Genomic DNA, 57,671 nt, shown 5'->3' on the forward strand with positions numbered 1-57,671 from the left:
GAGGAGCCAAATTTAAAAAAGCCCGCTTTTTAGCGGGCTTTTTGCTTTTCAGCGGTTACTCTGTGCCACTGCTCATAGTTTGAGCGCTCGTATCACCGACCTGAATAGCGCGGCTGCTTTCGATACGCGTTGTCCCGTCAGCGTTTGATGATGTTCTGATAACCGAATGGTTTACCGCGCAGGAAGTTAGCAGAAAAAGCTGGAGTAATATTACTCGGGAGAGTCTATTTTTATTCATAATGATTCCTTTTATAAATTTCATATCAATATCAAATTATCTATAACGACACGTGCAATATTTTGCGATGCCAACGGCGTTGGCAGAGGCATTGTGATATTTCTCGTCTGTGGCAAACGCTTTATAATGATTACAATCATTAATTTTTAATAATGGATTTAACCTTTATTGCCCGTCATTTGCTAAAAACTGCTCTCTTTTCCTTTTAAATACTTATAAATTAAAGCCCGCTTAATAGCGGGCTTTTTCTTACTGATTAAGCACCTCAGGCAGACCCGCCGTATCGTTCTCATCCTCGGCTACCGTGAACCACGAATACCACGTATTTCGTCGCAGATAGCCTTTCGCGGTGACCGTACGGATATTACGCCCTAGCGCATCGTAGTAGAGGGTGTCGCTATAGCCCTGGGTGCGCAGAGAGGCATCGGTGACATACAGCCAGCTATCCAGAAAATAGGGCTGATAGCTGCGTACTACCTGACCTTTATTGTCATACTCTACGCGACCTGAGATCGCCCAGCGGGGGGCCGCGTCCACCTCAGCGGTATCAACCTCACCGTCCTCCGTCCGGTGCCAGGCTTTCCCGTCCGGCACCAGCGCACACTTCTGGAGAGCACGGCCAAAGCCGTCGCTGTAGCCCACGCTGATAGCCGTCTGCTGCAGCAGCTGAGTAGCGTCATCTGGATCGAGGGTATCAGGGTAGTTATCCGCCGCCAGAACTGCACTGTGTACCGGAATGCGGTCGCTCTCTGCCAACAGCATCGCCAGCGGATCGTCGGGATTCGCCTGCGTCCATCGGTGGCCCGCAGGACGGATATACCCGTCAAAGGTGATGAATCGGCGCTCCAGAAGCGATGACCAGCCCCCCGCTACCGCAGCTTCTGCCTCGCTTTCCGCAACGCTACCCATCCAGCTGAACATATCATTAACGCTAATGGTCGCCAGCTGCTGGAGATAGCCTGCGGTGGTGGCCTCATCAATGGCCTCCTGCACGCTCAACGCCGGATCGACGGCATAGTCAGACACCATGCCAAAACCGACCTGCTGCCCGCCGTTTTCGCTACCGTAGATACTGCCGCCTATAGCCTGCCCAAGGGCATCCAGCTGGACCTCCTGGATGTTGCCGTTGATATCGGTGGTTTGCCACGGCGTCAGAAAACGGTAGTCATAAGCTGCGCGGGTGCTGTTGCGGCTGTCGCTTTGCCCGATGATGCAAAGAGAGTAGTCGTCATACTGATAGCTCACTGCGGACACCAGCTTCGTTGACTGGCTGCTGTACGGCATATAAAACGGCAGATAGGTCCCGTTATCGTCGGTGAAACGGGTAAAGCTATGCTCCGTTCCCCAGAGCGGACTGTCTGCATCATCTGACATCGAGACGTAGCCGAGTTTGTCCCAGGCATACTCTGGCGGAATATCAATCCCGTCATAGGCCGCCAGCGCGGTGCTGTCCAGCACGGCGGTTAGCTGGTGATCCACCAGCGCCCGCAGATCCGGCGGCGTAACAACGTAAATCACCTCACTCTGCCCGGTCAGATAGCGCGTCTGGTCGTCGCCCAGCAGCCCATTCGGATCGCTTAACGCTTCGTAACTGATACCCCCAGCGGGCACGCTATCGTACACCAGCTGATTACCACGGCTGGTATCCGGCAGGCCCAGCCGCCAGGCTTGCGGATCGTCAAGATGGATCACGGAAGCGAGGCTCTCCGTCAGGCGCAGCTTCTGCTGCTGATCGTCATAGGTATTATCCCAGGCGTCGGCAGGCAGATTGACCGGGTAAGGTGATAGTGGATGAGATGCCCTGCGCGGATAGGCCACGCTCACCTGCTGTAGCGGTGTGCCATAGTCGTCACGCACCAGCGTTACCTGTTGTACGACGACAGGATCGTCTGCCCTCTGCTCATAGCCGCTGGCGATCTGCTCCAGGCCCAGCGGAAGCGCGATCGGCATCTCCCCTTCCTGAATCAGGCGCACCTGCATACGCTGTTGGGTACATGAGTAAGGTGCTGCGCTCTCTCCTTGCGTCCAGATCTCACTGCGCAGCAGCGCGCCTTTTAAGGCACGGTAGAGCCACCAGCGGGTATTGTCATCCGACGTATCCAGCACCTGGTCCCTGCCGTCTACATACTGCGTAAGCAGGGTTGAGTTGAGGATGATAGCCTCGCTGTCACCCTGCCACGGCTCACCGTAGAGCCGGGTCTCATCCTCCTCCCGGCCACAGTGGTACCAGGTTTTGGTCAATAGCGTTGCAGCCAGCGGGGTATCATCACCTGACGGCAGCGCGTCATCGTTAGTATCTTCGGCCTCTACATAGCCAAACCCGCGGAACTCACGCTCCCGGCCATCATAGACCCCCTGATAGTAGCGGCAGCTCTGACTAAGCTGGTTACCCGTAATCTCATCCAGGGTAAGGGTTTTCACCAGCAGCTGCATGGCGAAAGGCAGCGCGGGCACCGCCTGCGGATTATCTGCTTTTTCGTCCAGCCACGACTGGGCCGAGCTGCGATAGCAGAGCGTATGGCTGGCCCCAAGGTTATTATTTACGCCGTTGAGCAGGTTAGGCTTGGCGCCGTTAAAGGCGTAGCGCCAGTGGGTCGGCGTCAGATACGGAATGGAGAGCACCAGCTCCGCCATTCCGGTTCCCTGCACGTCGGCTACCGTCACCTGACACAGGCGATCGTAGAAGACATTTTCTGGCAGAAGTACCGGCTCGCCTACGATAAAACCGTTACCACCCTGGTTAAGCCAGATCTGTGCCCGGTCATGCTGCATATAGATGATGTCCGGTGCGCCAGAGCCGTCGGTATCTGCCAGCAGAACGTTTTCCGGATTAAAGGTACTCTCATCGAGACCGTCGATCGGCGGCAGATCCAGGCTAATCGGCACGCCGAAGCGGTCACGTCCCAGATTAGGCCAGCAGGTAACCTCATCATAACGGATACGGCAGAGATGCAACTGGCCAGAACCCAGCATATCGGCAAAGGCCACTAGCTCACGGGCGTTACGTCCGGGGATCGGCAGGGTAATACCCTCTCCTTGCGCAACGTCGAGGCCCACGCTGAAGCTCTCACCTTCGTTGGCATAGAAGCGTACCGATGACGGCCCAATCAGCGCCAGATCGGCCAGCCCGCTGCCCACCAGGGCGGCAAACTGCGCTTCAGGATGGAAAAACTCGGTAGGCAGCGCGCTAAAGGGGGTAAACCCGCTCCAGCTCTTATCCGGTCTCTGGGTAAAGAAACCCGCCATGCCAGGCTGGGCAACGACCCAGTCGAGCTGGCCGTCGCCGTTGATATCCATCAGCCGGGCGGCACCGTTTTGCATCGCCGGTACGCTGGGCAGCACCTGCCAGTCAGCATATGATACGCTGTCGCCGCCCTCCTCTCCACGCTGCGGCGCACGATAGCGCCACTCGTTGCCCGTGCGGCACAGCACTCCAGGCAGCCCCTCGCCGTAGAGATCCACCAGCGCGTAGGGCCAGCTCTCCAGCCCCGGCATTGCGGGCAGCTGCTCCCAGCCTGAACCGCTCTCGGCCTCGGGCTGGCTATACTGAAGCTCCAGCGGCGGCAGTGACTGCACGTAGCCATCGGCTTCGTAGGCCAGCATCCGGGCGCTGGTGAGCTGCGTCAGAACCGGATTTTCGGCATACTCCAGCAGCAGGCGAGAGACCAACGTATCCTGCTCTCCCAGCTCCTCCGGGAAGTGGTGGAACATCAGTACCTGGCGGCAGAGACGATGCACGCGGATCTCAAACCCGTAGTCGTAGCGGGAGTAAGGATCCTCGCGGGCTGGCCATGTTGCAGAGGCGGTAAACGCGGGCGGCGTCTGCGGATCGACACCGCGCTCGCCATAATCAAATACCAGGGTGAAGTACCAGTCTACACCAGGCTTATCGCGGCTCCAGAGATAGAGATCGCTGGCGGGATCGACATTACCATACTGCACCTGACTGAGGTAACGCATGGCGCTACAGTCGCGCCCGCTGGTCTCCGCGTTGTCGCTGTTTTCCGCCAGGTAGGAGTAGTAAACGTGCTCCCCGGTTGGGCTGACCGACTCCTCCAGCAGCCACTGCGCCGTATGCGCTGTGGCCTGCGGATCGCTGATGCGTGCCGCCGCAGTTTTCCCCAGCAGATGCAGGGAGCCGTCACTGCCGTGCAGCAGCCAGAAGTCGTCATCATCTGTATTGCCGAACCAGTACTCCAGACGATTAAACGCCCCTTCGGTACGCGGCTGGTAGCGGGTTACCGAGTAGGTTTGTGAAAATTTAACGTCGCCATAGGCCGAACAGGTTGTCGGATTTGGCTCGCTGGTGCTGCCGGCGGTTTTTACCAGCACCTCGCCATCTGGCCCTAAAAACGCATCCGCATCGCTGTACTGCGGCACGCCGTGGCTGGTGCGCCGGGCGATACGCATCGTCTCACAGAACCAGCCCACGCCGAATACGCTATTCCCACCGCCGCTGCTGTAGCTCAGCGACAGCCCAGGGGCAAAACCGCGTCCGGCGGTAATGGGCAGCGGCAGCGCCATGTTTGCCAGCCCGGTGGGGCCTGCCTGGCCCAGCGACTCACCCATACCCGTCAGCGCTCCGCCGCCTTTAGGCAAGGCAGGCGGCGTAACCGAGACCGCTGAAGAAAACGCATTTTGTTGTTGCATAACATTTCTCCTGAAACGGGCCGCCAGCAGACGGCCCGGTCGTTGCTCTTACAGCGTGTTGGTAACCGCCTGCTCAAAGGTGCTGCCGCCGTACAGCGCGGTGTAGTGCACCTGAATAATGACGTCATTCAGGGATTGCAGTACCGCCTGCTGCTGCGCGGAGGTGTAGTTCGGGAACTTCAGTTGCCAGTCAGAGATGGCCCCCGTGCCCTCAAACGGCAGGTAGCGCTCATCACCAAAGTTCAGCACGAACATGCCACTGTCGTTTATTCCCTGAGAGACGGCGATCTGCTGGCTGGCCCGCAGGTTAGTGATGATGTTGCTGGCGCTGCCCGTGCTGCTGTCGTTGAGGTAGTTGACGCCGTCAATATCCGCCTTCAGCAGCGTACGGCTGCCGGACTGGGTCAGGGTCATTTTTACGTCCTGATACGGTCCCACCAGCGCGGGCAGCGAGACGGTCACGAACTTGATCTGCCGCAGGTAGTAGCCAGGGTAGTCGTTATCGAACAGTGACTCGCTGAGCGAGAACTGGGTGATACCATTTTCGACCAGGCCAGCGAAGGCCTCGCTGTCGAGCTGCTTCAACGACACCGTTTTGGTCAGCTCCAGACGACGCTCGTTGCGCGACAGCCAGGCGGACTCCATCTGCTGCAGGTTGAGCGTCAGGGTCTCGCCCACCAGCAGGCCGTGATAGCTGTCGTTCCACGCTCCGGTCTGGATGAAGGTGGAGGTCATGTCCCCCATCTCATACTGCCAGCAGGCCTGGGCGCTCAGGCAGAGCGACAGCACCGCGTCGTAGGCCTGGTAGTAGAGCGCCGAGAGCTGCCCGGTCAGCCAGTTATAGAGTGACGACTGGGTGAAGCGGGTGGTCAGGAAGCTCAGGGTGGACTTCAGGTTATCCTGCTGCGCCTGGGCCAGCTGCAGGGAGGTCACCGCACCCTGGCGGCGCACCGCCAGCGCGTCGAGCTGGGCGTTAAGGGTGTCCACCTCCGACTGCGCCTGCTGGTACATAATCTGCCACTCCTCGCTGCGGCGGCGGTAGCTCTCGGAGATCTCCGTCTGCTGGGCGGCGAGACCGGTGATCTCCCCGGTCAGCTGCAGCACAATCCCGGCGGCCAGCGTCGGGGCGCCCACCTCCTCGCCACCGTCCGCCAGGCCGAAGATATTGGGAATGGTCTTCATCGCCATACCGGCGGTGATCAGCGGGGAAGCGGCGGTCATCGAGGCGGCAGAGCTGTCGCGCAGTACCATGGCGCTGGTCTCCCCGGCCGAGACGCCGGTGGTGTAGAGACCGAAGTAGTGATCGTAGCGCTGCTGGGCCATGCTGCGGCTGGCCTCCAGCACGGTTTTATCCTGGTCCAGGGCGTCGATGGCGTTCTGGCCGAGCGTCAGGGAGTAGGCCGAGATATCCAGCGCCAGCTGGGCATCCAGCTCCTGCAGCCCGGTCCCGTCCTTACGCTCGTAGTAGCTGAGCAGGGTCTGGCCGAACTGGCTCAGGGTGGAGACGGCGGCGCGGGCGCTCTGCAGCATGGTGGTGAAGCGGTACGGCGGAATGGTGGCCGTCATGCCGGAAGAGGCGCTGATAAGCGACCCGCCCTGCACGCTCTGCTCCATCAGCACCGTCGGGTTGACCGGCGGGGCATAGAGCGGCACGGTCATCGGCAGGCCGTCGATGGTCAGCTGGTGGCGCAGGTTGTAGAGGCGCGAGTCAAGGGTGTTCCAATAGCCCAGCAGCTGGCTGTTGACCGGAGCCATAAAGCTGTCGCGGGTGGTGACATCCGCCGCCACGCTGAGCTGCCCGGCGAAGGCCGGCAGCGCCGGGGCCTGCTGCTCGTAGCTCAGCAGGGCCACGTTGCTCTCTGCGCTCTCTGCCAGCTCTTCCAGCGTCTCTGGTGTCCAGTGGTTAACAATCAGAGAGTCCGGGCGGATACCCAGCAGGTCTTTCACCTGGCCGTACTGCAGCCGGGCCAGGCTCAGGCCGTCGTTAGTCAGCAGGCGGTAGCTGGCGTCAGCGGCGGCCATCAGGGTGCTGACGTAGGCCATGAAGACTGCTTTCCGGTAATGAACCGGGTAAGCGGAGGCCAGCGCGTCGGGGTCGGTGGTCAGCCAGACGGCAGAGGACTGGGTGGCGGACGAGGCACTCTCCACCAGCGGGCGCACGCTCCAGTAGTCGGGTTCGGGATACTGTTGATGTAGATCGCTGCTGTTATCGCGCCCGCGGGCGGCCGGATCAAAGATGTAGTTGTACCAGCTCAGGGCGTCGCTGTACTCCTCCTCCTGGCTCAGCCGCCACGCCACCAGGTAGGGCATATAGAAGAACAGCTCCCAGAAGTAGATGCCGTTTGCGCCGCTGAAGTCCATCGGGACGGCGGTATCGTCCGTAATGCCTGGCTCAAGCGTCAGCTGGGTGTCCCAGTTAAGCAGGGCCTGAATGCTGGCGCTGGCTTTATTGATTAACTCTTTGGCGAAAAGGGTGTTGAGACGGACAGAGGAGATGGCTGTACCATCACTGAACGTGCTGCCGTTAAAGTTAAGGTAAACTGCCGTTCCCAGCGTGTCATCAATGTTAATAGAAATATAAGGGGTGACCGGAACATCTGTAGCCCGAATTAAGTCCACAAGGTATTCCTGATTTATTGTGTTACCCAGCGCGTCCGTATAGCCGTATGAAACATAGCGAACAATTTCACCGCCAGTAATTTCACTGGAAGAAAAATCAGAAACATTAAAAGACCACCCCCCTCCGATACTTTCAAACTGGGACTGAGACTGACTGAACACAGCTGTACTGGCATTCCAGCTATTTGAGGAGGGACTGCTGAATACGTCAAATGTCCAAGGGGATGAAATACATGAATGAGTTCCACCAGTAAAATCGCAGTAGCAACCAAATGTGTCATTTACAATATCGTTAAACTCAAGACTTAAATTCGAAGAGAAAGCAGCAGATGTATCAAAGTAAAAATCCTCAATATTTACCGTGCCAACAACCATCTGATATGACTTAGAAAAATAACATCGATAAGCCGCACCACCCATTCCAGGATAAAATTGCGACCAGTTAACAAAATAAGAATCACTACCCACAGAACTAACTACAATCTTCACATTGTTAAAAGCGCAAGCTATTGGGGTATAATTAAACGTTACAGTAGCATCTATAGTAAATAATGAAGTACGTAAAGGTACATTAGCATACTCATAACTATCAAAACCTGTAGTACTGAATGTTTGAGGTATGTACCCATTAAGTGAAAAAGTGCCATCTGAGCTGTAAACTACTGAAAAATTGTCTTCCGACAATGCAGGAAGATTTCCTGCCCCAGAGAAATTATTATGACTGCTTTCGGCTTTCAGTTCTACACTTGCAATATCGTACATGCCAAGGGCATAAGCGGACTGAACACGCATCTGAGCTTTATTAGCCTCTGGAGCGCCTTTCTCACTTTCGCGTGTCATATAGAGGTACTGATATCGAGCCAATGCCGTAGGATCATCTCCGCTAGCTGCTGAGTCTATTAACTTAATCGAGAACCAGTAATCAATCTGAAGGGAAAAGTCACTATAGCCATTCAGTGAAGGTGAAGTCGCATCCTCATCCGCATCATACAGTGAAACATTGAGCACATCATCGGTTTTATCGTAGAGGCAGACGGTGCAGAGCGCATCTGAACTAAACAGCGCATTACAATACGAAGTATCATCTGGATTTTTTATTAAGGCTTCATTGGTGACAGACTGTAAATAATAAGGTGCTGACCAGGTATTACTGAAATCACAGTATGACGAGTAGGCGGTGATTTCATCATAGGGTTTTGCATCAGTACCCTCACCCACATTCCCGACTGTTGTACGCTCAAACCAAAACAGATAGAGACGGTTATTAAAATAGGTCAGTCGCGGGATACCCTGTAACGCCTCTTCGTTAATGGCGGTATTCATCGGATACCACTCTGACCAGGCGCTGCTGGACGCGACGTTATCCACGTTTTTACTCATATCAAACGAGCGCCAGTAGTACTGCACCGGCGACGTAGTGGATTTTCCCAGGAAATAGTAAGTTCCCGTCGTCTGATCGGTGCTATCAAGATACCCACTGACAATCGTCAGGTTCGCTACCTTTTCAAACTTGTTCAGGTAATTCATTACCGCCTGCTGCGCCGTGTCACTGTTGATGGTGTTCTGGTTCAGATCGGTAATCAAATCCTTAAAGTAGGCGGTCTGGCTCTGGCGCAGGGTCGGGTCAATATAGTTCTCAGGGTAGGTATCCAGCTCTACTTCTCCCGCCCAGATATCATACTGACTCAGTCCGTCTTTCCAGTTGGTAATATTGTCCTGATCCAGATACTGAGTCTGGTAGCCAGGCTCCATATTCATGATAATACCGTTAATGTACTGCTGAATGCTCGACATCGCCTGCGCCACGCGGGAGGTAGGCACTGCATTGCTGACCAGCGGGTCGATCAGCAGATACTCATAGACGTCTTCCGGGGTCTGAACCAGATTTACCAGGTCTTCATTACCGCTGGCAGGAATATACTGCCCCAGATAGTAGGACAGCAGGGCGTTGCGCTGACGTTCATTCAGTGATGCTGCGATATCAATACTCATAATTTTTAACCTTTAAATTGAGGAATAAGTGCGGCACAGCAATGTGTGCCGCAGAGTAAAAATTTGTACTACTGTTGCCCGGACTGCGCGGCAACCAGCGACTCGCCCGCCGACTGCCAGGCATCCCAGGTGTCAATGACGCTGCCAGGGGCCAGCTCTCCCGTCGCCAGCAGCGGCGTCACCGACAGCCCGGTTTCCACCGAGAGCTGTTGCAGGCGCATCACGTAGTCCACGTCCGCTGTGGTTTTGGCTATGGCATCAGGCAGTCCCGCCGTGGCATCCGCCACCTCGCTGCTCTCCCACGCCAGCAGCAGCGCCAGGGCTTCAGCAGCCTGGCTGGCATCCGGTGGCGTGGTGCCGTTTGCCCAGCTGAGGTAGGCCAGCACCCGGTCCTCCTCCCCGGCCGCCTTCAGCCAGTCGCCGTAGCGGCTGAACCGGTAGAGCAGCGTCAGGGTGAGCGCGGTGTCGGGTACCCCGAACCAGTCAGGGTGGGCAAGGAAGACACTGAGGGTGGCCGGTGTCAGGGTGAAGGCGGTGCTGATGCCCGCCCGCTGGCCGAGGGCAAAGAGTTTAGTGAGATACGAAGCAGGAACCTGGGACGGGTCGGTGAGCGCCGCGCCGTTGTTCATGGTCAGCGAGTCAGCGAGCAGACGGTACTCGCTGTCGCCTGCCCACTGAAGCAGGAAGGGCGGCAGGGACTGGGCGGTGCTGAACATCTGCGCCAGGGCGCTGTCAGCGACGCCGTTCTGCGCCTGGCGGGCCTGCCAGATGATGTTAGAGAGGCTGCTGATGGCCTGCTCCCGTTCTGCTTCTGAGGCAAAGATGATATGAGCGGCATCAATATCTGCACTGACCATGGTAACTATGGTGTCATAATCAGCAGCGACAGGTAGCACAAGACCGTCGTTGTCAATAAGATCAGATAGAAAGTCAGTATCCGCCACCAAAGTAGGTAATGTAGCAGGTAGAGTGAAAGTAGCAGGCATACCGGAAGCAACGATTGCTTTGATATTTTCTGCTGTCAGAACACTATCCCATACAGTTATATCATCGTAGCTAATATTGCCATGTGTACCGGTATTATTAAGTGCACCATTTTGACTCAAAGCCCAGTTGTTACCGCTCTCAGTCAAAATCGATCCTTTATAACTAAGAGGAATAGATGATGTAATGCTGCCGTCCTCAGAATATGCATATACCGTTACAGTTTGCTGGGTAACATCAGTAGCAATTGCCAGCCAGAACCATTTATCAATTTGCCAGCTTGTAGATGAACTATTCGAAATGACTGGGGAGTCAGGATCGTCTGACGCGACGCTAATTTGAAGATGATAGCTTGAACCAAGGCTTATAAAAATGCCTGGACTGGTACTTTGGTTATACGCAGATGCATTTGCAATTACTGGAAAATTAACCGACGCACCTGAGGTAACTTTTACCCACATCCCAATGGTATAGCTTGATGAGCCAGTAATAAGGGTATCTGCTGTATCTGTAAATACAGCATACTGGCCCTGAGTGGAGTCCAGCTCAATACCATGAGCTTTACCGAGTGGCGAATCAGCAGGGGTACTACCGCTATGGATATTCACACAGCTATTATATTCAGGCAGCGCCACGCTGCTGAAGCTCTGCTCGCTGAGCAGTGAGGCCGGCAGCTGCTGCCTGATGCCGTTGACGAAGTTTACCGTGGCAGAGGTCGCCACCAGCGCATCCGTTCCCGGCTGCAGCGCCAGCCAGCTCTTCACCCACGACAGTTTGTGCTCCGCCGCCCACCCTGCCGCCGCGTCCAGGGCCATCAGCAGGTCGAGGATATCCCCGCCCACCGGCTGACCGTTGGTCAGTGCCGCCAACTGCGGCACCCCCGCCAGCTTGCTCCAGGCTGCATCGCCCGAACCCGCCAGGCTCAGCAGCGCCGCCCCCTCAGCAAACGACAGCCCCAGCCAGCGCGGCACCATCACCAGCCGGTAGAGGGCTGAGACCACCGGCAGCGTCAGCGGGAAAGTCTTGTTTGTTGTATTGCCCTGCTCTGCTGCCACCCTGTCCGCCAGCACCCGGAACTGCGCCTGGGTGATCTCCAGCCCGGCGCAGATCTGGCGCACCGTGCGGGCGCTGTTCCCGGTCAGGCCGGTATAGCTGACGGTCTCCCCGGTAATGGCAAACGGCTCGTCAAACAGCGACGGGGAGTTAAACACCTGGTCCAGGAACGGCACTGCCGGTGAGATGGCGTAGGGGGTGATTGCATCCAGCACGGCAGCAAACTGGAAGGCAGTGACGCCGTACTTCTGCTGCCAGTGGCGGAAGACACCCAGCGCACGCAGGGTATGGGCGTTGAGAGAGTAGTCAGTGTTATCCGCTCCCTGGGCGCGGATGCAGGCGCTGAGCAGCAGGTCGGTCTCCTCATAGCTCAGCCCCAGCCAGCGCTGCAGGCGCACCATCCGGTTGATGCGGTCCATACGGGCGTTGGAGACTCCGGATAGCAAATTATGGGTCGATCCATCCAGAGCATAATAGTGATACATGCCTGAGTAACCCGCAGCAGGCTTATTGCTGGTAATGAATTTTTCAATTTCATCATCCGAAAGACCTCTATTCCATGATGTAATATCATCATAATCAATAATTGAGCGTCTTTCAGGATAGCTGTTATAGTAATTATTACCTTTATTGCCGTTAAAGCCCCAGCAATCTTGTGAAAGCGCAATATTATCCAACGCTGAAAAATCAATACTGCTTACGAAATTCATATTTTTGCCATCAGTACTTGCGCGCAAATATAACTTATCGCTGCCACTATAGCGTATAGCAAGAAACACCCAAACATCTGGAGTAAAGTTCACGTCTAAGGTCAGCGGATCGTTTTTACCATCACTGGCAGTAAGCTCCAGCGTATAAGCGCTACCATCATGCCTGGCAAACAGCGTAATACCTTTAGGTGAAAGCGCATAGTTAGACGTTTTATTTGTTATGACAACAGCCATATCTTTAACATCAGAAGAAATCTTACACCAAAAGGTAATTGTGAAATCTTTAAGTTCTGAACCATCCGTACTTATATTATCGGCAATATACATTTCAGCCGACTGGGTTGCATCGCACCGAAGCCCAGTATTAAACCTACCTTCAACCACAGTTATTCCATCACTGCTTAGCGATAATGGTACGGGGGTGCTTCCTGTGTCCTGTGGAATATGACTGGCATTATATCTAGTCATGTCCACTAAAGAGAGTATGCCCTCACCCTCGCCGTGATTAATAAAATCCGCTCCATAATAACTACTATCAATCACGTCACTAGTAGCGCCCGTATTCACCAGATCGTCATTTATATTTGGCGAGACAACGACGCTGGTGCTGCCTTCACCATTTCCCGCTACCAGCGCCTCCGCCTGAGGCACGGTAATACCCAGTTGGCGAGTAAACGTGTCGAGATTTTCAAACGGGGTATAGTCCGCCGTCTCCACACCGAGGTTCGTCTTATAGAAGGTCGTCAGGTCGGGAGCAATACTGTTATCCGGCTCGGTCACCAGCGTCTGCTGCTCCGGGGCCAGCCGGCTTGCCAGCTCGGTGCTGGTATTGCTGCGTGTACCCTGCCAGGAATCATTAAGAAACCACGGCCAGTCGGTGGCGGCCTGACCGATAATCTCTTCCAGCTGCACGTCAGCACTATGTAGTGAAAGTTCCACCTGATCGTGTGGGAAGTGGTACGGCAGAAGAGTGGGATAGCGGGTCCCGGCCAGCGTCTTGTCCACGCTCTGCTCTGCTGGCAGGCTGGTGGCAATATTGTTCTCAAGGATCTCGTTGACCAGCTGCAGCGCCGGGATCTGCTGGTTGACGGCATCATTATCTACCGTCAGGGTTGCCAGATCCGGACGGCGATCGGCCAGAGTGATCACCTGTTCTGCCGTACTGCTGGCCTGAATCTCTTCTTCGAAATTCAGGGCCTGCTTATAGAGCCAGGTCAGATAGCTGACCGGGGAATCGACGGCTTCCGGTGCGCCAGACTGGCAGTAGCTCTGCCAGTTCTCAGCAAACTGGTTTTGCCAGGTCGGGCCATCCTGGACCAGTCCCTGAATGTTACTACTGGCAGAGTCATTTCTTACCTTTTGGCCGCTTAAGGTCCGCCGTTGCACTTCCGTGCGGATTTGCCGGGTAAGCTGCTTTTCCCGGAACAGACGGCGGATATGCTGGGCCTGACCGATTGCCAGGTCCCATGCCCTGCCGCCGCGCAGGCCCAGCCACGACATATTGTCGGCAATAAACTGCTTGCGGGAGGTGTTTGCAATATCAAAGACAGAGCGGTAATTATTTTTGGCAAAGCTGCCGGGAGAGACTTTAAGGGCGCTCTCCACCTGCGTAAGCGCAGGGCTGACGGTAAGAGTCATAATAAAACTCCAGTTAAAAGTAGGGTTAACCAGGCACGGTTGCCCGTGCCAATTGTTGATTAATGCTGGGCGGCGACCAGCGACTCGCCCGCCGACTGCCAGGCATCCCAGGTGTCAATGACGCAGCCAAGGGCCAGCTCTCCCGTCGCCAGCAACGGTGTTACCGACAGCCCGGTCTTCGCCGAGAGCTGTTGCAGGCGCATCACGTAATCCACGTCGGTGACGGTTTTCGCTATGGCATCGGGCAGTGCCGCCGTGGCATCCGCCACCTCGCTGCTCTCCCACGCCAGCAGCAGTGCCAGGGCTTCAGCAGCCTGGCTGGCATCCGGTGGCGTGGTGCCGTTGACCCAGCTGAGGTAAGCCAGCACCCGGTCCTCCTCCCCGGCCACCTTCAGCCAGTCGCCGTAGCGGCTGAACCGGTAGAGCAGCGCCAGGCTGAGCGCGGTGTCGGGTACCCCGAACCAGTCAGGGTGGGCAAGGAAGACACTGAGGGTGGCCGGTGTCAGGGTGAAGGCGGTGCTGATGCCCGCCCGCTGGCCGAGGGCAAAGAGTTCAGTGAGATACGAAGCAGGAACCTGGGACGGGTCGGTGAGCGCCGCGCCGCCGTTCATTGCCAGCGAGTCAGCGAGCAGGCGATACTCGCTGTCGCCTGCCCAGTTCAGCAGGAAGGGCGGCAGGGACTGGGCGGTGCCGAGCATCTGCGCCAGGGCGCTGTCGGCGACGCCATTCTGCGTCTGGCGGGCCTGCCAGATGATGCCGGAGAGGCTGCTGATAGCCTGCTCTTTATCTGCATCGGAGGCAAAGACGATCCCGGCGCGGGTGATGTCGGCATCCACCATCGCTGTAATGGTGCTGTAGTCCGTTGCAGCTTCCTGTACCAGACCATTGCCGTCCACCAGATCCGGGAACACGGCCAGCCAGCCGCTGGCCGTTGAACCGGCAGGCAACGGGACTGAGGTAAAACTCTGCTCGCTGAGCAGTGAGGCCGGCAGCTGCTGCCTGATGCCGTTGACGAAGTTTACCGTGGCAGAGGTCGCCACCAGCGCATCCGTTCCCGGCTGCAGCGCCAGCCAGCTCTTCACCCACGACAGTTTGTGCTCCGCCGCCCAGTCCGCCGCCGCGTCCAGGGCCATCAGCAGGTCGAGAATATCCCCGCCCGCCGGCTGTCCGTTGGTCAGCACTGCCAGCTGCGGCACCCCCGCCAGCGTGGTCCAGGCCTTGTCATCCTCACCCGTCAGGCTCAGCAGCGCCGCCCCGTCAGCAAAGGACAGCCCCAGCCAGCGTGGCACCATCACCAGCCGGTAGAAGGCCGAGACCACCGGCAGCGTCAGCGGGGAAGTTTTATCTGCTGTATTGCCCTGCTCTGCCGCCACCCTGTCCGCCAGCACCCGGAACTGCGCCTGGGTGATGTCCAGTCCGGCGCATATCTGCCGCACCGTGCGGGCGCTGTCGCCGGTGATGTCGGTGTAGCTGACGGTCTCGCCGGTGATGGCAAACGGCTCGTCAAACAGCGACGGGGAGTTGAACACCTGGTCGAAAAACGGTACCGCCGGCGAGATGGCGTAGGGGGTAATCTGGTCCAGCACCGCAGCAAACTGGAAGGCGGTGACGCCGTATTTCTGCTGCCAGTGGCGGAAGACGCCGAGGGCACGCAGGGTGTGGGCATTCAGGGAAAAGTCTGTATTGTCCGCCCCCTGGGCGCGGATGCAGGCGCTGAGCAGCAGGTCGGTCTCCTCGTAGCTCAGCCCCAGCCAGCGTTGCAGGCGCACCATCCGGTTGATACGGTCCATACGGGCATCAGAGAGATTACTCAAGGAGGAGGTAAACGAATTAAAATCAATATTAATTACATAATCAGAAAGTTGCGCGATCTGCGCAACAGACACTGTAGATTTGAGTATTATATTAATATCATCCGCAGTCAGGCATCGTTCCCAGACGGCGATACCATCATAGCTTATTGCCCCCTCACTGGAAGGGTTAGCCTGATAGTAGGCATCGTCTGAATTTCCATTGAACCAGAACTTACCGTCATCAGAACCTAGTGTAGTAAAGTTGGATACATCAAAACCCACGCCCCAATTCTCCTCCCCCTGGTCTCCTCGATAAAAGGTTAAATTTTTATCGGCAGCAGAGTATGCCAGAGCAACATAATTCCATGAATCGAAGGCAATACCACCTAAACTATAACTATTATCCTGACTTGTTTTGCCATCTGAAAGGTTAATAAGTACATTCTTTCCATTATAGTTATTTACTGATAGAGAGATTCCTTTATTACGTATTGATCCACCTTCAATATTACCAGCAAGTAAAGCGTCGAAAGGTATATTAGAGTTAACCTTAAACCAAAACGCCAGCGTAACGTCCTTAGTCATATCACTAAAAATACCGCCATCTAAATAAGCCCCTTGTTTTTTCCTTGAATCGAGCTTTATTCCTTGCCCAAAAACACCGTCAATTATATCTCCCCCTTTTGGCAGAGAGAGATATCCCGAGCGTTTACTTTCATAAGAAATAGCAACAGATGGCCGAACATTTTCATTGATAAATGACGCACCATAGGCGTAACTGCCGGCTAAATTTGAATCCATTGAATAGTAATATTGGACAGGCATACTTAGCTGTGAAGAGAGGCCCAGTAATGGTATATCTGCGCTGAGAATTTTTCTGAAATCTTCTTCGGACAATGTCCCAGCAAAAATACCTATATCGTCATATAAACAGTTCACAAGCGTGTTAGGTTCAGGGTGTTTTTTATAATAACTCACATCGCCTGAGTCGTTCAGCACCCAAGTAAAACCCTCTGCGGTTGTGATATCACCTGTCAGCGTTGAGGCATCGACTTCAATAGTACTGACCGCGCTCTCCCCTTCTGCCTGATAATAGACCGTGGCCTTTTTATTAGTGCTGTCCCAGGTCAGGCAGACCAGATACCACTGACCATAGGAAATCGTTGTCTCAGAGCCGTCTTTTTTCTTCTTCGCATTATCTACTCCGGTTTTAGTGGAATCTGTAACCGCAAGCAAAAAGTCGCCGCTATTCACGCATAATCTTATTCCCTGATTCCCGTTATCCATGAGACAGTTACAAATGATGGGCATCTGATTGTCAGTTGGCTTCGCTGAAACGTTAATCCACATGCTGACAGAAAAAGGGTTATCCCCATTCAGCAGCGTAGCCGCTCCCGTGCCAGCAATAAATTTTGCATAACTGTCTTCACGGTTGTACAGAGACAACGCGTTACCAAAGCGGCCATAAGCAACTTCCGCTCCGGTAAACGCCAGATCGCCATAAACAAACGCGGCTATATTTGGCGAAATAACCACGCCGGTGCTGCCTTCACCGTTCCCCGCCACCAGCGCCTCCACCTGCGGCACGGTAATACCCAACTGATAGATAAAGGTGTCGAGATTTTCAAACGGGGTATAGTTCGCCGTCTCCACACCGAGGTTCGTCTTATAGAAGGTCGTCAGATCGGGAGCGGTACTGTTATCCGGCTCGGTCACCAGCGTCTGCTGCTCCGGGGCCAGGCGGCTTGCCAGCCCGGTGCTGGTATTGCTGCGTGTGCCCTGCCAGGAATCATTAAGAAACCACGGCCAGTCGGTGGCGGTCTGGCCGATAATCTCTTCCAGCGGCACGTCAGCGTTAAGCAGGGAGAGTTCCACCTGATCGTGAGGGAAGTGGTACGGCAGAAGAGTGGGATAGCGGGTCCCGGCCAGCGTTTCGTCCACGCTCTGCTCTGCTGGCAGGCTGGTGGCAATATTGTTCTCAAGGATCTCGTTGACCAGCTGCAGCGCCGGGATCTGCTGGTTGACGGCATCGTTATCCACCGTCAGAGTCGCCAGATCCGGGCGGCGATCGGCCAGAGTAAGCACCTGATCGGCCGTGCTGCTGGCCTGAATCTGCTCTTCATAATTCAGAGCCTGCTTGTAGAGCCAGGTCAGATAGCTGACCGGGGAATCGACGGCTTCCGGTGCGCCGGACTGACAGTAGGCCTGCCAGTTCTCAGCAAACTGATTCTGCCAGGTCGGGCCATCCTGAACCAGCCCCTGGATGTTACCTGAAGAGGTATTGCCTGCTGCCTGCTGACCGCTGAGGGTTTGCGGTAAACTCTGGCGAATTTGCTGGGTAAGCTGCTTTTCCCGGAACAGACGACGGATATGCTGAGCCTGGCCGATTGCCAGGTCCCATGCCCTGCCGCCGCGCAGGCCCAGCCATGACATGTTGGCAGCAATAAACTGCTTACGGGACGTACGGGCAACGTCAAAGACTGAGCGGTAATTATTTTTGGCAAAGCTGCCAGAAGAGACTTTTAGCGCCGCTTCCACCTGAGCAAGCGCAGGGCTGACAGAGAGAGTCATAATATGTAGCTCCAGTGTGTGTTCTGTATAGATGAAGAAGAGATGATTTGCTTGATGAGGATCATCTCATAACAATAAACCGTGTTTTTCATACAATCATTGCCATAAACCAACGAGCTAAACTCAGTTTTCACCATATATAAAAAGATGCAACTCACCCTAAGTGAGCATATTTTTTTACGAATAAAAACAGGAACTTAAATGGCATTTATTTTTTATTCATCGACACCCAAAAATAGGTTTACCGGGAAGAAGACTAGCTTGAAGGGTTAAAAATAATGAGCGCTATATAAATTTAATATTACATACATCCGTTTCTAAAATGCACATCATTGTATTTATTTTCATGCAGTATATCGTTACTGTTTTAATTTTTTGAATATATAATTTTTGTTTGATAATAAGAATTAACGCTTATGCAAGGAAATTGTCTTTTAAGAGACAGGCAGGGAGAGGGAATTAAACTCCCCCCAGGTAGGCTTTTCGAACGTCGGGATCCGCCAGCAGTTGCGCGCCGCTACCGCTGAGACGGATCTCACCGTTGACCATTACATAAGCGCGATCGGAGAGCTTCAGGGCATGGTTAGCATTCTGCTCCACCAGGAATAGCGTCATTCCCCCTCGGGTCAGCTCGCGCAGGATGCCGAAAATCTGCTTTACCACCAGCGGAGCTAACCCGAGGCTGGGTTCATCCAGCAGCAGCAGCCGGGGACGACTCATTAGCGCCCGGGCGATGGCGAGCATCTGTTGCTCACCGCCGGAGAGCGTCATCGCCCGCTGGCTGCGCCGCTCTTCCAACAGAGGGAAGATCTGATACATCCGCGCTTTATCCTCTCTCTGGTAGCGATCGCCAATGGGGATGGTGCCCATGAGTAAATTCTCCTCCACCGTCATGTCCGGAAAGATGCGCCGCCCTTCCGGGGCTTGGGCGATACCATTGCTGGCAATAAAGTGGGTAGACTTGCGGCTAATATCTTCACCCCGATAGCGTATCTCGCCGCTGGCGATGCGCGGCTGACCAAAGACCGACATTAGCAGCGTCGATTTTCCCGCACCGTTCGCACCAATCAGCGAGACGGTTTCCCCCTCGTTTATCGTCAGTGATACGCCTTTCAGGGCCTGGATCGGGCCATAGAAGACATCAACCCGGCGAAACTCAAGTAGCGGCTCGCTCATCGATCTATCGCCTCTTCATCGGTACCAAGATAAGCTGCAATTACGCTGGCGTTGGCCTGGATCGCCGTTGGCGTTCCGCGAGCGATAACGTTGCCGTGGTCGAGAACAATCACCCAGTCGGCGATCGCCATCACCATTCCCATATCGTGCTCGATCAGCAACACCGTCACCCCGTGTTGCTGACGGAGGGTACGAACAATCCGGCTTAAAGCATGCGTCTCCACTGGGTTCAGCCCCGCCGCCGGTTCATCCAGGCAGATCATCTCCGGCCCGGTGCACATGGCGCGGGCGATCTCCAGCCGGCGCTGTTGCCCATAGGAGAGCGTTCCGGCTAGCCGGTTGGCACACTCCACCATCTCTACCACCTCCAGCCAGTAAAAAGCCCGATCCAGGGCCTGGCTCTCCGCCCGACGGTAGTCAGGGGTATTGAAGATCCCCGCGATGAGATTGCGGTTGGCCTGCATGTGCTGGGCTACCATCAGGTTTTCCACTACCGACATCTCGCGAAACAGGCGGATGTTCTGGAAAGTGCGCGCCAGTCCGGCGCGGTTAACGAGATGGGTACCGCCAAACATCTTGTACCAGAGGCGGGTGCTTAAACGTTGCGGATGGAGAAAATCACCCGGCAGCAGCTTCTGCCCCAGCACCTGCACAATGTCGGTTGTTCGCGCTCGCGTCTGCAGCAGAATCGATCCACCTGACGCCTGATAAAAGCCGGTCAGGCAATTGAAAACAGTGGTTTTTCCCGCACCGTTGGGACCGATGAGCGCGGTGATTGAGCCACGCTCTACCTCCAGGCTAACGTCGTTAAGGGCCTTGATACCGCCGAAGTGCATCATCAGGTTTTCCACGCGGAGGATGGCGTCGCTCATGGCGCTACGCCTTTACGCACGGCAAACCCGGTTCGGCTGGTACGCACCAGCCCACGCGGCCGCCAGATCATCATCAACACCATCAGCACGCCGAATAGCAGCACGCGATACTCGGCGAAGTCCCGCAGCAGCTCCGGGGCGACGGTGAGAATAAACGCTGCCAGCACCACCCCAAGCGTCGATCCCATTCCACCCAGCACGACGATGGCCAGAATGAGCGCCGACTCAAAAAAGGTAAACGAGGTAGGGTTTACGAATCCCTGGTAGGTGGCAAAAAAGACGCCTGCAATCCCGGCGGTGGAGGCGCCCAGCATAAACGCCGACAGCTTGACCAGGACGTGATTTAAGCCGAGCGAGCGACAGGCTACCTCATCCTCCCGCAGCGCCTCCCAGGCTCGGCCAATAGGCATGGTGGTGAGCCGGTGCTTGATAAACAGCACGAATACCACCACCAGAACCAGAACCGCGTAGATAAAGATAAACTTAAGATTAGGGTTATAGGTAATGCCAAAAAATTCATGAAAGGGAACGCCGCCGTCTCTTGCCCGACGGCCAAACTCCAGGCCTAAAAAGGTCGGTGCAGGCACCGAGATGCCATTCGGCCCGCCGGTAAAGCTCACCCAGTTATTGAGCACCAGACGGATAATCTCCCCAAAGCCGAGGGTGACAATCGCCAGATAGTCGCCGTGCATCCGCAGCACCGGGAAGCCCAGCAGCGCGCCGGCCAGCGCGGCAATAACTGCTCCCAGAGGGAGCATGACCCAGAAGCCCAGGCCGAGGTACTGATACCCCAGCGCCAGGCCATAGGCTCCGATAGCGTAAAAGGCGACGTAACCGAGATCCAGCAGCCCGGCCAGCCCCACCACGATGTTGAGTCCCAGCCCGAGCAGGACGTAGATCAGCCCAAGGATCGCCACGGTCAGCAGATATTTACTGGCCACAAAGGGAAAGAGCATCGCCAGCACCAGCAGCAACGGCACTACCCAGCGCAAAGGAGAAATATGATCTACCGGGCGGACAAACACACCGTCGTTGGCGCTCTCAAAGCGGCGGGTAAAGTTGCGTCCGCGCGTCGTTTGCAGCGCCAGACTTAGCAGAAAGCGTCCGGCCATAACGATAGCCATCAGCAGCGCGACGCGTCCCGGGGCCAGGTTGAAGCTGTAGCCCTTAAGCACCACGCCGACGATCGGCCCAAATACGATCAGCGCGCACAGCCCGGCAAGCAGGGTATCCCGCAGGCACCGCTTGAGATCCAGCCGGGACTTTAGTGTCTCATCCGCCATGCTCGCGCCCCTCATACCTTCGCCACCACCGGGCGGCCCAGCAGCCCCTGTGGGCGGAATATCAGGATGGCAACCAGCAGCGCAAAGGAGAAGACGTCCTTATAGTCAGAGTTGACCATCCCGGCGAACTGCGCTTCGGCGACGCCCAGCAGCAATCCCCCCAGCATTGCGCCGGGCAGCGAGCCGATGCCGCCCAGCACGGCGGCGGTAAACGCTTTAATGCCAATGATAAAGCCGATATAGAAATCAAAGGTGCCGTAGTTCATGGTCACCAGCACGCCAGCCAGCCCTGCCATGGCCGCGCCAATGACAAATACCAGCGAGATAACCCGGTCGGTATTGATACCGAGGATCGACGCCATGCGCCGATCCTGCTGTGTAGCGCGGCAGATGCGTCCCAGCCGGGTAAACTGGATCACCCACGTAAGCAGCAACATCCCCGCCAGCGCCGCCAGCAGAATGAAGATCTTGGTCCAGGTGATCTGGACGATGCCGTCGCCAACGTCCACGCGCAGCACGCCGCTTATCAGGGTCGGGATCCCCTGCTGGTTTGGCCCCTGGCTGATCTGCACGTAGTTTTGCAGGATCAGCGACATGCCAATCGCCGAGATCAGCGGGGCAAGGCGCGTAGAGTTACGCAGGGGCCGATAGGCGATGCGCTCGATCGTCCAGCCGTAGACGCCAGTGACGACCACGGTGAAGATCAGCGTGCCAAAGATCAGCAGTGGGAAGGAGTGGAGGCCAAACCACGACAGCAGCCCGAGGCCAATGGCGCAGAGGTAGGCCGAGATCATATAGACCTCGCCATGGGCAAAGTTGATCATGCCGATGATGCCGTACACCATGGTGTAACCGATGGCGATCAGGCCATACACCGCCCCCAGCGTCAGGCCATTGATAAGCTGCTGCAAGAAGAATGCATCCATAGTGAACGCCCTCGCCCCGGTAGGTGGGATTACAGCTGGTGATATTTGCCTTTATCGTCCCACTGGTAGACAACGTAGTCAGAGACCTTCAGATCGCCCTTTCCGTCCCAGGCTTTCGGTCCCATTACCGTATCCACGCTGTTTGACTTCAGCCAGGCACTGGCTTTCTCGTTATCTTTGCCGACGGCGTTATAGGCGGCGGCGATAGCCTGAATGGAGGCGTAGGCGTAGAGGGTATAGCCTTCCGGCTCAAAGCCGCCGGTGCGGAACTTTTCAATCACCGCTTTTCCCGCCGGGATAGTGCGCGGATCCTGGCCGAAGGTCATCAGTACCCCGTTGGTGAACTGCGGCCCACCTGCTGCCGTTACCAGCTCCTCAGTGACCACGCAGTCGCCGGAGAAGAATTTTGCCTCGACTCCCTGCTCGCGCATCTGGCGTACAAGTGGCCCGGCTTCGGGATGACAGCCGCCAAAATAGACCACGTCAGGTTTCAGCGCGCCAACTTTGGTCACCAGCGCGTTGAAATCTTTTTCACCCCGGGATAGCCCCTCGTAGAGAACCTCTTTGGTACCGCGCTTCGCCAGCGCCGCACGCATCGCATCCGCCAGCCCCTGGCCATAGGTGTCCTTGTCATGGATCACGGCGACTTTTTTCGCCTTCAGCACGTCCAGGATGTAGTTTGCCGCCACCACCCCCTGTTGGTCGTCGCGACCGCACATGCGAAACATACTCTGCATGCCCCGCTCGGTAATTTGTGGGTTGGTAGAGCCGGGAGTGATAGTCAGCACGCCCGCTTCGTCATACACCTCGGACGAGGGCATGGTTGAGGAGGAGCAGAAGTGGCCTACCACCGCAGAGACCTTCTCTTCGTCCACCAGCCGATTGGCGACTGCCACCGCCTGCTTGGGTTCGCAAGCGTCATCCCCCTGTACCAGGACGATCTTCTCGCCCTTGATGCCGCCCGCGGCATTGATATCTGCCGCTGCCTGGGTTGCCCCCTTCCAGTACTGCGCCCCGTAAGTGGCGTTGGGTCCGGTAAACGGCCCGGCCACGCCGATGGTGATATCCGCCTGCGCATAAAACGCAGCACCTAAGCAGCTCAGCAGAGCAAGCGGTAACGTAAGCGTTTTGATAGACATGTGTTAATCCTCAGCACGGTTCAGAACCCGACGCCAGCGGCGTGGAAGAGGTCGCCATCACATGGCTGGCTGGGCTACGCGGTGTCCGGACCGTCCAGAATCTTAAACATAGCTGCGGAAAAGTGAGCCTGCGCACCCCGCTTGTACAAATTTGCAGCGGAGATCACTGAGTGGAGAGATTTTGCCGCTGCGCCGAAAAAAATGAGCGCCCCGGCAGAGTTAGCCATGCCGGGGCGCGTTTAGCGGGTAATGATTAGCCGGTTATGCAGTTTTAGCCCGGCTGGCAATAATGCTGTCTGCCACGTTACGCGGCGCTTCCGCATAGTGGTGAAACTCCATGCTATAGGTGGCACGCCCCTGAGACATCGAGCGCAGCGTGGTGGAGTAGCCAAACATCTCCGCCAGCGGCACGTCAGCGCGGATGATCTGGCTTCCCAGCCGCTCATCCATCCCCTGCACCATGCCACGGCGAGAGGAGAGATCCCCCATCACGTTGCCGGCGTACTCTTCAGGGGTCTCCACCTCCACGTGCATGATCGGCTCGAGGATCGCCGGATCGGCGCGTCTGGCCCCCTCTTTAAAGCCGAAAATCGCGGCCATCCTGAAGGCCAGCTCTGAGGAGTCAACGTCATGGTAGGAGCCAAAGGTCAGCGTCGCCTTGATATCGACCACCGGATAGCCTGCCAGCACGCCGGAGTTGATCGCCTCCCGCAGGCCTTTCTCTACCGAAGGGATAAATTCCCGCGGTACAACCCCGCCCTTAGTCGCGTCCTCAAAGATAAAACCTTTGCCTCCCTCCAGCGGCTCCAGGGTCAGCACGACGTGGCCATACTGCCCTTTACCGCCGGACTGGCGGACAAACTTGCCTTCGATATCCTTCACCGTTTTGCGAATTGTCTCCCGGTAGGTCACCTGCGGCCGGCCAATGTTGGCCTCGACGCCAAACTCGCGTCGCATGCGGTCAACGATAATTTCCAGATGCAGCTCGCCCATGCCGGAGATAATGGTCTGGCCCGACTCCTCGTCGGTATGCAGATGGAACGAGGGATCTTCCGCCGCCAGCCGCTGGAGGGCGATGCCCATCTTCTCCTGATCCGCCTTGGTCTTCGGCTCAATCGCCAGGGAGATCACCGGATCGGGAAATTCCATCCGCTCAAGGGTGATCACTGCATCCGGGGCGCACAGGGTGTCGCCCGTAGTGACATCTTTCAACCCAACGCAGGCGGCGATATCCCCCGCCCGTAGTTCGTCCACCTCGTGACGATCGTTGGCGTGCATCAGTACGATACGCCCAATGCGCTCCTTCTTACCTTTAACCGGGTTCCAGACCGCGTCGCCTTTTTTCAGCACGCCGGAGTAGACACGGATAAAGGTGAGCTGGCCCACGTAGGGGTCAGTCATCAGCTTAAAGGCCAGGGCGGAGAACGGCTCGCGATCGTCCGGATGGCGTTCGGCGGTCGCCCCCTTCTCATCCACGCCCTTAATAGCCGGAATATCAAGCGGGGATGGCATCAGCTCGACCACCGCATCAAGCACGCGCTGTACGCCTTTATTTTTAAAGGCGCTACCGCAAAGCACGGGCTGGATCTCACCGGCCACGGTACGGGCGCGCAGGCCGCTGATGATCTCTGCTTCTTCAAGGTCGCCGTTTTCAAGATACTTATCCATCAGCTCTTCGCTGGCTTCCGCCGCCGCCGAGACCATCTTTTCACGCCACTCTTTCGCCGTCGCCAGCAACTCGTCCGGCACCGGCGCGTAGCTGAAGGCCATCCCTTGGGTAGCGTCGTCCCAGATGATTTCGCGCATCTTGATCAGATCGACCACGCCGGTGAAGTGCTCTTCTGCGCCGATGGGGATCACTATCGGCACCGGGTGCGCCTTCAGGCGGTCGATCATCATCTGCACCACGCGGAAGAAGTCTGCACCGGGGCGGTCCATCTTGTTAACGAAGGCCAGTCGGGGGACGTGATACTTGTTGGCCTGCCGCCAGACGGTCTCCGATTGGGGCTGCACGCCGCCTACAGAGTCATAGACCATCACCGCGCCGTCCAGCACGCGCATAGAGCGCTCTACCTCAATGGTGAAGTCAACGTGGCCGGGGGTGTCGATGATATTGATACGGTGCGGCTCATAACCCCGGTCCATGCCGGGCCAGAAGCAGCTTACGGCGGCGGAAGTAATGGTAATTCCGCGCTCCTGCTCCTGCGCCATCCAGTCTGTCGTCGCTGCGCCATCGTGAACCTCACCCAGCTTATGGCTCATGCCGGTGTAAAACAGGATCCGTTCAGTGGTGGTGGTTTTGCCGGCATCAATGTGGGCAGAGATACCAATGTTGCGATAGCGCTCGAGGGGGATGGGTCGGGGCATGATGCGTCCTTAGTCAATGAGACAGTTAGCGGCCAACGCGGCCATTTGGGTTTAACGTCATCATCATAGTCCAACTGTACGAGTATATTCGAACTATTTTAGCTATAGTTATGGATGATAATCTCGTCGCCGCTGCCGCATGGCACTCGCCGTTGGGTTTAGGTATAGTATGCGTTAGCCAGCTTGCTGGTCACTATTTGTGCTTATTGACACAGGAACACTATGATTGCCAGCCATCCCGAACGGGCAAAAATCCGCCTCGAAAATGTACTTTTTGCGCTGGGAAATCCGCTGCGCCTGGAGATAGTCAGAACCCTGGCGGATGAAGGAGAGCAGGCCTGCGGGTCGTTACGCAAGGATGTGGCAAAATCGACCATGACCCACCACTGGCGCGTGCTGCGCGACAGCGGCGTGATCTGGCAGCGCCCACAGGGCCGGGAAAACCTTATCTCGCTGCGCCGGGATGACCTCGACGCCCGCTTTCCTGGACTGATGGATATTCTGCTGAACGCCATTCACGCCGAGCAGTAGTTTGACGCGACCTGATGGGGGGTCGCAAAGGGTGAGAGGCAGCCCCTCACCCGAGATGATTACTCGTCTTTTGCTTCAACAGCGGCGTGCTTAAGCTCGCCCATTGTTTTCAGCTTTTTAGAAATTTCACGACGCTCTTTCGAGATCTCGGCGTTTTTGATGATGTAGTCATCGACGCGGTCCTCGTAGTCGCTTTTCATGCTGGCGATGATGCCCTGGATCGCTTCAACGCTCATCCCCGGCTTAATGTAGTCGCTCAGGTTGTCCAGCAGCAGAACGCGTTTTTGGTTGTCGCGGATCTTTTTCTCAACGTCCTGAATTTCACGCTGTAGTTTGTTCTTGCGGCGGAACAGACGCACGAACTCCAGAACGTCCTGGAATGAAGGCTTAGTAGTTTCCATTTTTACACCCCTGCTAGTATCAGATTCGGATTCGTTAAAGCAACCGCTGTAGGGTAAACATTACTTTTAGCCGTTGCTGATGACAATGGTTTTATCCTTTCAAATATCATAACCCTAAATCAGGCTGAATCGAAACAACCTGCTGGCAATCACCTGACGGATGCGACTTATTTGCGCAACGCCCGGCAGATAAGATGCGAGAGCAGCTCTAACTGGCGCGCCAGCTCCATGCTTAACCAAACGTAACCGTGCATTGGCGTTTCTGCCAGGGTCTCATCTTTATGCTGCTGAATCAGCTGGCGCAGCTCCGCCACAATTTCGTTAAGCCGCTCGCTGTTGGCGAGGATAGGCTGCGGATTACCTTCGTAGAGCGCATGGGCAATGGTCAGCAGCGTCTGCTGGGTCATGGTCTGCGTCTCACGGATGGTACGCGCGTTTAGCATTACAAAGTGACTGGCCCGCGAGGCCCAGTGGGCGTTAATCTGTAGCTCAAGCATGCACACCATGTTACGGCTTACGGTCTGAATGGCTTCGAAGATCGCTTTCTGAATGTGCGTCTCTTTGCTGGCGGGGACAATCAGCCCGCGCATCTTCACCACGTCGTTGAGGATCTTTTGCAGGTGCTTCTCCAGCCGCGGGCGCTCTACCAGGTTAGGCGAGAAGCCCGCCTGATAGACACGGTTAAAGGTGGTGACGTAGTTCGCCATCTGGATCCGCCAGTGCAGGAATGCCCGCTGCGGCCAGATGCCGGTAAACAGCATCGCCAGCAGCGAGCCTAAGATCACATCGCCGCCACGCCATAGCGCAATACGCATATCCCCCGCCGGGGCACCCACCACCACCGCAAGAGTAATACCAATCAGCAGCGCCTGATAAGGCTTCTTGCCCAGCGCCAGCCAGCCGCAAAGGAACATCGCGGCAGCACACCAGAGCAGCATCAACGGCAGGGAGATTAGCTCCAGCTTCAGGGCGATCAGCCCCAGCGCCGAGCCGAGGATCGTTCCGCCAATGCGCTCGTAAGCGCGCGGCACCACGTTCCCCCAGAAGGAGATCGGTCCCATCACCACCACCAGGGTGATCAGCGGCCAGGTCCCCTCCGGGATGTTCAGCAGCCGCACCAGCAGAAAGGTGAGGATAAACGCCAGCGCTATCCTGGCCCCGTGCACGAGGCGATAGTGACGATACAGACGTATTTCAAAGGGACTCAGTGATTTGTCGGTGCGCACCACGCTCTCCGGCTAAAACGACAAAGGCGCAATTGTAGCGAATTTTTGCGCCGGAGCCTCAGCATTGTTGCCGAAAGCCCCGGATAACGGTTAATCTTTGAGCAAGCCCGTTAGGCAGGCCGACAGGATCACTGGTAAGCAGATGCTTACAGCGACTTAGGCTCTACGGGAATGTGCATTTCGACGTCCCAGTAGCCGCTGCTGCTGTCAGCGTTCAGATAGCGCTCAAAGCAAGGCCGGGCAGCTATCTGGTAGTAGGCATCCGGAAGCAGGCTGTCAAAAAAGAGATCCCATGTCTTCTCAAACTCTTCGTTATAAACCCGTGCCCGGGCAACCGCGTACTGACCGCCGGGCAGCTCGCTCAGGATCACTCCTTCGCTATTTTCCGGTATGGTAAAGCCTTCTGGTACCGAAATTACCGTGTCCGCCCGCAGCTTCTCCGGCGGAACCTCGTCAGGGTTATCGTAATAGACGGCGATCCACTCCTGCGGCTGAAGATTTTTATTTTGCACCCACATGGTGAGCTGTTCAAACCCTTGCTTAACGGTCTTTTCCCACGGCCCTACCAGATGAAAACCGGCGATGGCGCGCTTATCAAGCTGCCTGATACTGTAGTCCATGCTGCCTCCGTGACTGATTGCTGTATGGATATACACTCTCTCTTTTTAAGGGTTTACTGTCACCCTTTGCCTGTTCAGTATGCGAGCAGACTCGCAGAGTTGCCAGCCTGCCCGTTTCTCTTACAGGGCGTGATGCAGGTAGTCGCTCATGCGGGAAAATACGCCGCCCTTTTCCACCGCTTCCAGGGTCACCAGCGGTGAGCGGGCAATGAGCTTGTCTTTATCATATAGCTCCACTTCGCCAACCTGCTGGTTCGCGGGCAGCGGCGCTTCCAGTTCTTTACTGTTCAGCACGTACTTGGCTTTAATATGGTCCAGATCTGCTTTAGGCAGCGCCAGCCAGAAGTCACGGTTCGTACCCAGCGACACCTTCTCTTTATCACCGTACCAGACGCGCTCGTTGCCCACCTGCTTACCCTTATGCAGGATTTGCACGGTATCGAAGTTATCATCGCCCCAGTGCAGGAGCTTACGCGCCTGCTCCTCGCGCCCTTTCGGACTTTCACCGCCCATGATGACCGCAATAAGACGCCGCTGGCCGTTGACGCTGGAAGCAATGAGGTTAAAGCCAGCTCCGGAGGTGTGGCCGGTTTTCAGGCCATCAACGTTGAGCGATTTATCCCACAGCAGGCCGTTACGGTTCTGCTGGGTAATGCCGTTCCAGGTGAGGCTCTTCTCGCTGTACATATGGTAGAACTCAGGTTCACCATGGATGATCGCCCGGGAGAGCACGGCCAGGTCGTAGGCCGAGCTGTGCTGGCCCGGCGCATCCAGACCGTGGACGGTCTCAAAGTGGGTATCGCGCAGGTTAAGCTTCTGCGCATAGCTGTTCATCATTGCCACAAACTGCGGCTGCCCCCCGGCCACGTAGTCCGCCAGCGCCACGCAGGCATCATTGCCGGAGTCAACGATCAGGCCGCGGCTGAGATCGCGCACCGAGATGCGATCGCCGGGCTTGATAAACATCAACGAGGAGCCATCAAACACCGGATTTCCCTTCGCCCAGGCGTCTTTACCAACGGTAACAATATCGTCCGGCGTAATGCGCTTGCTATCGATAGCGCGGTCAACCACGTAGCCGGTCATCAACTTGGTCAGGCTTGCCGGATTACGCTGCTGATGTTCATTGCCTGCGGTCAATATCTGCCCCGTGGTGTAGTCCATTAATACCCAGGCTCCGGCCTGGATCTGCGGAGGCTGTATAGCGAAAGAGAGATCGGCAGCCAGCGCAGTATTCACGCAAACAGCAAGGAGGGAAGCGGCAATAAACAAACGGCGTTTCAAGAGGATATCCTTAAGGTCGTACAAAAGAGCTGACCTTTTTACGGAAAATGTTGTGTCGAATCCTGGAACAATTGCAAACAAATGTGACAGCAAAGGGATGAGAGGCGGAAGCAGGCGCGCAGTTCTGGTAAAAACAGCGCTTTTATTTCTGCTTAGTGGGCGGCATGGTTTACCATAAAGAGGTCATACAACAACAGGACGATTTCAGGTGTCAGATTCCGCTGCGCAGCCAACCTTTTTATTCCACGACTACGAAACCTTCGGTACCAGCCCGTCGCTGGACCGGCCGGCGCAGTTTGCCGCTATCCGCACCGACGAAGCGTTTACGCCCATCGGCGAGCCGGAAGTGTTCTACTGTCAGCCTGCTGATGACTACCTGCCGCAGCCGGGAGCCGTGATGATCACCGGCATTACGCCACAGATCGCCCGGGAGAAAGGTGACACCGAAGCCGCTTTCGCAAAGCGTATTCACGATATCTTCACGGTGCCGGAAACCTGCGTGGTGGGCTATAACAACGTCCGCTTTGATGATGAAGTGACTCGTAATATTTTCTACCGCAACTTCTACGATCCCTACGCCTGGAGCTGGCAGAACGGTAACTCCCGCTGGGATCTGCTTGACGTTATGCGCGCTTGCTACGCCCTGCGCCCCGAGGGCATCAACTGGCCAGAGAACGATGACGGTCTGCCGAGCTTCCGTCTGGAGCACCTGACTAAAGCCAACGGTATTGAGCACAGCAACGCCCATGATGCGATGGCCGACGTCTACGCCACTATTGCCATGGCGCAGCTGGTGAAAGCCCGTCAGCCGAAACTGTTTAACTATCTCTATACCTATCGCAGCAAGCAGAAGCTGACCACGCTGATTGACGTTCCGCAGATGAAGCCGCTGGTGCATGTCTCCGGCATGTTTGGCGCCGATCGCGGCAATACCAGCTGGGTCGCCCCGCTGGCCTGGCATCCGGAAAACCGTAACGCGGTGATTATGGTCGATCTGGCCGGGGATATGTCCCCACTGCTGGCGCTGGATGCCGACGCGCTGCGCGAGCGTCTCTACACGCCGAAGGCGGATCTGGGGAATGCCTCCGCCGTACCGGTTAAGCTGGTGCATCTTAACAAGTGCCCGGTGCTGGCGCAGGCGAATACCCTGCGTCCCGAGGACGCTGACCGGCTGGGCATTAACCGTCAGGCCTGCCTGGCAAACCTGCAGATCCTGCGTGATAACCCGCAGATTCGGGAGAAGGTGCTGGCTATTTTCGCTGAGGCCGAGCCGTTTGTGCCGTCAGATAACGTTGACGCCCAGCTCTATAACGGCTTCTTTAGCGACGCCGATCGCGCGGCAATGAAGATCGTGCTGGCGACCGATCCGCAAAACCTGCCGGCGCTGGATATCACCTTTGCCGACAAGCGCATTGAGAAGCTGCTGTTTAACTACCGGGCGCGTAACTTCCCCGGCACGCTGGATGAGAACGAGCAGCAGCGCTGGCTTCAGCATCGCCGTAACGTCTTTACGCCGGAGTTCTTGCAGGCATGGGCGGAGGAGCTGGAGGTGCTCTACCAGCAGCACGCAGGCGATAGCGAAAAGCTGGCCCTGATTAAAGCTCTTTATCAATACGCGCAAGAGATTGTGTAAATAAAAAAAGCCAGCTTCTCAGCTGGCTTTTCTCTATTACGGCTTAATTACGGCTTAGCGCAATTACGCAACGTCTTCGTACTGAGGAACCGGGTTGCGGAAGCTTTTGGTCACGCAGGCCAGATAGACCAGACCAATACCGCCCCAGATCAGGCCCAGAATCATTGAGCTTTCTTCCAGGTTCAGCCACAGCGCGCCCACGGTCAGGGCACCGCACAGCGGCAGGATCAGGAACTGGAAGTGATCCTTCAGGGTCTTGTTACGCTTCTCACGGATCCAGAACTGCGAGATCACCGACAGGTTAACGAAGGTAAAGGCTACCAGCGCACCGAAGTTAATCAGCGCCGTCGCGGTCACCAGGTCAAAGTTAATTGCCAGCAGGGCAATCGCGCCAACCAGCAGCACGTTCCACGCCGGAGTGCGCCATTTCGGGTGCACGTAGCCAAAGAAGCGGCTCGGGAACACGCCGTCACGGCCCATGACGTACATCAGGCGAGACACGCCCGCGTGCGCCGCCATACCGGAGGCCAGTACGGTGATGGTCGAGAAGATCAGCACGCCAAACTGGAAGGTTTTACCCGCCACGTAGAGCATAATTTCCGGCTGAGACGCATCAGGATCTTTGAAGCGGCTGATGTCCGGGAAATAGAGCTGCAGGAAGTAGGAGGCAAAGATAAACACCAGCCCGCCAATCAGCGCCGTCAGGAAGATCGCTTTCGGGATCACGCGCTCGGCGTCCTTGGTCTCTTCCGACAGCGAAGAGATGCCATCGAAGCCGAGGAACGAGAAGCACAGAATCGTCGCACCGGTGATCATCGGTACCACGTGCGCGCCTTCCGACCAGAACGGACGGGTGCTGGTCAGCGTACCCGCGCCTTCTCCGTGCGCCACGCCGTAGATGATCAGGCCGACAATGGCCGCGACAATACCCATCTGCAAAATAACGATCAGGGTGTTGAAGTTGGCAACGGATTTGATGCTGCGCAGGTTCGAGATGGTCATAAAGGCCACCAGCGCCACCACAAAGATCCACGACGGTACGCTGGGCACCAGCGCTTCGAAGTAGATTTTAGCCAGCAGGATGTTGATCATCGGCATGAACAGGTAGTCCAGCAGCGACGACCAGCCCACCATAAAGCCAACGGCCGGGCTAATGGATTTCTGGGCATAGGTATAGGCTGAGCCAGCGGACGGGAAACGACGCACCAGTTTACCGTAGCTCAGCGCAGTAAAGAGAATAGCCACCAGCGCAAACGCATACGCGGTCGCAACATGACCATCGGTCAGACCAGAGACAATGCCGAACGTATCGAACAGCGTCATCGGCTGCATATAGGCAAGACCCATCATAACAACCGGAATCAACGTAAGCGATTTACGCAGTTCCACGCGAGAGGTTTTTGGAGTAACGTTATGCGACATGGTCAGCCCCCATTACGGCGAATGCCGTCGCAATAGCAAAAAATTGCCCCATTTTGTTTCTTTCCTCAGCGACAACGACTGTCGGTTTTTAAATGTGTATCTATCCGGTACGAAGCCCGGCCTCTTGGATTTAAATGACGTTTTGATGCAAAAAAATAACCGACGCGTTTAACGTCGGTTAGTGTCATTTTTTGCAGGCGACATATTTTGCCCCAAACTGAGGCGCGATGACAAGATGGCATACCGCCATCAGGCCACTCTTTTTTAAGTAATGCCCGATTCACGGCTACTCATCGGCGTGTATACGCCAGCGATCGCACTATTTGCTAAAATCTCCCTGCACCACCAGCCGCTTGCCAGCCCTGCGGTCTGCTCATTCCAGCCGATCCACACCGGTTCGGCAGATATTTGCGCGACCACCCTTTTCTCTACCAGCGCGCCGCTGTTCAAAAATAGCTGCGCCAGGTAGCGTGGCAGATAACCACAGCCCAGACCGCCAATAAGCAGATCCAGTTTAGCCTTAAAATCAAAAACGGTGATCGCCTCCTGATCCTCTAGCAGCAGCTGGGAGAGCGAGCAGCCTGGTCGGGCCTCCCCTACAACGATAGCACGGTGGCGTTTAATCTCCCGCCGGGGCAGCGGCTCCGCCGCCTGGGCCAGCGGATGGTGCGGGGCAACGGCAAAGACCTGCTCCAGGCTGCCAAGCCTGGCAAAGCCAAATCCGCTTAGCGAAGGCGGATCGTGTAGCGCACCCACGATAATATCGGCTCGTCCCTGGCTCAACGCTTCCCACGACCCTGACAGCACGCCGTTGACAAACTTCAATCGGGTCACGCTGTGCTGCTGATAAAAAGTGTCGATAAGCGGCAGCAGCAGCGAGAAGGGAAAGGTGTCATCTACACCAATGGTGAGATGATTCTCCCAGCCCTCGTTGAGCTTAATGGCCTGTTTCTCCAGCTCACGCACCGTGTGCAGCACCTCCCGCCCCTTCTCCAGCAGCATCTGCCCGGTGCGGGTAAACTTTGCCCGGTGCCCGCTGCGGTCGAGAAGTTGGATGTTGAGATCGCTCTCCAGCTTATGCACGGTATAGCTGAGCGCGGACGGTGTTTTATAGAGCTTCGCCGAGGCCGCAGCAAAGCTGCCCTCTTTCTCGAGAGCGTCAAGAATAACGAGAACATCCAGCAGTGGTTTCATGTTCGCCCCACAGGGTAAGCGAGCAGTTCCCAGGCTGCAGCCCCTACTCCATCGGCATAATCAGCGGATCGGGATACTGATACTCGAACCCTAGCTCATTGGTGATGCGGCTCCCGTCAACGCGCTTGCCTTTGCTGTCGGCACCGCTATCGGTAAACTGCGGCGGCTCCAGCCCCAGCTGGCGTGCCATCACCGGATAAAATTCAGATCGTGCAGGGTGCCCGGGCGCGCAGAGATTGTAGATGTGCCCACCCTTCGGCGACTGCAACAACAGCGCGATCGCTGCAATGACGTCTTCCAGATGCACCAGATTGACGCCGTGGCTGCCATCTGGCGCGGTTTTCCCGGCAAAGAAGCGGCCCGGATGGCGGCCCGGCCCTACCAGCCCGGCAAGGCGTAGAATATCTACCGAGGTGCCAGGCAGGTTGTGCAGCCACTCCTCCAGCTCTTTTAAGGTGCGTCCACTCTGGGTGACCGGCTGCAGCGGGGTGCTCTCTTTGACGTTGCCTTCTGCATTGCCATAAACCGAGGTTGAGCTGGTGAAGATAATGCGCGGGATACGCCTGGCCAATGCGCTATCGACTATCTCCTGTACCGCCTGGAGATAGAAGGTGTCTCCGCTGCCGCTCCGTCGGGCGGGCAGCGTGACCACCAGCGCATCCACGTTCATCAACGCTTCCAGATCGTCAGCATCGCACACCAGCTCCGGTTCGAGCTTCAGCGGGTAGCTCTCAATGCCGCACATGCGTGCCGCCTCGACGCCGTCCAGGGTGGTTTTGCTGCCGGTTACCTGCCAACCCTTTGACTGCAACGAGAGCGCCAGCGGCATCCCCAGCCAGCCTAAACCGACAATCGCGACTTTTTTCATCCTTAATTCTCCCGTCTTTCATACGTTAGGATTAAGGCTACGCCAGGCAAGCGAAACTGACAATTCTGAAGGCAAGATGAAATGATTTAATGATGAAAAAAAGCCCTTGCTTTCAGCGGGCAAAGTGGTTTAGGTTAATTAACAACACATGAATAAGCATTCATCGAGAATTTTATGACACGCGTTCAATTTAAACACCACCATCATCACCATCATCCTGACTAGTCTTTCAGGCGATGTGTGCTGGAAGACGTTTGGATCTTCCAGTGGTGCATGAACGCATGATAAAGCCCCCGGAAGATCCTCTTCCGGGGGCTTTTTTTTGAACCTAATTCAGGCAGGATAAGAGGATAAGCAGAATGTTAGATAACTCCCGTTTACGCATAGCTATGCAGAAATCTGGCCGTTTAAGCGATGATTCACGCGAACTGCTGGCCCGCTGCGGCATTAAAATCAATCTGCACACGCAGCGCCTGATTGCGCTGGCAGAGAACATGCCCATCGATATTCTGCGCGTGCGTGACGACGACATTCCGGGGCTGGTCATGGATGGCGTGGTGGATCTCGGCATTATCGGCGAGAACGTGCTGGAAGAGGAGCTGCTGACCCGTCGCGCCCAGGGCGAAGATCCGCGCTACTTTACCCTGCGCCGCCTCGACTTTGGCGGCTGCCGCCTGTCGCTGGCCACCGCCGTTGACGAGCCGTGGGATGGCCCGGCGGCGCTGGACGGTAAGCGCATCGCCACCTCCTATCCGCACCTGCTGAAGCGCTACCTCGATCAGAAAGGGGTCTCGTTTAAATCCTGTCTGCTGAACGGCTCCGTCGAGGTCGCCCCGCGTGCCGGTCTGGCCGACGCCATTTGCGATCTGGTCTCTACCGGAGCGACCCTTGAAGCCAACGGCCTGCGTGAGGTCGAGGTGATCTACCGCTCGAAAGCCTGCCTAATCCAGCGCGATGGCGAGATGCCCGCGGCCAAGCAACAGCTGATCGACAAGCTGCTGACCCGTATCCAGGGTGTCATTCAGGCGCGCGAATCAAAATACATCATGATGCATGCCCCAACCGAGCGTCTGGAAGAGGTCATTGCCCTGCTGCCGGGCGCCGAGCGCCCAACCATCCTGCCGCTGGCGGGGGATCAGCAGCGCGTGGCGATGCACATGGTAAGCAGCGAGACGCTCTTCTGGGAGACCATGGAGAAGCTGAAGGCGCTGGGGGCCAGCTCCATTCTGGTGCTGCCAATTGAGAAGATGATGGAGTAATAACCATGAGCTTCAATACCGTTATCGACTGGAACGGCTGTACCCCGGAGCAGCAGCGCGATCTGCTGATGCGCCCGGCCATCTCCGCTTCGGAGAGCATCACCCGCACGGTGGTAGAGATCCTCGACAACGTTAAGGCACGCGGCGATGATGCCCTGCGTGACTACAGCGCCAAATTTGATAAAACCGAAGTCGGCGCGATCAAAGTGACTGCCCAGGAGATCGCCGACGCCAGCGCGCGTTTAGGAGACGATATCAAGCAGGCCATGGCCGTGGCGGTGAAAAATATCGACACCTTCCACCAGGCGCAAAAGCTGCAAACCGTGGATGTGGAAACCCTGCCCGGCGTACGTTGCCAGCAGGTGACGCGTCCGATTGCCTCCGTGGGACTCTATATTCCCGGTGGCTCCGCGCCGCTGTTCTCAACGGTATTGATGCTGGCGACTCCGGCGCGCATCGCGGGCTGCCAGCGGGTGGTGCTCTGCTCGCCGCCGCCGATTGCCGATGAGATCCTCTATGCTGCCAGCCTCTGCGGCGTGCAGGAGGTCTTCAAGGTTGGCGGAGCGCAGGCTATCGCCGCCCTGGCCTTTGGCACCGACTCGATCCCGGCGGTGGATAAGATCTTTGGCCCGGGCAACGCCTTCGTGACCGAAGCCAAGCGCCAGGTGAGCCAGCGGCTGGACGGGGCGGCGATCGACATGCCTGCCGGACCTTCCGAGGTGCTGGTGATTGCTGACAGCGGCGCAACGCCGGATTTCGTTGCCTCGGACCTGCTCTCCCAGGCCGAACACGGCCCGGATTCGCAGGTGATCCTGCTGACGCCGGACGCGCAGATGGCTGAAGCAGTCGCCGAGGCCGTCGAACGCCAGCTGGCCGAGCTGCCCCGCGCTGAGACCGCGCGCCAGGCGCTGGCCGCCAGTCGGCTGATCGTGGCGCAGGATCTGGCCCAGTGCGTGGCTATCTCTAACGCCTACGGCCCGGAGCACCTGATTATTCAGACCCGCGACGCCCGTTCGCTGGTAGACGACATCACCAGCGCAGGGTCGGTGTTCCTTGGCGACTGGTCGCCGGAGTCGGCGGGTGATTACGCATCGGGTACCAACCACGTGCTGCCGACCTACGGCTATACCGCAACCTGCTCAAGCCTTGGGCTGGCGGATTTCCAGAAGCGCATGACGGTACAGGAGCTGTCCCGCGAGGGCTTCTCCGCGCTGGCGGCGACCATTGAGACCCTGGCAGCGGCCGAGCGCCTGCATGCCCACAAAAATGCCGTTACCCTGCGCGTTAACGCCCTCAAGGAGCAAGCATGAGCATTGAAAACCTGGCGCGCGAGAACGTGCGAAACCTGACGCCCTACCAGTCCGCTCGCCGCCTGGGTGGTAAAGGCGACGTCTGGCTGAACGCCAACGAGTTTCCCACCCCGGTAGCCTTTGAGCTGACCCAGCAGTCGCTCAACCGCTACCCGGAGTGCCAGCCGAAAGCCGTCATTGAGGGCTACGCTCGCTATGCCGACCTGCAGCCGGAACAGGTGCTGGTCAGCCGCGGCGCGGATGAAGGCATCGAGCTGCTGATCCGCGCCTTCTGCGAGCCGGGCAAAGACGCTATTCTCTACTGTCCGCCGACCTACGGCATGTACAGCGTCAGTGCCGAGACCTTCGGCGTCGAGGCGCGCACCGTTCCGGCGTTGGAAGATTGGCAGCTCAACCTGGAAGGGATTGCTGACGCCCTTGACGGGGTGAAGCTTCTCTATGTATGCAGCCCCAACAACCCAACCGGACAGATTATCGATCCGCAGGATATGCGCGCCCTGCTGGAGATGACCCGCGGTAAAGCGCTGGTGATCGCCGACGAGGCCTATATTGAGTTCTGTCCGCAGGCGACGCTCAGCGGCTGGCTGGCGGAGTATCCGCACCTGGTGATCCTGCGCACCCTGTCGAAAGCCTTTGCGCTGGCCGGCCTGCGCTGTGGCTTTACCCTCGCAAGCAAGGAGATTATCGCCCTGCTGCTGAAGGTGATCGCCCCCTACCCGCTCTCAACGCCGGTTGCCGAGATCGCCGCCCAGGCGCTCTCCCCAGCGGGCATTGAGGCCATGCAGGGGCGTGTGGCGCAGATCCTTAATGAACGTCGCTACCTGGTCGAGCAGCTGCGCACCATTCCCTGCGTGGAAACGGTATTTGATTCAGAAACCAACTATATTCTGGCGCGCATTACCGCCTCCAGTGCGGTATTTAAATCCCTGTGGGATCAGGGCATTATTCTACGCGATCAGAACAAACAACCCTCTTTAAGCGGCTGCCTGCGGATCACCATCGGCACCCGGGAAGAGAGCCAGCGCGTCATCGACGCCCTACGTGCGGAGCAAGTATGAGCCAGAAGTACCTTTTTATTGACCGTGACGGCACCCTGATTAGCGAGCCGCCGAGCGACTTTCAGGTTGATAGCTTTGAAAAACTGGCTTTTGAGCCAGACGCCATTCCGGTGCTGCTGAAGCTACAGGCCGCCGGCTTTAAGCTGGTGATGATCACCAATCAGGACGGACTGGGCACGGCCAGCTTCCCGCAGGAGCACTTTACCGGCCCGCATAACCTGATGATGCAAATCTTCACCTCCCAGGGCGTGGTTTTTGATGAAGTGCTGATCTGTCCGCACTTGCCTGCCGACGAATGCGACTGCCGTAAGCCAAAGGTGAAGCTGGTTGAGGGCTATCTCGCTGACGAGGCGCTGGATAAGGCCAACAGCTACGTGATTGGCGATCGGATGACGGACGTGACGCTTGCTGAAAACATGGGCATCACCGGCCTGCGCTACGATCGCGAGACGCTTAACTGGCGCGCCATTGGCGACCAGCTGACCAAACGCGACCGCTATGCTCATGTCGAACGAAATACCAAAGAGACGCAGATTGACGTCAAGGTGTGGCTGGATCGCGAAGGCGGCAGCAAAATCAATACCGGCGTGGGCTTCTTTGACCACATGCTCGACCAGATCGCCACCCATGGCGGCTTCCGCATGGAGATTCAGGTTAAGGGCGATCTCTATATTGACGATCACCACACCGTAGAGGATACCGGCCTGGCCCTCGGCGAGGCGCTGAAGCTGGCTCTTGGCGATAAGCGTGGCATCAACCGCTTTGGCTTTGTCCTGCCGATGGACGAGTGCCTGGCCCGCTGCGCGCTGGATATCTCCGGGCGTCCGCACCTTGAGTACAAGGCTGAATTTACCTATCAGCGCGTGGGCGATCTGACTACCGAGATGGTTGAGCACTTCTTCCGCTCCCTCTCCTACACCATGGCCGTGACTCTGCACCTGAAAACCAAGGGCAAGAACGATCATCACCGCGTAGAGAGCCTGTTTAAAGCCTTTGGCCGTACGCTGCGCCAGGCGATCCGGGTGGAAGGTGATACTCTTCCCTCCTCGAAAGGAGTTCTGTAATGAACGTGGTGATCCTTGATACCGGCTGCGCCAACCTGCACTCGGTAACGTCCGCCATTGCCCGCCACGGCTATGAGCCGGTGGTAAGCCGCGATCCAGACGTGGTGCTGCGCGCCGATAAGCTCTTTCTTCCGGGTGTGGGGACGGCGCAGGCCGCGATGGACCAGATCCACCAACGCGAGCTGGTGAACCTGATCAGAGCCTGCACCCAGCCGGTGCTGGGCATCTGTCTCGGCATGCAGCTGCTGGGCAGCCGTAGCGAAGAGACCCACGGCGTGGAGCTGCTAGGCATTATCGATGAGACGGTGGTCAAGATGGAAGACGTCGGTCTTCCCCTGCCCCATATGGGCTGGAACCGCGTCTATCCGAAAGCGGGCGATCGCCTGTTCCGCGGCATTGAGGACGGGGCGTACTTCTACTTCGTGCACAGCTACGCTATGCCGGTGAATGCCCAAACTATTGCCCAGTGCCACTACGGCGCGCCCTTTACCGCCGCCGTGCAGAAAGATAACTTTTACGGCGTCCAGTTCCATCCGGAGCGTTCGGGCGCGGCGGGCGCACAGCTGCTGAAAAATTTCCTGGAGATGTAATGATTATTCCAGCTTTAGACTTGATTGATGGCACGGTAGTACGTCTGCATCAGGGGGATTATGCACAGCAGCGCGACTATGGTAACGATCCGCTTACCCGCCTGCAGGGCTACGCCGCCGAGGGAGCGGAGGTGCTGCATCTGGTCGATCTGACCGGGGCGAAAGATCCTGCTAAGCGACAGATCCCGCTGATTAAAACCCTGGTGGCCGGGGTAAACGTGCCGGTACAGGTCGGCGGCGGGATCCGTACGGAAGAGGACGTTGCCGCCCTGCTGGCGGCGGGTGTTGCCCGCGTAGTGGTGGGATCGACGGCGGTAAAATCGCCGGAGGTGGTTAAGGGCTGGTTTATGCGCTTCGGTGCGGAGGCGCTGGTGCTGGCGCTCGACGTGCGCATTGACGCCGAGGGCGTTAAGCAGGTGGCGGTCAGCGGCTGGCAGGAGAACTCCGGCGTCTCGCTGGAAGAGCTTATTGAAACTTACCAGCCCGTTGGCCTGAAGCATGTCCTGTGTACGGATATCTCCCGCGACGGCACGCTCGCCGGCTCTAACGTCTCGCTGTATCAAGAGGTGTGCACCCGCTATCCGCAGATCGCCTTCCAGTCCTCGGGTGGCATCGGTGGGCTACAGGACATCGCCGCCCTGCGCGGTACCGGCGTCCGCGGCGTGATCGTTGGACGGGCGCTGCTGGAAGGCAAATTTAACGTAACGGAGGCGATCCAATGCTGGCAAAACGGATAATCCCCTGCCTGGACGTGCGTAACGGCCAGGTGGTAAAAGGCGTGCAGTTCCGCAACCATGAGATCATTGGCGAAATCGTCCCGCTGGCAAAGCGCTACGCTGAAGAAGGTGCTGACGAGCTGGTGTTTTACGATATCACCGCCTCCAGCGACGGGCGCGTCGTAGATAAGAGCTGGGTCTCGCGGGTAGCGGAAGCGATTGATATCCCCTTCTGCGTGGCGGGCGGGATTAAATCCGTTGACGATGCGGCACAGATCCTCTCTTTCGGCGCGGACAAAATTTCCATCAACTCCCCAGCGCTAGCCGATCCTGAGCTGATCACCCGCCTTGCCGACCGCTTTGGCGTGCAGTGTATTGTGATTGGCATCGACACCTGGTTTGATGAAGCCACCGGCAAGTATCACGTTAATCAGTATACCGGCGACGAAACCCGTACCCGCGTTACCACCTGGGAGACGCTGGACTGGGTGCAGGAGGTACAGAAGCGCGGCGCGGGTGAGATCGTGCTTAACATGATGAACCAGGATGGGGTGCGCAACGGTTATGACCTGACGCAGCTGAAAAAGGTGCGTGAAGTATGTCATGTTCCGCTGATCGCCTCCGGCGGGGCAGGAACCATGGAGCACTTCCTGGAAGCTTTCCGGGACGTAGATGTAGACGGCGCACTGGCGGCCTCCGTCTTCCACAAGCAGATTATTAATATTGGTGAACTGAAAGCGTACCTGGCATTGCAGGGCGTGGAGATAAGGATATGTTAACAGAGCAACAACGCAGCCTGCTGGACTGGACTAAAACCGACGGACTGCTGCCCGCCGTGATTCAGCATGCGGTGTCCGGGGAAGTATTAATGCTGGGCTATATGGATCAGCAGGCGCTGGCGAAGACCGAAGAGAGCGGGCTGGTCACCTTCTACTCCCGCACTAAACAGCGCCTGTGGACCAAGGGTGAAACCTCCGGCAACGTGCTTAACGTGGTCAGTATCACCCCGGACTGCGATAACGACACGCTGCTGGTGCTGGTTAATCCCGTCGGCCCTACCTGCCACACCGGCACCACCAGCTGCTTTGGCGAAGAGAAGAATCACCAGTGGCTGTTTCTTTATCAGCTTGAGCAGCTGCTGGCAGCGCGCAAAAGCGCCGATCCGGCCAGCTCCTATACCGCAAAGCTCTATGCCAGCGGCACCAAGCGCATTGCACAGAAAGTGGGTGAAGAGGGAGTAGAGACCGCACTCGCTGCGACCGTTCACGATCGTGAAGAGCTGACGAACGAAGCGTCAGATCTGATCTACCATCTGCTGGTGCTGTTGCAGGACCAGAACCTGGACATGACGGCGATTATTGAGAATCTGAGGGCGCGGCACAAATAGTGCCGCAGAGATAAAAAAACCGGGCAAGCCCGGTTTTTTTATGCTTATTACGCTTTCGGCTGGTAGCTACGCAGCGCGTTGCGGGTGAGGACGTATGCTGAACCGAGAATTGCTCCCAGTAGAAGAGCCAGAACCAGCGTTAAGGCACGTTTGGGGCTATCACGCCAGACCGGCAGGGTCGGCTTCATGACGTAACGATAGCTGTGCATATTCGTGGGATCGGGCTTCAGACGCGCAATATCCAGCAGATTTTTGCGCATTTGGTAATAGCTCTCAGGGAAAACCAGCGGTCGCATAGACTCGTTTTTGACCATGGACTCCAGCGCTTCGCTGCCCAATAAGAACATTGTATCCTGAGAAACGTCCTGAGTTTGCTGTACTTGCGGGGTTTTAACCTGCGATTCCTGAGCCACTTTTAGCGCCTGAGAAATTTGTTTAAGGCGCAGCTCTTTCTGCTCTTGAGCAACTTTTTCTTGAGTAGACAGCAAGGCAACCAGCTCATCTGTTCTGGACTTCATGTTAACCATCAGGTCCTGATTCAATTCCTCAGCAATTTGTTCATCAACTTGCTGTATATACTGCGCCAGCGTTTTCTGCGCATTTTCAGCAGAATCGCCCTGATAGGTTACTTTGAGGGGGAGTGCCTGCCCTTTAACGGCGGGATCGATAGTTAACTTTTCAGGATTAACCTGGTTTTCCAGGGTTTCAGACAAAGCAGAAAAGGCTGCACTAAAACGGCCAATCACACGCTGCTGAATGTCATTGATATCGGTGCCGCTCAATACGCTCATAGCTGAGGTATAGCCCGTAATCTGCCCGGCGTCCGGCATTGTAATAACAGCTGTAGATGTCCACTTCTCTTTAGTAACGGTCAGAAGCACTGCTGCTATCGCAAGGGTTAAAACCATGCAGACAGCGATCGCCCATTTCCCACGCCAAAGTTGAAAAATAAGATCAAGTAAATCAATCTGTTCTGGATTTTTGCTTCCATTGGATACTGTATTATTGTCGTTGTGCGTCATAGCAGCCTTGTTAATAATAAGAGCAAGTAACCGTTAAGTTACCGTAGTGTACCTACGGCATTTTTTTTTTCTATAAGATTCATTCTAATTGATTATCAAATTGTTGCAGAGAAATTTGCAAAGAATAATTGTATGAAATGCGAACAATTTCAGGTCGTTAAATGATGTTTCTGCTCAAAAAAAAACCTGATGTCAAGCATCAGGTTTCTTGCCTCTCGCCTAAGTAAAATATCAGTCGTTACCAAACAGATCGCGAGTATAAACTTTCTCCACCACATCATGCAGCTCTGTCGCCATGCGATTTGAGATAATGACGTCAGCCTCCTGCTTGAAAGTGTCTATATCACGCACGACCCGAGAATTGTAGAACTGATCCTCTTTCATTACCGGCTCATAGATAATGACCTCTACGCCTTTGGCTTTTATGCGTTTCATAATTCCTTGAATTGAAGAGGCGCGGAAATTATCTGAGCCACTCTTCATTATCAAGCGATAAACGCCCACCACTTTTGGCTGACGAGAAAGAATCGCATCGGCGATAAAGTCTTTCCGGGTGCGGTTGGCTTCGACAATCGCAGAGACAATATTATTGGGTACTGACTTATAGTTGGCGACCAGCTGCTTGGTATCTTTAGGTAAACAGTAACCGCCGTAGCCAAACGAAGGGTTGTTATAATGGTTACCAATACGTGGATCGAGGCATACCCCTTCAATAATCTGTCGGGTATTTAAGCTGAGGCTTTCTGCGTAGCTATCCAGCTCGTTAAAATAAGCCACGCGCATTGCCAGATAGGTATTGGCAAACAGTTTGATGGCTTCTGCTTCAGTAGAATCGGTAAAGAGCACAGGGATATCGGATTTGATTGCCCCTTCAACCAGCAGCTCGGCGAAACGCTCGGCACGAAGAGAGCGTTCACCGATGACGATCCGCGACGGGTGAAGGTTGTCGTACAGTGCCCGCCCCTCACGCAGGAACTCTGGCGAAAAGATAACGTTATCAATGCCCAGCGAATCTTTAATTTTTTGTGTAAAGCCAACGGGAACTGTTGATTTGATTACCATCACCGCATTTGGGTTGATCTCATTAACATCTTTAATGACGGCTTCAACGCTGGAAGTACAGAAATAGTTAGTCTTGGGGTCGTAATCCGTTGGCGTGGCGATAATCACGTAATCTGCGTCGCGATAGGCATCGTGCTTATCAGTGGTTGCGCGAAAATTAAGGGGCTTTGTTTTAAGATATTCCTCAATTTCCCTGTCGGCGATAGGTGACTTCTCCTGATTCAGCAGGTCCACTTTTTCCTGCACGATATCCAGGGCAACAACTTCATGATTCTGGGCAATTAAAATACCGTTGGAGAGGCCTACATAACCCGTACCGGAGATTGTAATTTTCATACGTTTGACTTTTTCTCGTTAAAGAACGTAGTGCCTGAAAACGACACAGCCAGTGAGTGGAGCGGCTTTAACGATAACGATACGCTGATAATGCTGTCAATACGATAAATTGATATTCAGATAAGCTTTATAATCGGTAGCAAATAAATACCTTTTTTAACAAAACACAATCAGACAAGATAAAAAAAGCCCGGTAAACCGGGCTTAATAATTAACTAATAATTCAGATTATTCCATCCATTCAGTATGGAATACACCCTCTTTATCGGTACGTTTGTAGGTGTGGGCACCAAAGTAGTCACGCTGAGCCTGGATCAGGTTAGCAGGCAGTACCGCAGAACGGTAGCTGTCGTAGTAGGCTACGGCTGCGCCGAAGGTCGGTACCGGAATACCGTTCTGTACGGCATAGGCTACTACGTCACGCAGGGCCTGCTGATAGTCATCGGCGATCTGCTTGAAGTAAGGTGCCAGCAGCAGGTTGGCAATAGCCGGGGTCTCAGCGTAGGCGTCAGTGATTTTCTGCAGGAACTGGGCACGGATGATGCAGCCAGCGCGGAAAATCTTGGCGATTTCACCGTAGTTCAGATCCCAGTTATACTCTTCGGATGCCGCACGCAGCTGGGAGAAGCCCTGAGCGTAAGAGACGATTTTACCCAGATAGAGCGCACGGCGTACTTTCTCGATAAACTCGGCTTTATCACCGGCTGGCTGCGACTGCGGGCCACTCAGCACTTTAGAGGCGGCAACGCGCTGCTCTTTCAGGGAAGAGATGTAACGCGCAAATACTGATTCTGTGATCAGCGACAGCGGTTCACCAAGGTCCAGCGAGCTTTGGCTGGTCCACTTACCGGTGCCTTTGTTTGCGGCTTCATCAAGGATCACATCAACCAGGTATTTACCCTCTTCATCTTTCTTCGTGAAGATATCTTTGGTGATGTCGATCAGGTAGCTGCTCAGCTCGCCTTCGTTCCACTCGGTGAAGGTCTGAGCCAGCTCTTCATTAGAAAGATTCAGGCCGCCTTTCAGCAGGGAATAGGCTTCAGCGATCAGCTGCATGTCGCCGTATTCGATACCGTTGTGTACCATCTTCACATAGTGACCAGCACCATCAGCACCGATATAGGTCACACAAGGTTCACCGTCCTCTGCTACTGCCGCAATTTTAGTCAGAATTGGAGCAACCAGCTCGTATGCTTCTTTCTGCCCACCAGGCATGATGGATGGGCCTTTCAGCGCGCCCTCTTCACCGCCGGAAACACCAGTACCGATGAAGTTAAAGCCTTCTGCTGAGAGTTCGCGGTTACGACGGATGGTATCGTGGAAGAAGGTATTACCGCCATCAATGATAATATCGCCTTTATCCAGGTATGGCTTCAGAGAGTTAATCGCCGCGTCTGTACCAGCGCCCGCCTGCACCATTAACAGGATACGACGAGGCGTTTCAAGAGATTCAACGAACTCCTGCACGGTGTAGTAAGGCACCAGTTTTTTGCCAGGATTTTCGGCAACCACTTCTTCAGTTTTTTCACGGGAGCGGTTAAAAACGGAGACGGTATAACCACGGCTTTCAATGTTGAGGGCCAGATTACGCCCCATCACGGCCATACCGACAACGCCGATCTGCTGTTTAGACATTACTTACTCCTGTCAGGTGTTGAACTGCGAAGCATAACGCAGTTTTAATGTTGTACTTATGTTAACTCAGGATGCACCAAATCCGAAAATATTTGCTGATGCGTCAGCGATGGCATTTTTATGCGTGGTTTTTATAACCATTCGGATTCTTTTGTTGCCAGTTCCACGCATCTCTGACCATGTCATCCAGATCCCGTTGAGCCTGCCAACCCAGTTCTGTACGCGCTTTAGAAGAATCTGACCAGCATTCAGCAATATCTCCGGGACGTCTTTCGGCAAAGACGTAAGGCACTGAGAGCGTCGTAACGCGCTTAAACGCCGCCAGGATATCCAGAACAGAATACCCCTTGCCGGTTCCAAGATTATAAACTTTGAGATTAGGGGTGTTCTGACGTTGTTTCAATGCTGCGATATGGCCTTCAGCAAGATCCATGACGTGAATAAAATCACGCACACCGGTACCGTCTTTCGTTGGGTAATCATTGCCATACACTGAAAGACGGTCGCGTTTACCGATAGCAACCTGACAAACATAAGGCATAAGATTGTTTGGCGTTCCATTTGGGTCTTCACCCATTTCACCCGACGGGTGCGCACCAACAGGATTGAAGTAGCGTAGAATGGTAACGTTCAGGGCTTGATAAGCGAGCGACAAATCTGAAAGGATTTTTTCCACCATTAGCTTAGAGGTTCCATAAGGATTTGTTGTGCCTCCGACTCGACACGCCTCGGTTAATGGGATCATTTCTGGCTCACCATACACTGTCGCAGAGGAGCTAAAAATCAAATTATGCACCCCGGCCTTCATCATTTCATCAAACAGACATAAACTGCCGGTAATATTGACTTCATAGTATTTAAGAGGCTGTGAAACGGATTCACCAACCGACTTCAAACCGGCAAAATGGATCACATCTGAAATCGTTTTTTCAGCGAAGATTTTCTGTAGAAGACCGCGATCAAGAATATCACCCTGGTAGAAAAAAGGTTCAATACCCGTAATTGCTTTAATTCTGTTTAAGGCTTCTGGAGAAGAGTTAGACAAGTCATCGATAATTACAACCTCTTCGCCTTTTTCAAGAAGAGCAACTACCGTATGCGAGCCTATATAGCCCAGTCCACCTGTAACAAGAATAGCCATACAATTTTCAACCTTATTTAATGTTTGTGTATTTACCCATTAAAAACAGAGGTATACGTAACACTTAATAACAATCAGTTATCCTGCAATTAACATTATTTACTTTCTAACAGGATATTAATTAATTTGTCAGTCGCAACATTCTCATCGAATTTTTCTTCGGCTATGCGACGACTCTCCTGGCCCATTAATACTATTTGCTGCGGATCGGTGATGAAAGCCGTCATTGCATCGGCAAGGGCTTCAACATTCCATGGTGGGATCATGAAGCCATTCGCTCCATGCCGCACGGTTTCCCGGCAACCAGGAACATCGGTGGTGATCACTGCCCGACCAATAGACATCGCTTCCTGAGTGCTACGCGGAATACCCTCCCGATACGAGGGCAAAACAAAGACGCTAAGATCGGTCAAATAACCTTTCACATTAGATATCTGCCCAAGAAACTCAACGTGCCCCTCTTTTTTCCAGACATCAAGCTGTTCGCGGGTTATTCCTCCAGGATTATCATCGATTGCACCTGCAATACTAAACCGAGCAGCCGGGTATTTCTCTTTAACGAGCTTTGCCGCTTGAACAAATTCCCTTACCCCTTTTTCAACCAGCAGTCGTGAAACCATGCCAAAATGGAGGGTATTCGTCGCCGGCAAACTGTAAGCGTATTCATTAAGGTTGACGCCAATGCCTCCAATCACCTCTGCATCAGCGATAGCAATCTTGTTTTGCACGATCAGGTCGTGATAGTCGTCACGGTTGAGGAAGAGAACTTTTTTAGAGCGCGGCAGGGTCACCTTATACAGGAAGGTTTGCACATTTTTTAATATTTGTTTTTTAAAAGAATCCTTTTTTAAATGTGCTGTATAACAAAAACCTAAACCTTCCAGAAGGTTATAAATACGTTTAACCCCAGCCAGCTTTGCTGCAAGCGTACCAAAAATAACGGGCTTGGGGAAAAAAGAGAAAACAACATCAGGATTAATATTACGGATCTTTTTTGACAACGCGAATGTATTAATCATATCTGAAAGAGGATTCATACCGGAGCGCGAAAAATGATATTGCTCAGGTATGGCTCCAAGCTGTGAAATCTGGTGAAATTTTTCACTGTCGTAATCCATGGTGAGGACATGAACGCTTACGCCTCTGGATACAAGTTGTTCAATTACTTTCTTTCGGAAAAGAATAATTGTACTGGCTTGATTCCCTATGAGCAAAATTTTCATTTGTTAACCTGTTCTGTTTTGTAAATGCTCAACCACCGATCTACAACTGAAGTAATAGAGAAGTTTTTAATAATGTGGTCACGATTTTGAGTTGCAATAATATCTTTACGCTCTGCGCTTAATTCACTCACTTCCACTATTTTATCAGCCAAAGCGATAGAGTTAGAAACAGGTACTAAAAATTCAGCGTTGCCAATAACTTCTTTAACTCCGCCAGCATCCGTACATACTGCAATACGTTTGCAGGCCATTGCTTCTGCGACAACTAGCCCAAACCCTTCCCACTCAGAGGCTAAGACAAACAGATCGCATGCGGAGTAGTAACTGTTAACCGCATTAATACTGCCAAGTAACGTGATGCGAGACGATAAATTCAACTCCAGGATACGTTTCTCAATATCGCTGCGCAGTTCACCTTCGCCAATAATGATAAGGCGGTAGTGATCTGGCAAGACCTTAAAAGCATTAAGAAGATTAGGATAATCTTTCGCTGCGGTTAATCGACCTACAGTGAGAATGACTTTCTCATTGTCCCCAATATTCAACTTATCTCTTAACGCCTGTCTGCTATCGCTACTGTAATCAAACTTTTCAACATCAATGCCATTGTAGACGACTTCGGCATGCGCTTGCGAAAAAGCCTTTTTTTGAATAAATTCATCCAGAGCTTCTTTGCTTACGTTTGTACTTACATCGGCAAACCGATCGGTAAGCCGGTATAAAAACATTCTTAATGACCCGCCTTCATTTTTACTGTGCGCAGTGCTAATGAGCTTATATTTTTTAGGAAACAGGAAGCTAACCATTCTCATGACAATATTTGCATGAAACATATGGCTATGTACAACAGATGGCTGATAATCTTTAATTATCTTGCGACAATCAAAAAGCACCTTTAAAAAGGCGAGTGGATTTTTCTTTAAATTCAGGTTAACAATTTGGATGTTACTTTCTTCCGGGCGAACGACAGTTTCCCCGCTCAAAGAAACTATTTTAACCTCATATCCACGCTGATAAAATTTATCAGCCAGAATACATAACTGACGCTCTGCCCCGCCCAAACCCATTCCAGTAATAACAAACAGTAACTTATTATTGAACATTATTTGACTCTCCATCTAGCGCTTTGTCCAGCACGGTGCTGGCTATTCTCCCTACTTCTCGCTCATCAAATATTGTTGCGGCATAATAGTCCATGTTGCCGAATGAGACTGGAGCCAAAGGGTTACGGAAATATGACAGGAAACAAAACAGTAGAAAAACAAAAAAGTATAGATTAAGCAACAACGTATTATAGGTTTTAACTGCAAATATTCTCTTTATGTTTTCTTTTGCATAGAGAGAAAAAACAAAGATAGCCACAAAAATAAAATAGAAAGTGACCCTTGTTAAGAAGGTGATTGCACCGCTATACAGATAAATCACAGCACCTACAAAAATAAACCGATTGAATAATTTTAAACTCTCTTGTTTCTCGATTTGGGAAGCGTAAAACATGTAAAATACAACAAATATTAAAACCAATATATTCAACCACCCAAACTGTAGTGAGATTGGGTTCTGATCGATATAAAAGAGGATTTTTTTAAAGGCAAAATTAAACTGTGCCAGCAAAGTAATCAACTTGATGCCAAAAATGAGTAAGAAAGCAAAAAGAGATATAGACAGGACAGTGATCAATATGAAAGATTTTCTGCTCTTAACTTTGCATAAAAAAATCGCTGGTATAATTATCAATGCAGAGATGTGCATTGTAGCAGCCAGTATTACCCCAATTATTAATCTGGTTAAGGAATGATTACGCGAATAATTTACCATTGCAGCAAAGACGATAACGCAAGCAATAAATTGTCTTAGCTGCTCAAGAATGAGCGTGTAACCAAAAACCATCAGCAATGCGGATATAAACAGAGGTTCATTTATTTTAACTTTCGTTAAATTGTAACCCAACAGTGCAAAAGTGAGCGTGTAAAAAAGGAGTATTGCAAAGCCAAAATTTTGCCCGGCAATGAACAATAGCATTTTAAAATAAATAACAAAACCAGGTTCGAATGCTAAGTAGAGGTCGGCATCATCTGCAAAGCGAGTGTAGTAAATACTCCAGTCAACGCCATTCAAGTAGAAGGCAGTATATGATACAATCAACACCCCCCACATTATACATCTAAGGAAATTTTTCGAGTGTGGATCAAACCTTCCCCAGATTAGCGACAGAAGTAACAACGGTAAGACGTTAATCAGTATAAACATTATCTACGAACCTTTTCATAGAGCGCTATCAGAACGTTTATCGGATTAACGATTTTTAGATATTTTAAAGTACGCACCTTGCTAAAAGATAAGAATAAATTCAACTTGTTATGCATATAAGCAACATAATGTTTATCCTGCAGTCTCATGTTATTCAAGCGGATCAAATCATTATATAAGTAAATGTTAATGCTAGAATTTCTGGAGGTTGCCTGTGCATTATGCACGCGATAATTAACGCTGGTAAAATCTAAGAAACCTGTTTTTATATTGCCATCAATAAGTTTCAACCAATGCGGTAGATCCTCAAGCAAGCGATAGCGCTGATCAAAACACTTCAAATATTTACTATTAATAAATGCGCCTGGCGCCATATTATTAAAATGGATATTGGCTAAACCTCGCTTCAGTTTTGAAGGCTGCATTTTACTAATATCTCTGGTCCAGGACAAAGGATATCTGCTGGGTACCGACACACCTTCACCAAAGGTTTCAAAGTAGGTAAAGAATGCGCCATAGCTCTCGCTCGAAGGTATAACTGCGGTTCTATTTATAAACTCCTCAACGGCACCGCTGAGCAGGATATCATCCGAGCCAATGCATTTTATCCACTGGCCTTTTGCCAGCTTAAGACCATTATTGAAGTTTGCCGGTATGCCACTGTTTTTTTCGCTTTTTACCAACAAGCACTCTATATTGGGGTGGGTGATTTTTTTATCATGAAGCCAGTTTTCAATTATCTCGATACTATTATCTGAGGAATTATCATCTGTAATAATTATCTGAATTGACTTATAGGTTTGATTTATACATGAGTCTAACGTTTCCGCAATGTACTTCTCTGCATTATAACTTGCGACGATAATTGTTACTAAGATAGTATCCATATTAAAACATAATACCTAATAATATTAACTGTGATTTGGTTTTCTGCGTAAACACAATGCCACTATTTTTAATACCTTGTCTGACTTGCCTTACAGAATGCCTGATCGAAGATCGCCACTCCAATCGCTCGCTTGTTGTCAGAGATTTATACCATTTAAAGTATCGAACTGATACGCCCCATAACGTACTGACGATCAACGCCCAGGCATCATTTATGAGTAAGGCTTTATTGTCTGAAGGGTATTTCTTTTCGATATAACCTAATAAAAAGAAAGCGTTGTGAAGAACTTTATAATAATTATGATTGACTCTTCGTGTTGTCGAGTTTGCATTATTTATAAAATAATAATCACCCTCGGATAAATAGATGATGTTAGCTAAACCAAAAGAGATGCGAGAAATCACTTCATCATTATTCAGGTAGTTAACGCCCTCTGTATTTATAGTATCATATAGCTCGTATGCTTCTAAAATCACATTCTTATTATAAATACCAAACGCATGCACCCCCCATGCTTTGATACAATTTGCAAAAACGTCTTTACCTTGCAAATTTTTTTCAGATGTATAGCAAACAAATTTGCCCGTTATTCGCTTAGTTATGGCGTCTACATAATTTAATTTGAATAAAGAGATGTCGATTGCGGCATTGGACGTTAAAGGCGAAAACGCTTTTTCCAGAGAATCATCGGCTAAACTATCATCACAATCAATTACAGCGACGTATTTTGACATAGAATAGCGTATTGCATTTTCTCGCGCTCGCGCGGCGCCTGTGTTCTCTTGTTTGAGTAACTGAAGAGTAAACTGCTTCGGTTCATAGGATTCAACCAGCGCAGCAGTATTATCCGTTGAGCCATCATCGACGACAATGACGGCAAAACCTTGCAAAGACTGTCGATCGAGGGTGCTCAGAATCGTTAAGATATTTGCTTCTTCATTATAGGCCGGAATAATAACGCTTAAATCTTCACTTCCAATCCGCATTCTTTTAACCCACTTTATTTTTTACATGCCACAAATAAACTAACGCGGTAGCAATAAGATAGATAAAATATGTTGAACAATATGCCAGACTTACCCCTTCAAAGCCATGATTGATGGTCAGTAGCTTCACTAGCAATGGGAAAAGGATAGAAACTGATATTTCTAACGTTGCGTTAATAACAAAATAGCCTTTCGCTAATAAAATTGTTGCGAACAGCCAACTGCAAATCCTGAAAAAGTCGCCTATGTTTTGATACAGGAAGAGACCGCCTGCCCGTTGAAAATCTTTTGTGAATAAAAAACTAATAATAAAGTCTTTTAGGTAAAAAATTGTCATTGCCATGGCAAGCGATAACGGTACAACTAACCGTGCACCTGTTTTTAAAATGCTTAAATGCTCGGCGCGTGTTTTTGCCGCTGCCGTTTGTGGGAAGTAATATACTGTCATGGCGGTAGTCAAAACAGCCAGATAGGCTTCTGATATTTTGCTTACCGCTTGCCAGTAGCCCGAATATTCTATGGAGAAATCATTAGTCAGAATTGTTCGTACAACGATTAGAGAAATCGGCCCGGTTAACGCGCCTACTATTCCCATGGCGAAGTACTTACTCATTTCATTGATTTGCTGCCTCGGTGCCGTACCATACCAATATTTGAGTCTGAACCAGGGTTTTTTCAGAATAATAATTATTAACCAAAAACCGGCAATAGCATTATTGAGGGCAGCGGCAATAAGCGCGCCTTTTAAGCCTAAAAAATAGACTAGCCCGGTCATTGATATTACCGATGAGGCGATAGCAAATAAGTTTGCCAAAAAAAACTTATTGTAATCACCCAACCCATTTAATACGCCCAGAAAGATACTGTTTATAATATTTAACGGTAATACCATTAGCGCTAAGATGATAAGCCAGTAAAACTCTCTGGTATGGAAAAGATACTCCGCTAACTGGCCCGAGGAGAGGATCCCCAGGCACATTATGAAACAACATGCTATGGTTGAAAGTTTTATTGCAGCACGCCAGTAGGGCTGAGCATTTTCATAAGAATCCCGATGCTCAGCCGAATAGCGATTTACCCCTTGCGAAACCTGTGATGAGATAAACCCATTAATAAAGGTTACAAAATTCTGTAACTGCCCCAGATTCGATATGCCTGCCGGGCCTGTATAAATGGCTACTACCTTGGAAATTATAAGTCCGCATGCAAGTCTAAAGCAGGTAATGATTCCGCTCAGTATCGTTACTCTTGCAAAACTCAAAGTACCCATCCATTTACTGTGTTAATCACATGCTCAATATCTGCTTCAGTCATGGTTGGATCCATCGGTATAGATAATACGCTACGATGCAAGGACTCAGAAATTGGCAAACTCAGATGCTTAAGTTCTTCATAGGCAGCTTGCTGATGCGGTGGAATAGGATAATGAATGAGCGTTTGTACACCGTTATTATCCAGATAATCCTTAAGAGCCTGTCTGTGATTGGTTTTGATTACAAACAGATGCCAGACATGCTCTTGTTCATCATCAATATTAGGCAGATCAATATGCGGATTGTTAATTGACGTTAGATATTTCTGTGCAATTTCACGACGTCGCGCTGTCTCGCCATCGAGATACTTCAGCTTCACCGCGAGCATAGCTGCCTGCATTTCATCAAGGCGGCTATTGATGCCTTTATATTTGTTCTGGTATTTTACGTGGGAACCATAATTTCGCAGCGCAAAGAGTACCTGTGCGAGTTCATCGTCATTGGTTGTAATCGCACCCGCATCGCCGAGGGCGCCCAAATTTTTACCAGGATAGAAACTAAAGCCAGCGGCATGGCCCCATGAGCCACATTTCTGCCCATCGATTGTTGCGCCATGAGACTGGGCGCAGTCTTCAAGCACTAACAGGTCATTTTTAGCAGCAATCGCCATAATCTCTTTCATCGGAGAGATGCGGCCATAGAGATGAACAGGCAGGATTGCTTTAGTCTTATCGGTGATGGCTTTGCTTATCCCTTCCACACTTAGATTGAATGTTGAAGGATCAGGCTCAACGAGAACGGGAGTCAGATCGTTTTGCGTAATGGCTAAAATTGATGCGATATAGGTATTTGCTGGGACAATAACTTCATCACCATCCTGTAGTTTTCCCATCTCTTTCCAGGCGCGAAGTACCAGTATCAGGGCATCTAAACCGTTAGCCACCCCAATCGCATGTTTTACGCCACACCACTCTGCATACTCTTTTTCAAAATTTTTCAGCTCGGTACCCATAATATACCAGCCGGAGTCAATGACCCGTGAACATGCTTCTTTAAGTTCTCTTTCATAACAGTTATTAATTTTTTTTAAGTTCAGAAAGTCAACCATCATTTACTTCTCCGTCAAAATTCTTGCGGGATTGCCGACCACAGTTGTATGTGCTGGCACATCCTTCGTCACTACAGCCCCTGCCCCTACCATTGCGCCTTCACCAATCACCACACCGGGAAGAATGGTTGCATTTGCGCCAATAGAAGCCCCCTTTTTCACAACGATGCGTGAAAATTGCGCGGGATAAACTTTAGAACGCGGTTTTTTATCGTTTGTAAATGCAACACATGGCCCAATGAATACATCATCTTCAAGCGTTATACCATCCCAAATATATACGCCTGATTTTACTGTTACGCGGTTTCCGATTACTACATCATTCTCGATCAACGTATGGGCACAAATATTACAATTATCTCCGATTACTGCCCCAGGCAATATGACAGAAAATTGCCAGACGTTAGTATTCTCGCCAATATTGCTTGATTGAACATCACTCAGCTTGTGTAGATTCATTTCTTACCGACTCCTGAAATGCTTCATAATTTCTGATGTAGTCGCTTTCATCGTAGACATCACTTGCCAGAACCAAAAGGACACAATCATCAGAATAGTTATACATCTCATGCCAGATAGCTGGCTCAATCAGCAATCCTTGAGCAGGATCATTTAACAGAACTTCTTCTTTATCAACGCCATCGTCTAAATGGAAATAACAGGAGCCCCTGACTGCTATCGCCAGCTGTCTCAGCTCTTTATGGGCGTGGAAACCTCTGCGCACGTTATCTTTTGTGCCAAACATGTAATAGACGCGTTTGATCTCAAAGGGAACGTTTTTAATTTGCTCAAGGGCAACAAGCATACCACGCTCATCACCATGCTTTTGGAAAGGCAATAACTCAATTTTCATATTTTTTCACTAAATTCATTAAATATTGGCCGTAGCTGTTCTTCTCTAGCTTTTTACCGAGAGTGAAAACATCATTATTACTTAACCAGCCATTACGCCATGCAATCTCTTCCGGACAGGCAACCATCATCCCCTGACGTTTTTGCACCGTTTCGACAAAGCTTCCTGCCTCAATTAGGCTATCATGGGTGCCCGTATCCAGCCATGCAAAACCACGCCCCAGTAACTCAACGGTCAATGCGTTATTATTGAGATAAACTTCATTTATTGAGGTGATTTCAATCTCACCTCTGGGGGAGGGTTTGATCGTTTTAGCGATATCGACAACGTTGTTGTCATAAAAATATAACCCTGTGACGGCCCAGTTTGATTTAGGTTTCGCTGGCTTTTCTTCAATACTTAACGCCTTAAAATTGCTATCAAACTCAACCACACCGAAACGTTCTGGATCCATCACCTGATAACCGAAAACTGTCGCGCCCGCATTACGCTCAGCAGCGCTTCTTAGTTTTGGCGTAAATCCTTGACCAAAGAAGATATTATCCCCTAACACAAGGCATACCGGATCCTGACCAATAAACTTTTCGCCAATAATAAAGGCCTGCGCCAGGCCATCAGGAGAGGGCTGGACGGCAAAAGATAAATTTATGCCGAATTGACTGCCATCACCCAGTAGCCTGATAAATCCCTGCTGGTCTTCGGGGGTGGTAATAATTAAAATATCTTTTATGCCAGCCAGCATTAACACGGATAACGGGTAATAAATCATCGGCTTGTCATAAACAGGAAGTAACTGTTTAGATATGCCCATTGTGATGGGATAAAGCCTGGTGCCCGATCCACCAGCAAGAATGATGCCTTTCATCTTATTCTAATCCTAAACGTTCACGTTGATAGCTACCGTCCTGCACGCGACGACACCATTCACTGTTGTGTAAGTACCACTCCACCGTTTTACGAATACCGGACTCAAAGGTCTCTTCCGGCTTCCAGCCCAGCTCGCGACTGATTTTATCCGCATCGATAGCGTAGCGGCGGTCATGGCCCGGACGATCGCTTACGTAGGTGATCTGCTCACGATAAGAACCCTCTTTCGGCACGATCTCGTCCAGCAGGTCACAGATGGTATGCACAACGTCAAGATTCTGCTTCTCGTTATGACCGCCAATGTTGTAGGTCTCGCCGGGCGCGCCCTGGGTGACCACGGTATAGAGCGCGCGGGCATGATCTTCGACGTAAAGCCAGTCGCGGATCTGGTCGCCTTTGCCATAGATCGGCAGCGGTTTACCTTCCAGCGCGTTGAGGATCACCAGCGGGATCAGCTTCTCCGGGAAGTGAT

At 53.3% G+C, this 57,671-nt stretch carries 44 protein-coding genes and 1 other annotated feature (1 of these 45 running past the window's edge); of the genes, 11 read left to right on the top strand and 33 right to left on the bottom strand.

The window, feature by feature from the left end; all coding sequences use genetic code 11:
• Positions 1-487: 487 nt before the first annotated feature.
• The 10 genes from RTN40_RS15060 to fusA all read right to left on the bottom strand — a co-directional run bounded on the left by RTN40_RS15060 (position 488) and on the right by fusA (position 26,011).
• Positions 488-4,888 carry a SpvB/TcaC N-terminal domain-containing protein gene (locus RTN40_RS15060; protein ID WP_312229170.1) on the bottom strand — a complete coding sequence of 1,467 codons (4,401 nt, stop codon included), beginning with the start codon at positions 4,886-4,888 and terminating at the stop codon, positions 488-490.
• 48 nt (positions 4,889-4,936) lie between these two features.
• Positions 4,937-9,499: a neuraminidase-like domain-containing protein gene (locus RTN40_RS15065; RefSeq protein ID WP_312229171.1), complete on the bottom strand. Its 4,563-nt coding sequence runs from the start codon at positions 9,497-9,499 to the stop codon at positions 4,937-4,939.
• Positions 9,500-9,567: 68 nt separating this feature from the next.
• The gene (locus tag RTN40_RS15070; RefSeq protein ID WP_312229172.1) at positions 9,568-13,884 is read right to left on the bottom strand and encodes a Tc toxin subunit A; all 4,317 of its coding nucleotides are present in this window, start codon (positions 13,882-13,884) and stop codon (positions 9,568-9,570) included.
• Between the two features lie 59 nt (positions 13,885-13,943).
• Positions 13,944-18,248, bottom strand: a complete 4,305-nt coding sequence (locus RTN40_RS15075; protein ID WP_312229173.1) for a Tc toxin subunit A — start codon at positions 18,246-18,248, stop codon at positions 13,944-13,946.
• A 459-nt stretch (positions 18,249-18,707) separates the two neighbouring features.
• On the bottom strand, positions 18,708-19,424 hold the full coding sequence (locus tag RTN40_RS15080; RefSeq protein WP_312229174.1) for an ABC transporter ATP-binding protein: 717 nt from the start codon (positions 19,422-19,424) through the stop codon (positions 18,708-18,710).
• Positions 19,421-20,296 (bottom strand): ATP-binding cassette domain-containing protein, encoded by an 876-nt coding sequence (locus tag RTN40_RS15085; RefSeq protein ID WP_312229175.1) that lies wholly within the window; start codon positions 20,294-20,296, stop codon positions 19,421-19,423. The genes RTN40_RS15080 and RTN40_RS15085 overlap by 4 nt, the downstream gene beginning before the upstream one ends.
• Positions 20,293-21,579: a high-affinity branched-chain amino acid ABC transporter permease LivM gene (livM, locus tag RTN40_RS15090; protein WP_312229176.1), complete on the bottom strand. Its 1,287-nt coding sequence runs from the start codon at positions 21,577-21,579 to the stop codon at positions 20,293-20,295. The genes RTN40_RS15085 and livM overlap by 4 nt, the downstream gene beginning before the upstream one ends.
• 11 nt (positions 21,580-21,590) lie before the next feature.
• Positions 21,591-22,505: an ABC transporter permease subunit gene (locus tag RTN40_RS15095; protein WP_312229177.1), complete on the bottom strand. Its 915-nt coding sequence runs from the start codon at positions 22,503-22,505 to the stop codon at positions 21,591-21,593.
• Positions 22,506-22,534: 29 nt separating this feature from the next.
• Positions 22,535-23,644: a branched-chain amino acid ABC transporter substrate-binding protein gene (locus tag RTN40_RS15100; protein ID WP_312229178.1), complete on the bottom strand. Its 1,110-nt coding sequence runs from the start codon at positions 23,642-23,644 to the stop codon at positions 22,535-22,537.
• Between the two features lie 261 nt (positions 23,645-23,905).
• Complete coding sequence (gene fusA, locus RTN40_RS15105) at positions 23,906-26,011, bottom strand: elongation factor G (protein WP_312229179.1); 2,106 nt, start codon at positions 26,009-26,011, stop codon at positions 23,906-23,908.
• 222 nt (positions 26,012-26,233) lie between these two features.
• Here fusA and RTN40_RS15110 point away from each other — a divergent pair, with 222 nt between their 5' ends.
• Complete coding sequence (locus tag RTN40_RS15110) at positions 26,234-26,542, top strand: helix-turn-helix domain-containing protein (protein WP_312213107.1); 309 nt, start codon at positions 26,234-26,236, stop codon at positions 26,540-26,542.
• A gap of 59 nt (positions 26,543-26,601) precedes the next feature.
• On the opposite strand, the gene RTN40_RS15115 is transcribed toward RTN40_RS15110, so the two are convergent.
• The 4 genes from RTN40_RS15115 to dacD form a co-directional block, all read right to left on the bottom strand.
• Positions 26,602-26,943, bottom strand: a complete 342-nt coding sequence (locus RTN40_RS15115; RefSeq protein ID WP_312229180.1) for a DUF496 family protein — start codon at positions 26,941-26,943, stop codon at positions 26,602-26,604.
• 167 nt (positions 26,944-27,110) lie between these two features.
• The gene (locus tag RTN40_RS15120) at positions 27,111-28,169 is read right to left on the bottom strand and encodes an FUSC family protein (RefSeq protein ID WP_312229181.1); all 1,059 of its coding nucleotides are present in this window, start codon (positions 28,167-28,169) and stop codon (positions 27,111-27,113) included.
• 146 nt (positions 28,170-28,315) lie between these two features.
• A complete protein-coding gene (gene sbmC, locus RTN40_RS15125) occupies positions 28,316-28,789 on the bottom strand; it encodes a DNA gyrase inhibitor SbmC (protein WP_312229182.1) in 474 nt (157 codons plus the stop codon).
• 120 nt (positions 28,790-28,909) lie between these two features.
• Positions 28,910-30,079 (bottom strand): serine-type D-Ala-D-Ala carboxypeptidase DacD, encoded by a 1,170-nt coding sequence (gene dacD / locus RTN40_RS15130; RefSeq protein WP_312229378.1) that lies wholly within the window; start codon positions 30,077-30,079, stop codon positions 28,910-28,912.
• Positions 30,080-30,281: 202 nt separating this feature from the next.
• Between dacD and sbcB the strand changes: the two genes are divergently transcribed.
• A complete protein-coding gene (gene sbcB / locus RTN40_RS15135; RefSeq protein WP_312229183.1) occupies positions 30,282-31,706 on the top strand; it encodes an exodeoxyribonuclease I in 1,425 nt (474 codons plus the stop codon).
• A gap of 63 nt (positions 31,707-31,769) precedes the next feature.
• On the opposite strand, the gene RTN40_RS15140 is transcribed toward sbcB, so the two are convergent.
• The 4 genes from RTN40_RS15140 to RTN40_RS15150 all read right to left on the bottom strand — a co-directional run bounded on the left by RTN40_RS15140 (position 31,770) and on the right by RTN40_RS15150 (position 35,190).
• Complete coding sequence (locus tag RTN40_RS15140; RefSeq protein WP_312213115.1) at positions 31,770-33,128, bottom strand: APC family permease; 1,359 nt, start codon at positions 33,126-33,128, stop codon at positions 31,770-31,772.
• Complete coding sequence (gene yoeI / locus RTN40_RS21020; RefSeq protein WP_103819469.1) at positions 33,118-33,180, bottom strand: membrane protein YoeI; 63 nt, start codon at positions 33,178-33,180, stop codon at positions 33,118-33,120. Before yoeI ends, RTN40_RS15140 begins: the two co-directional genes overlap by 11 nt.
• Before the next feature lie 212 nt (positions 33,181-33,392).
• The gene (locus tag RTN40_RS15145; protein ID WP_312229184.1) at positions 33,393-34,322 is read right to left on the bottom strand and encodes a LysR substrate-binding domain-containing protein; all 930 of its coding nucleotides are present in this window, start codon (positions 34,320-34,322) and stop codon (positions 33,393-33,395) included.
• A gap of 43 nt (positions 34,323-34,365) precedes the next feature.
• Positions 34,366-35,190: an SDR family oxidoreductase gene (locus tag RTN40_RS15150; RefSeq protein WP_312229185.1), complete on the bottom strand. Its 825-nt coding sequence runs from the start codon at positions 35,188-35,190 to the stop codon at positions 34,366-34,368.
• A 174-nt stretch (positions 35,191-35,364) separates the two neighbouring features.
• On the opposite strand from RTN40_RS15150, the gene hisL reads away from it, so the two are divergent.
• The 9 genes from hisL to hisIE all read left to right on the top strand — a co-directional run bounded on the left by hisL (position 35,365) and on the right by hisIE (position 42,574).
• Positions 35,365-35,415, top strand: coding sequence for a his operon leader peptide (gene hisL, locus RTN40_RS15155; RefSeq protein ID WP_001364200.1), 51 nt, complete (start codon positions 35,365-35,367; stop codon positions 35,413-35,415).
• Positions 35,391-35,514, top strand: a sequence feature (His leader region). It overlaps the preceding gene by 25 nt.
• A gap of 35 nt (positions 35,515-35,549) precedes the next feature.
• Positions 35,550-36,449, top strand: coding sequence for an ATP phosphoribosyltransferase (gene hisG, locus RTN40_RS15160; protein WP_103819178.1), 900 nt, complete (start codon positions 35,550-35,552; stop codon positions 36,447-36,449).
• Positions 36,450-36,454: 5 nt separating this feature from the next.
• Positions 36,455-37,759 carry a histidinol dehydrogenase gene (hisD, locus tag RTN40_RS15165; RefSeq protein ID WP_312229186.1) on the top strand — a complete coding sequence of 435 codons (1,305 nt, stop codon included), beginning with the start codon at positions 36,455-36,457 and terminating at the stop codon, positions 37,757-37,759.
• Complete coding sequence (gene hisC / locus RTN40_RS15170) at positions 37,756-38,817, top strand: histidinol-phosphate transaminase (protein WP_312229187.1); 1,062 nt, start codon at positions 37,756-37,758, stop codon at positions 38,815-38,817. Before hisD ends, hisC begins: the two co-directional genes overlap by 4 nt.
• Positions 38,814-39,881: a bifunctional histidinol-phosphatase/imidazoleglycerol-phosphate dehydratase HisB gene (gene hisB / locus RTN40_RS15175; RefSeq protein WP_312229188.1), complete on the top strand. Its 1,068-nt coding sequence runs from the start codon at positions 38,814-38,816 to the stop codon at positions 39,879-39,881. Before hisC ends, hisB begins: the two co-directional genes overlap by 4 nt.
• A complete protein-coding gene (hisH, locus tag RTN40_RS15180; RefSeq protein ID WP_312229189.1) occupies positions 39,881-40,471 on the top strand; it encodes an imidazole glycerol phosphate synthase subunit HisH in 591 nt (196 codons plus the stop codon). The genes hisB and hisH overlap by 1 nt, the downstream gene beginning before the upstream one ends.
• Complete coding sequence (gene hisA, locus RTN40_RS15185; RefSeq protein ID WP_312229190.1) at positions 40,471-41,208, top strand: 1-(5-phosphoribosyl)-5-[(5-phosphoribosylamino)methylideneamino]imidazole-4-carboxamide isomerase; 738 nt, start codon at positions 40,471-40,473, stop codon at positions 41,206-41,208. The genes hisH and hisA overlap by 1 nt, the downstream gene beginning before the upstream one ends.
• Entirely contained in the window at positions 41,190-41,966 is a 777-nt protein-coding gene (gene hisF, locus RTN40_RS15190; protein WP_312213129.1) for an imidazole glycerol phosphate synthase subunit HisF, read from the top strand. The genes hisA and hisF overlap by 19 nt, the downstream gene beginning before the upstream one ends.
• A complete protein-coding gene (gene hisIE, locus RTN40_RS15195) occupies positions 41,960-42,574 on the top strand; it encodes a bifunctional phosphoribosyl-AMP cyclohydrolase/phosphoribosyl-ATP diphosphatase HisIE (protein ID WP_312229191.1) in 615 nt (204 codons plus the stop codon). Before hisF ends, hisIE begins: the two co-directional genes overlap by 7 nt.
• Before the next feature lie 47 nt (positions 42,575-42,621).
• Here the strand turns inward: hisIE and wzzB are convergent, their stop codons facing one another.
• The 15 genes from wzzB to rfbB all read right to left on the bottom strand — a co-directional run.
• The gene (wzzB, locus tag RTN40_RS15200) at positions 42,622-43,596 is read right to left on the bottom strand and encodes an LPS O-antigen chain length determinant protein WzzB (protein ID WP_312229192.1); all 975 of its coding nucleotides are present in this window, start codon (positions 43,594-43,596) and stop codon (positions 42,622-42,624) included.
• A gap of 231 nt (positions 43,597-43,827) precedes the next feature.
• Entirely contained in the window at positions 43,828-44,994 is a 1,167-nt protein-coding gene (gene ugd, locus RTN40_RS15205) for a UDP-glucose 6-dehydrogenase (RefSeq protein WP_312229193.1), read from the bottom strand.
• A 228-nt stretch (positions 44,995-45,222) separates the two neighbouring features.
• On the bottom strand, positions 45,223-46,629 hold the full coding sequence (gene gndA, locus RTN40_RS15210) for an NADP-dependent phosphogluconate dehydrogenase (RefSeq protein WP_312229194.1): 1,407 nt from the start codon (positions 46,627-46,629) through the stop codon (positions 45,223-45,225).
• A gap of 118 nt (positions 46,630-46,747) precedes the next feature.
• Positions 46,748-47,770, bottom strand: coding sequence for a UDP-glucose 4-epimerase GalE (gene galE / locus RTN40_RS15215; RefSeq protein ID WP_312229195.1), 1,023 nt, complete (start codon positions 47,768-47,770; stop codon positions 46,748-46,750).
• A 95-nt stretch (positions 47,771-47,865) separates the two neighbouring features.
• A complete protein-coding gene (locus RTN40_RS15220; RefSeq protein WP_312229196.1) occupies positions 47,866-48,993 on the bottom strand; it encodes a glycosyltransferase family 4 protein in 1,128 nt (375 codons plus the stop codon).
• The gene (locus RTN40_RS15225; RefSeq protein WP_312229197.1) at positions 48,990-50,096 is read right to left on the bottom strand and encodes a glycosyltransferase; all 1,107 of its coding nucleotides are present in this window, start codon (positions 50,094-50,096) and stop codon (positions 48,990-48,992) included. Before RTN40_RS15225 ends, RTN40_RS15220 begins: the two co-directional genes overlap by 4 nt.
• Positions 50,086-51,243 (bottom strand): EpsG family protein, encoded by a 1,158-nt coding sequence (locus RTN40_RS15230; protein ID WP_312229198.1) that lies wholly within the window; start codon positions 51,241-51,243, stop codon positions 50,086-50,088. The genes RTN40_RS15225 and RTN40_RS15230 overlap by 11 nt, the downstream gene beginning before the upstream one ends.
• Positions 51,243-52,130, bottom strand: coding sequence for a glycosyltransferase (locus RTN40_RS15235; RefSeq protein WP_312229199.1), 888 nt, complete (start codon positions 52,128-52,130; stop codon positions 51,243-51,245). Before RTN40_RS15235 ends, RTN40_RS15230 begins: the two co-directional genes overlap by 1 nt.
• Before the next feature lies 1 nt (position 52,131).
• Positions 52,132-53,118 (bottom strand): glycosyltransferase family 2 protein, encoded by a 987-nt coding sequence (locus RTN40_RS15240; RefSeq protein WP_312229200.1) that lies wholly within the window; start codon positions 53,116-53,118, stop codon positions 52,132-52,134.
• A 4-nt stretch (positions 53,119-53,122) separates the two neighbouring features.
• A complete protein-coding gene (locus RTN40_RS15245) occupies positions 53,123-54,388 on the bottom strand; it encodes an O-antigen translocase (RefSeq protein ID WP_312229201.1) in 1,266 nt (421 codons plus the stop codon).
• Positions 54,376-55,479 (bottom strand): DegT/DnrJ/EryC1/StrS family aminotransferase, encoded by a 1,104-nt coding sequence (locus tag RTN40_RS15250; protein ID WP_312229379.1) that lies wholly within the window; start codon positions 55,477-55,479, stop codon positions 54,376-54,378. Before RTN40_RS15250 ends, RTN40_RS15245 begins: the two co-directional genes overlap by 13 nt.
• A 3-nt stretch (positions 55,480-55,482) precedes the next feature.
• Entirely contained in the window at positions 55,483-55,938 is a 456-nt protein-coding gene (locus RTN40_RS15255; protein ID WP_312229202.1) for an acyltransferase, read from the bottom strand.
• Entirely contained in the window at positions 55,916-56,332 is a 417-nt protein-coding gene (locus RTN40_RS15260; protein WP_312229203.1) for an FdtA/QdtA family cupin domain-containing protein, read from the bottom strand. Before RTN40_RS15260 ends, RTN40_RS15255 begins: the two co-directional genes overlap by 23 nt.
• The gene (gene rfbA / locus RTN40_RS15265; protein ID WP_312229204.1) at positions 56,322-57,197 is read right to left on the bottom strand and encodes a glucose-1-phosphate thymidylyltransferase RfbA; all 876 of its coding nucleotides are present in this window, start codon (positions 57,195-57,197) and stop codon (positions 56,322-56,324) included. Before rfbA ends, RTN40_RS15260 begins: the two co-directional genes overlap by 11 nt.
• Before the next feature lies 1 nt (position 57,198).
• Positions 57,199-57,671, bottom strand: the 3' end of a protein-coding gene (rfbB, locus tag RTN40_RS15270) for a dTDP-glucose 4,6-dehydratase (protein WP_312229205.1). Its footprint extends 601 nt past the window's final position; only the last 473 of its 1,074 coding nucleotides appear in the window; its start codon lies beyond the right edge, outside the window — the gene reads right to left on this strand; its stop codon occupies positions 57,199-57,201.

This window comes from Pseudescherichia sp., assembly GCF_031987975.1.
Taxonomy (GTDB): domain Bacteria; phylum Pseudomonadota; class Gammaproteobacteria; order Enterobacterales; family Enterobacteriaceae; genus Pseudescherichia.

What these genes read in the sequence shown, in the direction of transcription:
- RTN40_RS15060 (WP_312229170.1), bottom strand. Translation starts at nt 4,888, where the DNA reads ATGCAACAACAAAATGCGTTTTCTTCAGCGGTCTCGGTTACGCCGCCT.
- RTN40_RS15065 (WP_312229171.1), bottom strand. Translation starts at nt 9,499, where the DNA reads ATGAGTATTGATATCGCAGCATCACTGAATGAACGTCAGCGCAACGCC.
- RTN40_RS15070 (WP_312229172.1), bottom strand. Translation starts at nt 13,884, where the DNA reads ATGACTCTTACCGTCAGCCCTGCGCTTACGCAGGTGGAGAGCGCCCTT.
- RTN40_RS15075 (WP_312229173.1), bottom strand. Translation starts at nt 18,248, where the DNA reads ATGACTCTCTCTGTCAGCCCTGCGCTTGCTCAGGTGGAAGCGGCGCTA.
- RTN40_RS15080 (WP_312229174.1), bottom strand. Translation starts at nt 19,424, where the DNA reads ATGAGCGAGCCGCTACTTGAGTTTCGCCGGGTTGATGTCTTCTATGGC.
- RTN40_RS15085 (WP_312229175.1), bottom strand. Translation starts at nt 20,296, where the DNA reads ATGAGCGACGCCATCCTCCGCGTGGAAAACCTGATGATGCACTTCGGC.
- livM (WP_312229176.1), bottom strand. Translation starts at nt 21,579, where the DNA reads ATGGCGGATGAGACACTAAAGTCCCGGCTGGATCTCAAGCGGTGCCTG.
- RTN40_RS15095 (WP_312229177.1), bottom strand. Translation starts at nt 22,505, where the DNA reads ATGGATGCATTCTTCTTGCAGCAGCTTATCAATGGCCTGACGCTGGGG.
- RTN40_RS15100 (WP_312229178.1), bottom strand. Translation starts at nt 23,644, where the DNA reads ATGTCTATCAAAACGCTTACGTTACCGCTTGCTCTGCTGAGCTGCTTA.
- fusA (WP_312229179.1), bottom strand. Translation starts at nt 26,011, where the DNA reads ATGCCCCGACCCATCCCCCTCGAGCGCTATCGCAACATTGGTATCTCT.
- RTN40_RS15110 (WP_312213107.1), top strand. Translation starts at nt 26,234, where the DNA reads ATGATTGCCAGCCATCCCGAACGGGCAAAAATCCGCCTCGAAAATGTA.
- RTN40_RS15115 (WP_312229180.1), bottom strand. Translation starts at nt 26,943, where the DNA reads ATGGAAACTACTAAGCCTTCATTCCAGGACGTTCTGGAGTTCGTGCGT.
- sbmC (WP_312229182.1), bottom strand. Translation starts at nt 28,789, where the DNA reads ATGGACTACAGTATCAGGCAGCTTGATAAGCGCGCCATCGCCGGTTTT.
- RTN40_RS15140 (WP_312213115.1), bottom strand. Translation starts at nt 33,128, where the DNA reads ATGTCGCATAACGTTACTCCAAAAACCTCTCGCGTGGAACTGCGTAAA.
- RTN40_RS15145 (WP_312229184.1), bottom strand. Translation starts at nt 34,322, where the DNA reads ATGAAACCACTGCTGGATGTTCTCGTTATTCTTGACGCTCTCGAGAAA.
- RTN40_RS15150 (WP_312229185.1), bottom strand. Translation starts at nt 35,190, where the DNA reads ATGAAAAAAGTCGCGATTGTCGGTTTAGGCTGGCTGGGGATGCCGCTG.
- hisG (WP_103819178.1), top strand. Translation starts at nt 35,550, where the DNA reads ATGTTAGATAACTCCCGTTTACGCATAGCTATGCAGAAATCTGGCCGT.
- hisD (WP_312229186.1), top strand. Translation starts at nt 36,455, where the DNA reads ATGAGCTTCAATACCGTTATCGACTGGAACGGCTGTACCCCGGAGCAG.
- hisC (WP_312229187.1), top strand. Translation starts at nt 37,756, where the DNA reads ATGAGCATTGAAAACCTGGCGCGCGAGAACGTGCGAAACCTGACGCCC.
- hisB (WP_312229188.1), top strand. Translation starts at nt 38,814, where the DNA reads ATGAGCCAGAAGTACCTTTTTATTGACCGTGACGGCACCCTGATTAGC.
- hisH (WP_312229189.1), top strand. Translation starts at nt 39,881, where the DNA reads ATGAACGTGGTGATCCTTGATACCGGCTGCGCCAACCTGCACTCGGTA.
- hisA (WP_312229190.1), top strand. Translation starts at nt 40,471, where the DNA reads ATGATTATTCCAGCTTTAGACTTGATTGATGGCACGGTAGTACGTCTG.
- hisF (WP_312213129.1), top strand. Translation starts at nt 41,190, where the DNA reads ATGCTGGCAAAACGGATAATCCCCTGCCTGGACGTGCGTAACGGCCAG.
- hisIE (WP_312229191.1), top strand. Translation starts at nt 41,960, where the DNA reads ATGTTAACAGAGCAACAACGCAGCCTGCTGGACTGGACTAAAACCGAC.
- wzzB (WP_312229192.1), bottom strand. Translation starts at nt 43,596, where the DNA reads ATGACGCACAACGACAATAATACAGTATCCAATGGAAGCAAAAATCCA.
- ugd (WP_312229193.1), bottom strand. Translation starts at nt 44,994, where the DNA reads ATGAAAATTACAATCTCCGGTACGGGTTATGTAGGCCTCTCCAACGGT.
- gndA (WP_312229194.1), bottom strand. Translation starts at nt 46,629, where the DNA reads ATGTCTAAACAGCAGATCGGCGTTGTCGGTATGGCCGTGATGGGGCGT.
- galE (WP_312229195.1), bottom strand. Translation starts at nt 47,770, where the DNA reads ATGGCTATTCTTGTTACAGGTGGACTGGGCTATATAGGCTCGCATACG.
- RTN40_RS15220 (WP_312229196.1), bottom strand. Translation starts at nt 48,993, where the DNA reads ATGAAAATTTTGCTCATAGGGAATCAAGCCAGTACAATTATTCTTTTC.
- RTN40_RS15225 (WP_312229197.1), bottom strand. Translation starts at nt 50,096, where the DNA reads ATGTTCAATAATAAGTTACTGTTTGTTATTACTGGAATGGGTTTGGGC.
- RTN40_RS15230 (WP_312229198.1), bottom strand. Translation starts at nt 51,243, where the DNA reads ATGTTTATACTGATTAACGTCTTACCGTTGTTACTTCTGTCGCTAATC.
- RTN40_RS15235 (WP_312229199.1), bottom strand. Translation starts at nt 52,130, where the DNA reads ATGGATACTATCTTAGTAACAATTATCGTCGCAAGTTATAATGCAGAG.
- RTN40_RS15240 (WP_312229200.1), bottom strand. Translation starts at nt 53,118, where the DNA reads ATGCGGATTGGAAGTGAAGATTTAAGCGTTATTATTCCGGCCTATAAT.
- RTN40_RS15245 (WP_312229201.1), bottom strand. Translation starts at nt 54,388, where the DNA reads ATGGGTACTTTGAGTTTTGCAAGAGTAACGATACTGAGCGGAATCATT.
- RTN40_RS15250 (WP_312229379.1), bottom strand. Translation starts at nt 55,479, where the DNA reads ATGGTTGACTTTCTGAACTTAAAAAAAATTAATAACTGTTATGAAAGA.
- RTN40_RS15255 (WP_312229202.1), bottom strand. Translation starts at nt 55,938, where the DNA reads ATGAATCTACACAAGCTGAGTGATGTTCAATCAAGCAATATTGGCGAG.
- RTN40_RS15260 (WP_312229203.1), bottom strand. Translation starts at nt 56,332, where the DNA reads ATGAAAATTGAGTTATTGCCTTTCCAAAAGCATGGTGATGAGCGTGGT.
- rfbA (WP_312229204.1), bottom strand. Translation starts at nt 57,197, where the DNA reads ATGAAAGGCATCATTCTTGCTGGTGGATCGGGCACCAGGCTTTATCCC.